At 69.0% G+C, this 55907-nt stretch carries 57 protein-coding genes, 3 tRNA genes and 1 pseudogene (2 of these 61 running past the window's edge); 28 read left to right on the top strand and 33 right to left on the bottom strand.

Translation table 11 applies throughout. The annotated features are described in order from the left end of the window. From gyrB to G406_RS0141970, 6 genes are all read left to right on the top strand, one after another. A protein-coding gene (gene gyrB, locus G406_RS0141995; protein ID WP_028938537.1) for a DNA topoisomerase (ATP-hydrolyzing) subunit B crosses the window boundary here: on the top strand, window positions 1–1536 show its 3' portion. Its footprint begins 459 nt before the window's first position; the window shows 1536 of its 1995 coding nt (coding positions 460–1995); the start codon falls outside the window, past its left edge; it ends in the stop codon at window positions 1534–1536. Window positions 1537–1583: 47 nt separating this feature from the next. Beyond that, complete coding sequence (gyrA, locus tag G406_RS53125; RefSeq protein WP_425414686.1) at window positions 1584–4094, top strand: DNA gyrase subunit A; 2511 nt, start codon at window positions 1584–1586, stop codon at window positions 4092–4094. 99 nt (window positions 4095–4193) lie between these two features. Then, a complete protein-coding gene (locus tag G406_RS59595; protein WP_051343395.1) occupies window positions 4194–5276 on the top strand; it encodes a DUF3566 domain-containing protein in 1083 nt (360 codons plus the stop codon). Between the two features lie 57 nt (window positions 5277–5333). Next, window positions 5334–5407: transfer RNA gene (locus tag G406_RS0141980), tRNA-Ile, on the top strand. A 31-nt stretch (window positions 5408–5438) separates the two neighbouring features. Next, the gene (locus G406_RS58640) at window positions 5439–5552 is read left to right on the top strand and encodes a DLW-39 family protein (RefSeq protein ID WP_211241426.1); all 114 of its coding nucleotides are present in this window, start codon (window positions 5439–5441) and stop codon (window positions 5550–5552) included. Between the two features lie 71 nt (window positions 5553–5623). Then, window positions 5624–5696 (top strand) — tRNA-Ala (locus tag G406_RS0141970). A gap of 255 nt (window positions 5697–5951) precedes the next feature. On the opposite strand, the gene G406_RS0141965 is transcribed toward G406_RS0141970, so the two are convergent. After that, window positions 5952–6437: a hypothetical protein gene (locus tag G406_RS0141965; RefSeq protein ID WP_028938536.1), complete on the bottom strand. Its 486-nt coding sequence runs from the start codon at window positions 6435–6437 to the stop codon at window positions 5952–5954. Window positions 6438–6598: 161 nt separating this feature from the next. Here G406_RS0141965 and G406_RS0141960 point away from each other — a divergent pair, with 161 nt between their 5' ends. Next, on the top strand, window positions 6599–7285 hold the full coding sequence (locus G406_RS0141960; RefSeq protein ID WP_028938535.1) for an AraC family transcriptional regulator: 687 nt from the start codon (window positions 6599–6601) through the stop codon (window positions 7283–7285). Here the strand turns inward: G406_RS0141960 and G406_RS0141955 are convergent. Further along, entirely contained in the window at window positions 7264–7911 is a 648-nt protein-coding gene (locus G406_RS0141955; RefSeq protein ID WP_028938534.1) for a class I SAM-dependent methyltransferase, read from the bottom strand. The two genes, G406_RS0141960 and G406_RS0141955, sit on opposite strands and share 22 nt — an antisense overlap. Window positions 7912–7969: 58 nt before the next feature. Then, a complete protein-coding gene (locus tag G406_RS53115; RefSeq protein WP_084216827.1) occupies window positions 7970–9634 on the bottom strand; it encodes a DHA2 family efflux MFS transporter permease subunit in 1665 nt (554 codons plus the stop codon). A 175-nt stretch (window positions 9635–9809) separates the two neighbouring features. Here G406_RS53115 and G406_RS0141945 point away from each other — a divergent pair, with 175 nt between their 5' ends. Beyond that, window positions 9810–10358: a TetR/AcrR family transcriptional regulator gene (locus G406_RS0141945; RefSeq protein ID WP_028938533.1), complete on the top strand. Its 549-nt coding sequence runs from the start codon at window positions 9810–9812 to the stop codon at window positions 10356–10358. Between the two features lie 21 nt (window positions 10359–10379). On the opposite strand, the gene G406_RS0141940 is transcribed toward G406_RS0141945, so the two are convergent. Together G406_RS0141940 and G406_RS0141935 are read right to left on the bottom strand one after the other, a co-directional pair. Beyond that, a complete protein-coding gene (locus G406_RS0141940) occupies window positions 10380–10952 on the bottom strand; it encodes a DUF2867 domain-containing protein (RefSeq protein ID WP_037081246.1) in 573 nt (190 codons plus the stop codon). Between the two features lie 42 nt (window positions 10953–10994). Beyond that, entirely contained in the window at window positions 10995–11555 is a 561-nt protein-coding gene (locus tag G406_RS0141935) for a TetR/AcrR family transcriptional regulator (RefSeq protein WP_028938531.1), read from the bottom strand. Window positions 11556–11608: 53 nt separating this feature from the next. On the opposite strand from G406_RS0141935, the gene G406_RS58635 reads away from it, so the two are divergent. Beyond that, a complete protein-coding gene (locus G406_RS58635) occupies window positions 11609–12907 on the top strand; it encodes an MFS transporter (RefSeq protein ID WP_064743177.1) in 1299 nt (432 codons plus the stop codon). On the opposite strand, the pseudogene G406_RS59245 reads toward G406_RS58635, so the two are convergent. Both G406_RS59245 and G406_RS0141920 read right to left on the bottom strand, forming a co-directional pair. Beyond that, window positions 12794–13336, bottom strand: a pseudogene (locus tag G406_RS59245) (LysE family translocator); the annotation flags it as partial. The gene G406_RS58635 and the pseudogene G406_RS59245 sit on opposite strands and share 114 nt — an antisense overlap. A 43-nt stretch (window positions 13337–13379) precedes the next feature. Continuing rightward, window positions 13380–14249: a HalD/BesD family halogenase gene (locus G406_RS0141920; protein WP_028938529.1), complete on the bottom strand. Its 870-nt coding sequence runs from the start codon at window positions 14247–14249 to the stop codon at window positions 13380–13382. An 81-nt stretch (window positions 14250–14330) separates the two neighbouring features. Here G406_RS0141920 and G406_RS0141915 point away from each other — a divergent pair, with 81 nt between their 5' ends. Both G406_RS0141915 and G406_RS53105 read left to right on the top strand, forming a co-directional pair. Then, window positions 14331–16166 (top strand): choline/carnitine O-acyltransferase, encoded by a 1836-nt coding sequence (locus G406_RS0141915; protein ID WP_028938528.1) that lies wholly within the window; start codon window positions 14331–14333, stop codon window positions 16164–16166. Window positions 16167–16331: 165 nt separating this feature from the next. Beyond that, window positions 16332–16868 (top strand): L,D-transpeptidase, encoded by a 537-nt coding sequence (locus tag G406_RS53105; protein ID WP_051343392.1) that lies wholly within the window; start codon window positions 16332–16334, stop codon window positions 16866–16868. Between the two features lie 51 nt (window positions 16869–16919). Here G406_RS53105 and G406_RS0141905 read toward each other — a convergent pair whose 3' ends face one another. Continuing rightward, window positions 16920–17903: an alpha/beta hydrolase gene (locus G406_RS0141905; protein ID WP_051343418.1), complete on the bottom strand. Its 984-nt coding sequence runs from the start codon at window positions 17901–17903 to the stop codon at window positions 16920–16922. Between the two features lie 167 nt (window positions 17904–18070). Between G406_RS0141905 and G406_RS0141900 the strand changes: the two genes are divergently transcribed. The 3 genes from G406_RS0141900 (at window position 18071) to G406_RS0141890 (ending at window position 20209) form a co-directional block, all read left to right on the top strand. Beyond that, window positions 18071–18445 carry a hypothetical protein gene (locus G406_RS0141900; RefSeq protein ID WP_028938526.1) on the top strand — a complete coding sequence of 125 codons (375 nt, stop codon included), beginning with the start codon at window positions 18071–18073 and terminating at the stop codon, window positions 18443–18445. A gap of 164 nt (window positions 18446–18609) precedes the next feature. Then, window positions 18610–19602 (top strand): aldo/keto reductase, encoded by a 993-nt coding sequence (locus tag G406_RS0141895; protein WP_028938525.1) that lies wholly within the window; start codon window positions 18610–18612, stop codon window positions 19600–19602. Between the two features lie 4 nt (window positions 19603–19606). Beyond that, a complete protein-coding gene (locus G406_RS0141890) occupies window positions 19607–20209 on the top strand; it encodes a TetR/AcrR family transcriptional regulator (RefSeq protein WP_028938524.1) in 603 nt (200 codons plus the stop codon). On the opposite strand, the gene G406_RS0141885 is transcribed toward G406_RS0141890, so the two are convergent. Together G406_RS0141885 and G406_RS0141880 are read right to left on the bottom strand one after the other, a co-directional pair. After that, window positions 20195–21565 carry an MFS transporter gene (locus G406_RS0141885; protein WP_028938523.1) on the bottom strand — a complete coding sequence of 457 codons (1371 nt, stop codon included), beginning with the start codon at window positions 21563–21565 and terminating at the stop codon, window positions 20195–20197. The genes G406_RS0141890 and G406_RS0141885 overlap by 15 nt on opposite strands. Before the next feature lie 65 nt (window positions 21566–21630). Continuing rightward, a complete protein-coding gene (locus tag G406_RS0141880; RefSeq protein WP_028938522.1) occupies window positions 21631–22410 on the bottom strand; it encodes an IclR family transcriptional regulator in 780 nt (259 codons plus the stop codon). Between the two features lie 113 nt (window positions 22411–22523). On the opposite strand from G406_RS0141880, the gene G406_RS0141875 reads away from it, so the two are divergent. Further along, window positions 22524–23738 carry a CaiB/BaiF CoA transferase family protein gene (locus tag G406_RS0141875; RefSeq protein WP_028938521.1) on the top strand — a complete coding sequence of 405 codons (1215 nt, stop codon included), beginning with the start codon at window positions 22524–22526 and terminating at the stop codon, window positions 23736–23738. Beyond that, window positions 23738–24673 (top strand): hydroxymethylglutaryl-CoA lyase, encoded by a 936-nt coding sequence (locus G406_RS0141870; RefSeq protein WP_028938520.1) that lies wholly within the window; start codon window positions 23738–23740, stop codon window positions 24671–24673. Before G406_RS0141875 ends, G406_RS0141870 begins: the two co-directional genes overlap by 1 nt. On the opposite strand, the gene G406_RS0141865 is transcribed toward G406_RS0141870, so the two are convergent. From G406_RS0141865 to G406_RS53095, 3 genes are read right to left on the bottom strand one after another with little or no spacing between them, the layout of a single operon-like run. Further along, entirely contained in the window at window positions 24642–24851 is a 210-nt protein-coding gene (locus tag G406_RS0141865; RefSeq protein ID WP_028938519.1) for a dodecin, read from the bottom strand. The genes G406_RS0141870 and G406_RS0141865 overlap by 32 nt on opposite strands. Before the next feature lie 51 nt (window positions 24852–24902). Beyond that, window positions 24903–25493: an SSI family serine proteinase inhibitor gene (locus G406_RS53100; protein WP_051343391.1), complete on the bottom strand. Its 591-nt coding sequence runs from the start codon at window positions 25491–25493 to the stop codon at window positions 24903–24905. A gap of 55 nt (window positions 25494–25548) precedes the next feature. After that, complete coding sequence (locus tag G406_RS53095) at window positions 25549–26535, bottom strand: Glu/Leu/Phe/Val dehydrogenase dimerization domain-containing protein (RefSeq protein ID WP_037081243.1); 987 nt, start codon at window positions 26533–26535, stop codon at window positions 25549–25551. Between the two features lie 78 nt (window positions 26536–26613). Between G406_RS53095 and G406_RS0141850 the strand changes: the two genes are divergently transcribed. After that, on the top strand, window positions 26614–27108 hold the full coding sequence (locus tag G406_RS0141850; protein WP_028938518.1) for an Lrp/AsnC family transcriptional regulator: 495 nt from the start codon (window positions 26614–26616) through the stop codon (window positions 27106–27108). A gap of 186 nt (window positions 27109–27294) precedes the next feature. On the opposite strand, the gene G406_RS0141845 is transcribed toward G406_RS0141850, so the two are convergent. Continuing rightward, window positions 27295–28245, bottom strand: coding sequence for a ribose-phosphate diphosphokinase (locus tag G406_RS0141845; RefSeq protein ID WP_028938517.1), 951 nt, complete (start codon window positions 28243–28245; stop codon window positions 27295–27297). Window positions 28246–28278: 33 nt separating this feature from the next. Here G406_RS0141845 and G406_RS0141840 point away from each other — a divergent pair, with 33 nt between their 5' ends. Further along, window positions 28279–29055, top strand: a complete 777-nt coding sequence (locus G406_RS0141840) for a methylenetetrahydrofolate reductase (protein WP_028938516.1) — start codon at window positions 28279–28281, stop codon at window positions 29053–29055. 91 nt (window positions 29056–29146) lie between these two features. On the opposite strand, the gene G406_RS0141835 is transcribed toward G406_RS0141840, so the two are convergent. Next, a complete protein-coding gene (locus tag G406_RS0141835) occupies window positions 29147–29665 on the bottom strand; it encodes a winged helix-turn-helix transcriptional regulator (RefSeq protein ID WP_028938515.1) in 519 nt (172 codons plus the stop codon). Window positions 29666–29748: 83 nt separating this feature from the next. Here G406_RS0141835 and G406_RS0141830 point away from each other — a divergent pair, with 83 nt between their 5' ends. Next, window positions 29749–31158 carry an MFS transporter gene (locus tag G406_RS0141830; RefSeq protein ID WP_051343390.1) on the top strand — a complete coding sequence of 470 codons (1410 nt, stop codon included), beginning with the start codon at window positions 29749–29751 and terminating at the stop codon, window positions 31156–31158. Window positions 31159–31336: 178 nt separating this feature from the next. Here the strand turns inward: G406_RS0141830 and G406_RS53090 are convergent, their stop codons facing one another. Both G406_RS53090 and G406_RS0141820 read right to left on the bottom strand, forming a co-directional pair. Then, the gene (locus tag G406_RS53090) at window positions 31337–32818 is read right to left on the bottom strand and encodes a M20/M25/M40 family metallo-hydrolase (protein WP_037081337.1); all 1482 of its coding nucleotides are present in this window, start codon (window positions 32816–32818) and stop codon (window positions 31337–31339) included. A 154-nt stretch (window positions 32819–32972) separates the two neighbouring features. Then, window positions 32973–33323 carry a hypothetical protein gene (locus G406_RS0141820; RefSeq protein ID WP_156935447.1) on the bottom strand — a complete coding sequence of 117 codons (351 nt, stop codon included), beginning with the start codon at window positions 33321–33323 and terminating at the stop codon, window positions 32973–32975. A gap of 261 nt (window positions 33324–33584) precedes the next feature. On the opposite strand from G406_RS0141820, the gene G406_RS53085 reads away from it, so the two are divergent. After that, window positions 33585–34463 (top strand): alpha/beta hydrolase, encoded by an 879-nt coding sequence (locus G406_RS53085; protein WP_051343389.1) that lies wholly within the window; start codon window positions 33585–33587, stop codon window positions 34461–34463. 23 nt (window positions 34464–34486) lie between these two features. Here G406_RS53085 and G406_RS0141805 read toward each other — a convergent pair whose 3' ends face one another. Continuing rightward, window positions 34487–34972 carry a hypothetical protein gene (locus G406_RS0141805; protein ID WP_028938512.1) on the bottom strand — a complete coding sequence of 162 codons (486 nt, stop codon included), beginning with the start codon at window positions 34970–34972 and terminating at the stop codon, window positions 34487–34489. 66 nt (window positions 34973–35038) lie between these two features. Here G406_RS0141805 and G406_RS0141800 point away from each other — a divergent pair, with 66 nt between their 5' ends. Together G406_RS0141800 and G406_RS53080 are read left to right on the top strand one after the other, a co-directional pair. After that, window positions 35039–35575, top strand: a complete 537-nt coding sequence (locus G406_RS0141800; RefSeq protein WP_037081240.1) for a peptidylprolyl isomerase — start codon at window positions 35039–35041, stop codon at window positions 35573–35575. Between the two features lie 80 nt (window positions 35576–35655). Then, window positions 35656–36444: a rhomboid family intramembrane serine protease gene (locus G406_RS53080; RefSeq protein ID WP_245607418.1), complete on the top strand. Its 789-nt coding sequence runs from the start codon at window positions 35656–35658 to the stop codon at window positions 36442–36444. A gap of 75 nt (window positions 36445–36519) precedes the next feature. Here G406_RS53080 and G406_RS0141790 read toward each other — a convergent pair whose 3' ends face one another. The 10 genes from G406_RS0141790 to G406_RS0141745 all read right to left on the bottom strand — a co-directional run bounded on the left by G406_RS0141790 (window position 36520) and on the right by G406_RS0141745 (window position 47992). Beyond that, entirely contained in the window at window positions 36520–36816 is a 297-nt protein-coding gene (locus G406_RS0141790; RefSeq protein WP_051343388.1) for a PH domain-containing protein, read from the bottom strand. A gap of 213 nt (window positions 36817–37029) precedes the next feature. Continuing rightward, window positions 37030–37314, bottom strand: coding sequence for a cell division protein CrgA (gene crgA / locus G406_RS0141785; protein WP_028938509.1), 285 nt, complete (start codon window positions 37312–37314; stop codon window positions 37030–37032). 62 nt (window positions 37315–37376) lie between these two features. Continuing rightward, window positions 37377–38009 (bottom strand): aminodeoxychorismate/anthranilate synthase component II, encoded by a 633-nt coding sequence (locus G406_RS0141780; protein WP_028938508.1) that lies wholly within the window; start codon window positions 38007–38009, stop codon window positions 37377–37379. Between the two features lies 1 nt (window position 38010). Then, window positions 38011–40002: a Stk1 family PASTA domain-containing Ser/Thr kinase gene (gene pknB / locus G406_RS0141775; RefSeq protein ID WP_028938507.1), complete on the bottom strand. Its 1992-nt coding sequence runs from the start codon at window positions 40000–40002 to the stop codon at window positions 38011–38013. A 184-nt stretch (window positions 40003–40186) separates the two neighbouring features. Then, a complete protein-coding gene (locus G406_RS55100) occupies window positions 40187–41758 on the bottom strand; it encodes a serine/threonine-protein kinase (RefSeq protein WP_028938506.1) in 1572 nt (523 codons plus the stop codon). Window positions 41759–41846: 88 nt separating this feature from the next. Continuing rightward, a complete protein-coding gene (locus G406_RS0141765) occupies window positions 41847–43319 on the bottom strand; it encodes a peptidoglycan D,D-transpeptidase FtsI family protein (protein WP_028938505.1) in 1473 nt (490 codons plus the stop codon). Next, on the bottom strand, window positions 43316–44764 hold the full coding sequence (locus G406_RS0141760) for an FtsW/RodA/SpoVE family cell cycle protein (RefSeq protein WP_028938504.1): 1449 nt from the start codon (window positions 44762–44764) through the stop codon (window positions 43316–43318). Before G406_RS0141760 ends, G406_RS0141765 begins: the two co-directional genes overlap by 4 nt. 95 nt (window positions 44765–44859) lie before the next feature. After that, complete coding sequence (locus G406_RS0141755) at window positions 44860–46236, bottom strand: PP2C family protein-serine/threonine phosphatase (protein WP_028938503.1); 1377 nt, start codon at window positions 46234–46236, stop codon at window positions 44860–44862. Further along, complete coding sequence (locus G406_RS0141750) at window positions 46233–46688, bottom strand: FHA domain-containing protein FhaB/FipA (protein ID WP_028938502.1); 456 nt, start codon at window positions 46686–46688, stop codon at window positions 46233–46235. Before G406_RS0141750 ends, G406_RS0141755 begins: the two co-directional genes overlap by 4 nt. Before the next feature lie 68 nt (window positions 46689–46756). Further along, window positions 46757–47992, bottom strand: a complete 1236-nt coding sequence (locus G406_RS0141745; RefSeq protein ID WP_028938501.1) for an FhaA domain-containing protein — start codon at window positions 47990–47992, stop codon at window positions 46757–46759. Between the two features lie 197 nt (window positions 47993–48189). Here G406_RS0141745 and G406_RS0141740 point away from each other — a divergent pair. Next, window positions 48190–48272: transfer RNA gene (locus tag G406_RS0141740), tRNA-Leu, on the top strand. A gap of 163 nt (window positions 48273–48435) precedes the next feature. Here the strand turns inward: G406_RS0141740 and G406_RS0141735 are convergent. Both G406_RS0141735 and G406_RS0141730 read right to left on the bottom strand, forming a co-directional pair. Further along, window positions 48436–49047, bottom strand: a complete 612-nt coding sequence (locus tag G406_RS0141735; RefSeq protein ID WP_245607417.1) for a uridine kinase — start codon at window positions 49045–49047, stop codon at window positions 48436–48438. Then, window positions 49037–49606, bottom strand: coding sequence for an ASCH domain-containing protein (locus G406_RS0141730; RefSeq protein ID WP_028938499.1), 570 nt, complete (start codon window positions 49604–49606; stop codon window positions 49037–49039). The genes G406_RS0141735 and G406_RS0141730 overlap by 11 nt, the downstream gene beginning before the upstream one ends. A gap of 31 nt (window positions 49607–49637) precedes the next feature. On the opposite strand from G406_RS0141730, the gene G406_RS0141725 reads away from it, so the two are divergent. After that, window positions 49638–50432: an enoyl-CoA hydratase/isomerase family protein gene (locus tag G406_RS0141725; protein WP_028938498.1), complete on the top strand. Its 795-nt coding sequence runs from the start codon at window positions 49638–49640 to the stop codon at window positions 50430–50432. Window positions 50433–50605: 173 nt separating this feature from the next. Next, complete coding sequence (locus G406_RS0141720) at window positions 50606–51901, top strand: MFS transporter (RefSeq protein WP_342666280.1); 1296 nt, start codon at window positions 50606–50608, stop codon at window positions 51899–51901. On the opposite strand, the gene G406_RS53070 is transcribed toward G406_RS0141720, so the two are convergent. After that, window positions 51881–52606, bottom strand: a complete 726-nt coding sequence (locus G406_RS53070; protein ID WP_064743172.1) for an MOSC domain-containing protein — start codon at window positions 52604–52606, stop codon at window positions 51881–51883. The two genes, G406_RS0141720 and G406_RS53070, sit on opposite strands and share 21 nt — an antisense overlap. Window positions 52607–52639: 33 nt before the next feature. Here G406_RS53070 and G406_RS0141710 point away from each other — a divergent pair, with 33 nt between their 5' ends. Further along, the gene (locus G406_RS0141710) at window positions 52640–53758 is read left to right on the top strand and encodes a 5-methyltetrahydropteroyltriglutamate--homocysteine S-methyltransferase (RefSeq protein ID WP_028938496.1); all 1119 of its coding nucleotides are present in this window, start codon (window positions 52640–52642) and stop codon (window positions 53756–53758) included. Here the strand turns inward: G406_RS0141710 and G406_RS53065 are convergent. Further along, window positions 53755–54078 carry a hypothetical protein gene (locus tag G406_RS53065; protein ID WP_051343387.1) on the bottom strand — a complete coding sequence of 108 codons (324 nt, stop codon included), beginning with the start codon at window positions 54076–54078 and terminating at the stop codon, window positions 53755–53757. The genes G406_RS0141710 and G406_RS53065 overlap by 4 nt on opposite strands. Window positions 54079–54340: 262 nt before the next feature. Beyond that, on the bottom strand, window positions 54341–55018 hold the full coding sequence (locus tag G406_RS0141700; RefSeq protein ID WP_028938495.1) for a haloacid dehalogenase type II: 678 nt from the start codon (window positions 55016–55018) through the stop codon (window positions 54341–54343). Between the two features lie 109 nt (window positions 55019–55127). Here G406_RS0141700 and G406_RS0141695 point away from each other — a divergent pair, with 109 nt between their 5' ends. Then, a complete protein-coding gene (locus tag G406_RS0141695) occupies window positions 55128–55787 on the top strand; it encodes an NAD(P)H-binding protein (RefSeq protein WP_028938494.1) in 660 nt (219 codons plus the stop codon). Further along, window positions 55784–55907, top strand: partial view of a dihydrolipoyl dehydrogenase family protein gene (locus tag G406_RS0141690; RefSeq protein WP_028938493.1) — the beginning only. It continues 1274 nt past the right edge of the window; only the first 124 of its 1398 coding nucleotides appear in the window; the start codon lies at window positions 55784–55786; the stop codon falls past the right edge of the window. The genes G406_RS0141695 and G406_RS0141690 overlap by 4 nt, the downstream gene beginning before the upstream one ends.

Here is a 55907-nt window from a genome sequence, read left to right as displayed (position 1 = left end):
AACCAGCTCCGCAAGGGCGAGGCCACCAAGGCCAGCGGCACCACGATCACCTTCTGGGCCGACGACCAGATCTTCGAGACCACCACCTACAACATCGAGACGGTCTCCCGGCGGCTGCAGGAGATGGCGTTCCTGAACAAGGGACTGACCATCGTGCTGCGCGACGAGCGCAACGGGCACTCGGACGAAGAGAACGCCGCGCAGGAAGAGCCCGACGCCGAGGGTTACGTGGCGAAGGTCAAGGAGCAGGTCTTCCACTACCCGGGTGGGCTCGAGGACTACGTCGCGCACATCAACAAGAGCCGCGACGCGATCCACAAGAAGATCGTCTCGTTCCAGGCCGCCGGCGAGGAGCACCAGCTCGAGGTGGCGATGCAGTGGAACTCCAGCTACAGCGAGTCGGTGCACACGTTCGCCAACACGATCAACACGCACGAGGGCGGCACCCACGAGGAGGGCTTCCGTGCGGCGCTGACCAGCACGGTCAACCGGTACGCGCGGGACAAGAAGCTCATCAAGGACAAGGACCCGGCGCTGACCGGCGACGACATCCGCGAGGGGCTCGCCGCCGTGGTGAGCGTCAAGGTCAAGGAGCCCCAGTTCGAGGGCCAGACCAAGACGAAGCTGGGCAACACCGAGGTCAAGTCGTTCGTGCAGCGAGTGTGCAACGAGTGGCTGGCCGACTGGTTCGACCGCAACCCGACCGAGGCCAAGACCATCATCAACAAGGCGGTCTCCTCGGCGCAGGCCCGGCTGGCCGCCCGCAAGGCGCGTGAGCTGGTCCGGCGCAAGTCGGCAGGCGACATCGGCGGGCTGCCGGGCAAGCTGGCCGACTGCCGCTCGACCGACCCGATCCGCTCCGAGGTCTACATCGTGGAGGGCGACTCGGCCGGCGGTTCGGCCAAGTCCGGCCGTGACTCGATGTTCCAGGCCATCCTGCCGATCCGCGGCAAGATCATCAACGTGGAGAAGGCCCGCATCGACCGGGTGCTGAAGAACACCGAGGTCCAGGCCATCATCACCGCGCTGGGCACCGGTATCCACGACGAGTTCGACCTGTCGAAGCTGCGCTACCACAAGATCGTGCTGATGGCCGACGCCGATGTCGACGGCCAGCACATTCGCACGCTGCTGCTGACCCTGCTGTTCCGGTTCATGCGTCCGCTGGTCGAACACGGTCACGTGTTCCTCGCCATGCCGCCGCTGTACAAGCTCAAGTGGGGTGGCCGGGGCGCCGAGCCGGAGTTCGCCTACTCCGACCGCGAGCGCGACGGACTGATCACCGCCGGCCGCGCGGCCGGCAAGAAGCTGCCCAAGGAAGGCGGCGTGCAGCGCTACAAGGGTCTCGGCGAGATGAACGCCAAGGAACTGTGGGAGACCACGATGGACCCGGCGGTACGGCTGCTGCAGCGGATCACCCTGGACGACGCGGCGACCGCCGACGAGCTGTTCTCGATCCTCATGGGCGAGGACGTCGAGTCGCGCCGTTCGTTCATCACCCGCAACGCGAAGGACGTCCGGTTCCTGGACGTCTGATCCAGCCCCTGTCGACCTCGAGATAGAAGGAACACGTGACGGACACCCTGGATCCCACGGCACCGCCGGCCGGCGGCGACGGCTCGGGCGGCGACCGGATCGAGCCGGTCGAAATCCAGCAGGAGATGCAGCGCTCCTACATCGACTACGCGATGAGTGTCATCGTCGGTCGAGCGTTGCCGCTGGTCGAGGACGGGCTCAAGCCGGTGCACCGCCGGGTGCTGTACTCGATGGGCGAGAACGGCTTCCGGCCGGACCGCGCGTACGTGAAGTGCGCACGCGTCGTCGGCGAGGTGATGGGTAACTACCACCCGCACGGCGACAGCTCGATCTACGACGCACTCGTGCGGCTGGCCCAGCCGTGGTCGATGCGGTATCCGCTGATCGACGGCCAGGGCAACTTCGGTTCGCCCGGCAACGACCCGGCCGCCGCGATGCGCTACACCGAGTGCCGCCTGTCGCCGCTGGCGATGGCGATGCTGCAGGACATCGACGAGGAAACCGTCGACTTCGCCGACAACTACGACGGCAAGACGCAAGAACCGCTGGTACTGCCGTCCCGGGTGCCGAACCTGCTGATCAACGGCAGCTCCGGCATCGCCGTCGGTATGGCGACCAACATCCCGCCGCACAACCTGCGCGAGGTCGGCGCGGGCGTGGTGTGGTCGCTGGACAACCCGGACGCCTCCGACGACGAGCTGCTGACCGCTCTCATGGAGCAGATCAAGGGCCCGGACTTCCCGACCGCGGGTCTGATCGTCGGCCGCTCCGGCATCGAGCAGGCCTACCGCACCGGGCGCGGCTCGGTGCGGATGCGCTCGGTCGTCGAGGTCGAGGAGGACGCCAAGGGCCGTACGATCCTGGTCGTCACCGAGCTGCCCTACCAGGTCAACCCGGACAACCTGATCGAATCGATCGCCGGGCTGGTCCGCGACCAGAAGCTCGCCGGCATCTCCGAGATCAACGACGAGTCCTCCGACCGCATCGGGCGGCGCATCGTGATCACGCTCAAGCGTGACGCGGTCGCCAAGGTCGTGCTGAACAACCTGTACAAGCACACCCAGCTGCAGTACAGCTTCGGCGTCAACATGCTGTCCATCGTCGACGGGGTGCCGCGCACGCTGCGCCTCGACCAGATGATCAAGCACTACGTCCGGCACCAGATCGAGGTCATCGTCCGGCGGACCCGCTACCGGCTGCGCAAGGCCGAGGAGCGCGCGCACATCTTGCGTGGTCTGGTCAAGGCGCTGGATGCGTTGGACGAGGTCATCGCGCTGATCCGGCGCTCGCCCTCGGCCGACGAGGCGCGTCCGGGCCTGATGGAACTGCTGGACATCGACGACATCCAGGCGACCGCGATCCTGGACATGCAGCTGCGCCGGCTCGCCGCGCTGGAGCGGCAGAAGATCATCGAAGAGCTCGCCGAGCTCGAGCTCCTGATCGCCGACTACAACGACATCCTGGTCCGCCCGGAGCGGCAGCGCGCGATCGTCCGCGAAGAGCTCATCGAGATCGTCGAGAAGCACGGCGACGAGCGGCGCACCCGCATCATCGCCGACGACGGCGAGGTCACCGACGAAGACCTGATCGCCGTCGAGGACGTCGTCGTCACGATCACCCAGACCGGCTACGCGAAGCGCACCAAGACCGACCTGTATCGCGCGCAGAAGCGTGGCGGCAAGGGCGTGCAGGGCGCGACGCTCAAGCAGGACGACATCGTCGCGCACTTCTTCGTCTGCTCCACGCACGACTGGATGCTGTTCTTCACCAACAAGGGCCGGGTCTACCGGCTCAAGGCCTACGAGCTGCCCGAGGCGAACCGCAGCGCGCGGGGCCAGCACGTGGCGAACCTGCTGGCGTTCCAGCCTGACGAGCAGATCGCCCAGGTCATGCAGATCAAGGACTACCAGGCGGCGCCGTACCTGGTCGTGGCGACCAAGACCGGTCTGGTGAAGAAGTCCAAGCTCGAGGACTTCGACTCCAACCGCTCCGGTGGCCTGATCGGCGTCAACCTGCGCGACGACGACGAGCTGGTCGGCGCCGTGCTGTGCGGGCCGGACGACGACCTGCTGCTGGTGTCCGCCGAAGGCCAGTCGATCCGCTTCCAGGCCAACGACGAGGCGCTGCGGCCGATGGGTCGCGCCACGTCCGGTGTGTTCGGGATGCGGTTCAACGGCGAGGACCGCCTGCTGTCGCTCGGCGTGGTCCGGGCCGACACGTTCGTCCTGGTCGCCACCGCCGGTGGTTACGCCAAGCGGACGCCGATCGAGGACTACCCGGTCCAGGGTCGCGGCGGCAAGGGTGTGTTGACCCTCCAGTACGACCGTCGGCGTGGCACGCTGGTGGGCGCTCTCATCGTGGACGTCGGTGACGAGATCTTCGCCATCACCTCCAGCGGAGGCGTCATCCGTACCTCGGCGCGCGAGGTGCGCAAGGCCGGCCGCCAGACCAAGGGCGTGCGGCTGATGAACCTCGGTGAGGGTGCGACGCTGCTGGCCATCGCCCGCAACGCCGAGGAACTGACCGAACCGGACGGTGACACACCGGCCAAGGCGTGACCACACGCTGATCCCGGCTAGTGTCGTCGGGTGGGTGGCCTCACGGCTGCCCACCCGACACCTGTCTGTACCGAGCACTGAGGGGACGCGAGGCAGCTCGTGACCAAGTCGACCGATCCGCCGACGCCGGCGCAGGAGCCCGCGGAGCCAACCCAGCGGGCACCGAAACGACCGTCGCCGACGCCGCGTTCGGTCCCCGCCGCAGGTGAGGAGCCCGCGGCCGCGAGTGCACGCAACGGTGTCGCGCCGTCGCCAGCCGCTCCGAGCACTGAACCCGCCGCCGGGACGGAGCCGGCCGAGGAGGCGGTGTCGAGCGCGGCGGAGGCACCGACGGCACAGGTCCCGGTGTCCGAGATCGCCGAGGACAGCGCGGCGGAACCGGCAGCGACGCCACCGGTGACTGAGAACGGCTCAGCCGCGCCGAGCCCGAACGGCACGCCGGTCGAGGCCAAGGACAGCGCCGATACCGCTCACGGTGACCAGGCCGCCACCCTGCCGCCGCCGTGGCAGCGGGTTCCCGCCTCCGCGTCGACGACCGGGCGGGAAGCGGTCGGCGGAGCCGCCACCGCGCAGTCCGGTGCCGCCGCGGCGGTCACCAGGAACACGACGGGCGCCAGCTCGGTCGCCACCGAGGACACCGGTGTTCCACGTGAAACCAGGAACAACCTGGCGGACGCGCGCACCGACTACCTGAAGGCACCGCCAGCCGACCCGCCGACCACCCAGATGCGGCTGCCGCTGTCCACCCCGGACTCCGGCGACAGTGAAGGCGGCAGTGGCGGCGGTGTGCCCGGCGGCTTCCCGATGAGCTGGCCGCGCAACCGCAGGCCCCGCCAGGCCGCACTGCAGCTCAAACGGCTCGACCCATGGTCAGTGCTGAAGATCGCACTGGTGCTCGCGGTCGTGCTCTACCTGGTGTGGCTCGTCGCCATCGGCGTCCTGTACGGCGTGCTCGACGGCATCGGCGTGTGGGACCGGCTCAACGGCCAGTACGCCGACCTGGTCGCCGAACAGTCCGGAGAACGCCTGATCAGCGCGGGCAGGGTGTTCGGTGTCGCCGCCGTCATCGGCGCGGTGAACAGCCTGCTCGTCGCCGTGGCGATGTCCGTCGGAGCGTTCGTCTACAACGTCGCCGCCGACCTGGTCGGCGGCGTCGAGGTCACCTTGTCCGAGCGGGACTGACCGACCCGGTTGCAAGGCGTCACGAGGCTTCGGCTAGTCTTCAGTCACCTCGTTCGCGGGCCTATAGCTCAGTTGGTTAGAGCGCGTCACTGATAATGACGAGGTCGGTGGTTCAAGTCCACCTAGGCCCACTCCCATCATCGTCGAGGATTTAGGGATCACATGAAGAAGAAGCTGCTGGTTCTCGTCGCCGTCGTCGGTGCCGCGCTGTTCGTCTTCAACAAGGCCAAGTCTCGCAACGACGACGACCTGTGGCAGCAGGCCACCAACGGCTGACAGCCTGCCCCACCCGCACTTCTCGAGCGGGGACCCGCTTGTCTTGAGAGAGAACAAGCCCCGCTCGACACGGGGACGTAGCTCAATTGGCAGAGCACTGCCTTTGCAAGGCAGGGGTTAGGGGTTCGATTCCCCTCGTCTCCACTCGAATGGCCGAGCCATGCTCGCGGAGCGCGCGAGCCGGGTTCGAGTGGTCATAATTCCGGGGGGCCGAGCCCCCCGAGACCCCCCACGGTGCGTTCGCTCTTGACCCAGCGTGGGTCGCTCGGCTTCGCCTTTGCTTGCTTTAGTGCTTCTCGCCTTCGGCTTCGTTGCTCGCCTTCGGCATCGTTTGCTCGCCTTCGGCATCGTGCGTCTTCGGCTTCGTGCTTGTCTTTGTCTTTGTCTTTGTCTTTGTCTTCAGGCTGGTTGGAAGGTTGCTTCCTTTATTCGTAGGGCGTTCAGGCGGGTTGTGCGGACGGCTTCCGGGTTTTTTGATCTGTAGGCGGTCAGCAGGTCTTCGCACTCGTTCATGACGTTGTGGATGTAGGGAAGCGTTGGGGGGCCGCCGCGCTTCGCTGCGCACAGGTTCGTGCAGTCCTGCCAGACCGGCAGCAGAATTTGGATGTCCCACCAGTTCAAGACCGGGCGCAGCAGACCGAAGTGGAACGCGTAGTACGCCTCGGGCAGCCGTGGCCCGTGATCGATGAACGTCGAGACCAGGTCGGCCGCCGTGTCCAGCTGGTCATCAGTGATCGCCAGGCAGGCCTCCGCCGAGAGCGCCGGCTCGATGAACTTCCTCGGCCGGTACAGCTCAAAAGCGCGCGCCGAGGGGGAATGAACGTCCTCGGGATTGACCGGCCTGTCCGGCGAAGTGTCGATCAGCTTCAAGTTGGCTCTGGTCATCCTCCATCCGTACCCCACGAACCCAGTTCGATATACAGTCACACAGCATATTTGTTGCGCCAAACAGTCACCGTCTACGTTGCGCCGCGCGGGCGTCCGCCATCGCCTCCGCCGAGGAGATCGTCGCGGCTCTGCGCGGCTGACCCTGGCACCATAGGACTGTGGACGTCCGGACGGAGTTCGTCGTGGGGGCGGGCTACGCGGTGTACCGAGGGCCCACCACCGACTGCTCGGTGCACGCTCACGGTGCTTTCCAGATCGCCGTCGCCGTGCGGGACGCGGTCGCGATGAAGGACTCGTCGGGGCACACCCGTTCGGCGTCGGCCCTGGTCGTCCGGCCCATGGCCCGGCACCGGCTGCTCGCCACCGACGAGCTGGTCACGTTCTTCGTCGAGCCGCAGTGCGTGTTCGCCGACCGGCTGCGCGAGTGCTGTTCCGGTGACATCACCGCTGCTCCCGAGCTGGCCGGTCTGCGCGCCACGGACATCGGACAGGGAGGTGCGCGGTCCTCCACCGCACTCGACCCCCGCCTGCTGGACGCGCTGACCATGCTGCGGGAGCGGACTGTCCCCATGCCGCTGCTCGCCGCCTCCGTCGGGCTCTCGCCGCAGCGGCTCCGGGCCCTTGCGCGGGAACAGGTGGGGATGCCCCTGCCCCGGTGGCGCATGTGGTCCCGGCTCCGGCGGGCCGCCGAGGCACTACAGGACGGTCATCCGCTCGCCGAGGCGGCGGTCACCGCGGGGTTCGCCGACCAGGCCCACCTCACCCGGCTGATGCGGGACATGATGGGCCTGACGCCGTCGGCCGTGCTGCCGGCTCTGCGCGGTCAGTCCTTGCGGGCGACGTAGACCGAGATCGAACCGGACACCGTCGCCACGACCTCGGCCTCCCGCACGTTCCGGAAACCGGCCTCCGAGATCAGCGCAGGGAGCCTGCCGTCGGCGTTGGGCCGGGTGTCCTCCCGGCCGTCCGCCAGCTGGACGATCAGGAACGCCAGGCGCATCAACGGCGTCCGCTGGTGGCCGTAGTCGGCGATCACCAGCTTCCCGCCGGGGCGCAGCACCGCCCACATCGACGCGAGCAGCCGCTGTTTCACCTCGATCGGGCACTGGTGCAGGACGAGGCTGGACACGACGGTGTCCGCCGACCCCGGGCCCAGCAACGCCGGCAGTGCATCACCCATGCCGGGCTGCCAGCGCACCGTCGCGCCGGAGGCCTTGTGTCCTGCCACTGCCAGCACCTCGGGATCGGGGTCCACCCCCACCAGACGTGCCCTCGGCTCCACCCGGGCCAGCAACAACGCCAGTGAACCCGTTCCGCACCCCACGTCGACGATCACGTCGTCCGGCCGGGGTGCCACGTACAGGGCGGCGAGCGAGCGCCACAGCCGCTCCCGGGTCAACGCGACCACCCGGTCGTAGAACCTGGTGGGTGCGAAACGACCCGGGGCGGGGGTGAAGGTGTTCTCGGTCATGCCCGCAGTCTCACCGGGCGAGACGGTCCGCGTCTTGAACGAACCGCTCGCCCGGTGATCAGCTGCGCAGTGTTTCGCGTTCCCGGAACTGGTCGGGGTCGAAGTCCAGCTCGCTGTCCGGCAGTGCGGCCAGGTGGCTCGTCGCGGACGGCATCGCCACCGGTACCGGCTGCTCGTCGGCCGTGCTGACCACGGACTCCGGCTCGGTCGCCACGGGTGCCGGCGCGGGCGCGGGCTTGGCGGCACCGTTGCGCAGCAGGAACGCCAGCACGATGCCCACCCCGGTCAGTGCGGTGCAGAGCAGGAACATGTTGGCGTACGCCGTGGACGTCACATGCGACTGGAGCTGCTGGTACTGGCCCATGATCTGGGCCTGGTCGAGCGTGCCCGTGTCCTTGATCAGCGCGCCTCGGTCGGAGAGCAGCTGGGCGAGCGTGCTGGTGGTGAACACACTCATCGCGGCGAGCCCGAGCGAACCGGACAGCTCCTGCATGATGCTGTTGAGCTGGCTGCCGGCGTTGGCGTACTGCGGCGGGATCGCGTTCAGACCCGCCGTGAAGATCGGCATCATCGCCAGTGCGGTGCCCAGTGCCCGGATGGCGGTCCACCACATGATCTGGGTGGTCGTCGTGTCCGGAGTGATGAGGGTCAGCAGGTAGGTGCCGTACGCCGCGAGGCTCAGCCCGACCACGGCGGGCACCCGTGGGCCGAACTTGTCGAATATCTTGCCGGAGATCGGCATGATCACCATCATCGCGAGCGCCTGGGGCAACAGCACCAGACCTGCTTCCAGCGGTTGCAGACCGCGTACCTGCTGGACGAACAGGGTCAGGAAGAACATCACCGCCTGCATGCTGACCATCACACACATGATCAGCAGCAGCGACACCGTGTACGGGAACGTCTTGAGCACCCGCAGGTTGATCAGCGGTTCGTCCTTCTCGAACTGGATCACCACGAACAGCGCGAGGCACAGCACGCTCGCGGTGGCCAGGATGAGCGTCTTGTAGGACGTCCAGTGCCAGGTCGGGCCCTCGTGGATCACCAGCAGCAGGCCGAACAGGCCGGCGGCGGCGGTGAGCCAGCCGAGGAAGTCGAACTTCTTGTCCGGCACACCGGCGAGCTTGGGCAGCTTCACCATGCAGATCAGCGCGCCGATGACACCGAAAGGCACGTTGATGAAGAAGATCAGGTGCCAGCTGGTCTGGTCGAGCAGCCAGCCACCGAGTGTCGGGCCGAGGGCCGGGCCGGTGACGACACCGAGGCCGAAGATGCCCATCGCGCTTCCCAGCTGGGCCTTCGGCACGATCCGGAAGATGATCACCATGGTGATCATCGGGATGACGCCGCCGGGGATCGCCTGGATCACCCGGAAGACGATCATGCTGCTCAGGTCCCACGCCATGCCGCACAGCGCGGAACCGAGTGCGAACGCGAACAGGCCGTAGGTGAACAGCCTGGTCGGGCCGAGCTTGTCGGCGAGCCAGCCGCTGGCGGGTGCGATCACGCCGAGGGTCAGCGAGTAGATCGTGGTGACCCACTCGATGTCGTCGGTCGCCGCGCCGAACTCGTTGCCCAGCGTGGGGATCGCGATGTTGACGATCGTCATGTCCAGCACGGCCATGAACTGGCCGACGGTCAGCACGATGAGGGGCAGCATCCAGTTCTGGATGGCGTCGGGACTTTCCCCTCCGCCCGCATCGGGTGGCGGCGCACCTGACATGGTTGATTCTCCCCTCACCTTTCGGTTCCCTGTCGACGGTACAGAAAGGTGAGGCGATAGAAAAAGTAATCTGGTGAAGTGAGAGCTGAACGACGAGATCTGCACCGTTTGCTGCGCTGATTCGGTGACCTGGGTCTCGTTCCGACGCGCGTTCGGTCACCGGGACACTGATGCCATGGTCGCCGAGACTCGTACGCCCCGTGAGCGATGGATCGAGCAGGGGTTGACCGCGCTCGCCGCCGGTGGTCCGGACGCGGTGCGGATCGAAGCGCTGGCGAAGGCGCTCGGCGTGACCAAGGGCGGGTTCTACGGATACTTCGCCGACCGCGGCGCGCTACTGACCGAGATGCTCGACGCGTGGGAGCGGGAAAGTACCGACGCGGTCATCGAGCGGGTCGAGCGTGACGGGGGTGACGCGCGTTCCCGGTTGGACAGAGCGGGTCTGCTGACCTTCAGTCACCGGTTGATACCGGTCGACCTGGCGGTTCGGGACTGGGCGCGGCGGGATGCGGACGTCGCGGAGCGGCTGCGGCGGGTGGACAACCGGCGGATGGACTACCTGCGTGCGTTGTTCGGTGAGTTCTGCTCCGATCCGGACGAGGTCGAGGCACGCAGCATGCTCGCCTTCTCGCTGCTGATCGGCAACCACTTCATGGCCGCCGACCACGGCGCGCGCACGCGTGACGAGGTCGTCGGCCTCGCGGCGGCCTTCCTTAAGACCTGACCGTCTCAGGACCTGACCGTCTCAGGACCTGACAGCACGCCAGTTCTCGCCGATCGTCCTGATCAGCGCGGGGTACACGATCGCGTACCGGAACGGTGCGATCGCGGCCATGTACACCCTGCCCAGCAGCCCGTTCGGGCTGACCAGGATGGCCAGCTGGCCGCGGAAGCCGCCCGAGGAGTCCGGGACCCACCCGAGATGCACCACCCCGTGCATCGTCTTGTTCGCGACCTCCGCCGCCCACTCGTTCTCCAGCAGGTACAGCGGAACGAACGGCAGGTCGTCGACAGTCGGCCCGGTCGGGGCGTCGCGCAGGTCGTCGGGCAGCCGGTCGCGCAGCGTCGGCACCCGGGAGCTCAGGCCGGTGCTCGGTTCGTCCCAGCGCAGCAGTGTCCCGAGTACCCGGCGAGCCGCGAAGAGCAGGCGGGAGAGGCCGGACGACCAGCTGCTCGAGGAGAACTGGCGGACCAGCTCGGGGAAGTCGTCCGGACCGCCGGGCGTGGGCAGCTCCCAGACGTCCTCGAGCCGGAAGTCGCGCGTGAGCTCGTGGATTCGCCACGGCCGTGACGTGTGCGCGGTGTTCGGAAGCTTCATCGGACCGACCGACCCATCTATACGGGTACGTATAGATGGATGTTAGCACCGCAGCAGGGTCAGTGCCGCCACCCGAGCGGAGCTCACCGCGGTGGGTTCCTCGGCCATCGTGTGGCCCACGATCGCGCCTTCGTGCAGCGCCAGCAGCTGCACCGCGCGGGTCTCGGCTCCCGCGACGCCCGCCTCGGCGAGCAGGTCGCGGAACAGGGCCAACAGCCACTTCTTCTCACCGGTGACCAGCTCGCGGCCGGGGTGGTCGGCGTCCGGCAGCTCGGCGAACGCGTTGATGAAGCTGCACCCCCGGTTGCTGGCCGGTAGCCACCGCGGCAGGACGTCGAACGGCGCGAGCACCCGCTCGACCGGGTCGGTCAGCTCGTCGAGGCGGTCGGCGATGAGGCCGCGCCAGTGCCGGTCCCGGGTCTCCAGGTAGGCCATGAGCAGGCCGTCCTTCGAGCCGAACCGGTTGTACAGGGTGCGTTTCGTGACCCCGGACTCGGCGGCGATCGTGTCGACCCCGACCGCGTGGATGCCGCGTTCGTAGAACAGCTCCGAAGCGACCTCGAGGATGCGGGCCGCGCCCGGCGTCAGTTCGCCTTTCTTCACAGACCTGTGTACCTTTCGGTCGGAGAGATTCACAGATCAGTGTAGGAGGCTGCGTGGAGTGGCGGCTGGGCGGCGCGGGAATCGCCATGATCGGGGTGTCCTACGGGTTCGCCCGGTACGGGTACGGGCTGTTCGAACCGCACATCCGCGCCGAGCTCGGCCTGTCCGTCGGCGCGTCCGGGATGGTCGCCAGCGGTGCCTACCTCGGGTACGTGCTGGCCCTGACCGCGGTGGGCCTGCTCGCCGACCGGCTCGGACCACGGCGTCTGATCATCGCGGCGGGACTGTCCGCCGCCGCGGGGACGAGCGTCGTGGCACTCGCCGACCGACCGGTGTTCCTGTTCGCCGGGCTGGTGGTGGCCGGTGCCAGCTCCGGCTTCGCGTGGGCGCCCTACTCGGATGCCATCGACCAGCTCATCACCCCGGATCGGCGCATGTGGCTGCTGGCGGCCATCCCGAGTGGCACCGCATTCGGGATCACCGTCGCCGGAGCACTCGCCCTGTCCGACAGCCGGTGGCGCTCGGCGTGGCTGGTGTTCAGCGCGGTCGCGGTGCTGGTCACCGGGTACAACGCACGGTTGTTGCGCGGGACGCGGCCGATCCGGCGCGCGGGCCGGCCCGGCGTCGGGCTGCTCCGTCGGCCGGGCACGCCGGCCCTCTACTGCACGGCGCTGTCCTACGGGATGGTCGGCGCCGTGTACTGGACCTTTGCGCTGGCGGCGGTCTCCGGGGCAGCCGGACCGGTCGCCGGATCGGTGTTCTGGATGGTCATCGGCGTCTCCGGGACCTCTGCGGTGTTCACCGGCTGGGTGCTGGCACGACTCGGCCCGCGTCGAGCGCATGCGCTGTTGCTCGGCGGGCTCGCGCTCGCGGCGGCGCTGATCGCCGTCGGACCGGGCTGGTGGCCCGCGATCGGCCTGTCCGCCGTGGTCTACGGGTTCGTCTTCATGGCGATCTCCGGGCTGCTCGCGGTGTGGAGCCACCGGACGTTCCCCGATCGGCCGTCGGCCGGGTTCAGCATCACCGTGTTCCTGCTCGGTCTCGGCGCGGTACTCGGTCCGGCGCTGTTCGGGGCGCTCGCCGACCGCTGGGACCTTCGAACGGCCCTGTTGCTCGCCTCCGCCATCGCGCTGATCACGCTGGTCGCGCGGCCGTCAGGCCTTCAGCGCGACCTCGGAGGCCGCGGCGAGCCCGAACCCGACCAGTGCGCCGCCGGTGATCCGGTCCAGCCTGCGACGGATGCGCTCGGCGGAGAACCAGCCGCGCGCCCGATCGACCACCATGACGACGGTGCTCATCCACACCAGCCCGATCACCACGTGGATCGCCGCCAGCAGCAGCGTCATCGGTAGCACCGGCATGCCCGGCGGCACGAACGTCGGCAACAGTGACAGGTACAACACGCCCGCCTTCGGGTTCAGCACGTTGCTCAGCAGGCCGGCGCGGAACGCCGCCCACACCGAGCGGGGCTTCGCCGCGTCGTCCGTCACGTGAACAAGGCCTCGGTTACGCCAGGCCTGCACTCCCAACACGCACAGGTACACCGCGCCGAGGAGCCGCAGACAGTCGTACAGGATCGTGGAGACGGCCAGGAGCGCGGTGACGCCCAGCGCACTCGCCAGCGCCCACAGCAGGCAGCCGACCGCCACCCCGACCGCCGTCGCCAGCCCGTGCACCCGGCTCCCGGCGATCGAGGATCGGACCAGGACGGCGAAATCCGGGCCCGGGCTGATCGTCAGCAGCGTGGCGACCGCGGTGAACGCGAGCAGGTAGGTGAGCACGTACGCCAACGCTAATCGCCGCTCCCGCGCCCGCCCACCCGATTTAGTCGAGCAGCTGGTCCGACCGCACCGCCCGCCCTTCGGCGGCGACGTGCTCCGGCAGCACCCGTCCGAACAGCTGGCGGGTCCGCTCGACCGTGCCGATCACCCCGGGGCGCTCGGTGTAGGCGAGGATCGCGCTGTGCCGGGCCGTGGCGCCGCCGACCGGGCTGACCCGGTGCAGCGAGTAGCGGCCCCGGAACAGCTGCAGGTCACCGGGGCGCAGTTCGAGGCGGCGGATCAGGTGCCTGCCCTCCCCGGACAGCACCGCGCGCACGTCGTCGAAGTTCTCCCGTTCGGCGGAGCGGATGTCCGGGCAGTACTCGAACACCCCGCCGGACTCCGGGCCCTGGGTCAGCATCGTCACGGTGAACTCGTTGCTGTCGAAGTGCCACGGGTGCGAGTCACCCGGCAGCACGACGTTGAGCACCAGACCGGCCAGCGGGTCGGCCAGCTCGTGCACCTGGGGGAGCTCGAAGCAGTCCGCGACGAACCGCTGGAACATCGGATGGGTGTACAGCTGATGGATGATCGCGTCGGACGGGATGCGGTCGCGCGGCACGAACGCGTTGCGCCGCTGCATCCGGACGCGGCCGGGGTGGTCGTCGGGCAGCGGGGTGTCGAGCGCGATGTTGTAGGCGTTGACCGTCTCGACGTCGTAGTGCGCGGCCGGGGCCAGCTCGGTGCTCTCGGCGCGTAGCCGGTCGATCGACTCCGGCGCCAGAAAGCCGGGAAGCACACAGCAACCGTTCACACGCAGACCGTCACGCGCGTGGGAAACTATGCGCTGCCAGTCCGCGCTCCCCGGCACAGCCACGGGATAACGGGTCGTGTTCAGCAGGTCGTCGATCTCCAGAGTGTCTGCTCCGGGCACGGCGAGGTCCTCTCGGCTGAGACGTCCCACATCCCCTGCGCGACGTCGAGGCGGCCCGACCCAGCGAACTCGAGGATGAGGATGAACAGCGACCGAGGCTACTCGACGCGCACCTTCCAGAATGAGGCGCAACTACCCCGCGTTCCGCTGCCTGACCTGGCCAGTAGTGGCGAACGCTTGATCGAGTGGTGCAGCCCGCTGTTGACCTCCGACGAGCTGGCGCGGACCCGGGCCGCCGTGGACGAGCTGCTCGCGCCGGACGGCGACGGGCACGTGCTGCAGGCCGCGCTGGAGCGCTTCGAGGCCGATCCGGACACGCCGAGCTGGCTGGACGTCTTCTGGCCGTACCGCTACCTGGGCCGCCGCGACCGCATCGCGCTGAACGCTAACTTTTTCTTCCTTTTCCGCGACGCGCGCGACGGCGAGGCTCAGGTCCCCGGCGTCGATTCGCAGCTGGCCAGGGCCGCGCACCTGATCGCGGACGCGGTCGCGCTGAAGCAGCGGCTCGACGACGAGCAGGTTCCGCCGGTTCTGCTGCGTGGCGCGCCGCAGACGATGGAGCAGTACAAGTACCTGTTCTCCACCACCCGCATCCCGGGTCTCGAGTTGGACAGCGTGCGCGCTCCGTACAGCAAAGAGTGGCCCGGACCGTCCACCGCGCGGCACATCGTGGTGCTCATCGACGGCCGGATGGTGCGTCTCGACGTGCAGGACCCGGACGGCAGGCCCTACCCGGTCGCGGAGATCGCCGAGGGCCTGCGTGCCATCCGCGACGCCGCGACCCCCGCCGGGCCCGACGAGTCGGTCGGGCACCTCACCACGATGGCGCGCGCCGAGTGGGCGGAGCGCCGCCAGGTGCTGCGCGACCTCGACCCGGCCAACGCGGCCGGGCTGGAGACCATCGAGTCGGCGCTGTTCTGCCTGTGTCTCGACGCGTTCGAACCGGCCGACGACCAGCAGGCCTGCGACCGGCTGCTGCACGGCGACAGCGCCAACCGGTGGTTCGACAAGGCCGTCTCGCTGATCGTGTTCGGCAACGGGCGCGCCGGCATCAACGTCGAGCACTGCGAGCTGGACGGCACGACGATCCTCAGCTTCGTCGACAACCTGCTCGACCCGCCCGCCGACCAGGCAGGCGTCGCGTCCTACGCCGAGGGGACGCCGAAGTCCGAGCCGGTCGAGTTCGTCCTCGACGACGACCTGCGCCAGACGATCGCGGCGGCGCGGGACTCGTTCGCCCGGTTCGGCGCCGACACCGCGACCACCGTCGTGCACTTCGACGACTTCAGCGCCACGCACGCCAAGCAGCTCGGCATGTCCCCGGACGCGTTCGTGCAGATGGCCTACCAGCTCGCGCACCTGCGGGCGAAGGGCAAGATCGGTGCGACCTACGAGTCGATCGCGACCCGCCAGTACCGGCACGGCCGCACCGAGGCGATGCGTGTCGTGACGCCCGAGGTACTGGCGTTCGTCGCCGCGATGACCGACCGCGGGACATGCGCCGCCACCAGGCGCGAGGCGTTCCGCGCGGCGGCGACCGCGCACGTCACCAGGGCGAAGGACTGCCAGCAGGGCCGCGCGCCCGAGCAGCACCTGTGGGAGCTGCAGCTCATCCAGCGCCGCCGGGGCGAGGAGCTCGGCGTGACCGAGGTTCCGTCGCTGTACAGCTCACCCGGCTGGCTGATCATGCGCGACGACTACCTGAGCACCAGCTCGGCGCCGTCGGTCAACATCGAGTACTTCGGGTTCGGCTCGACCAGCAGCCAGTGCATCGGCGTCGCGTACGTGCTGCTTCCGGACCACTTCAACCTGTACCTCAGCACTCCCGGTGCGGTGGCCGGCCAGATGGCGACCTTCATCGAGGAACTGCGCACCGCGATCACCGAGCTGTCCGAGCTACTGGCGAGCGGAGAGTAGTCACAAAGGGTGGACGAAGAACGCTTTCACTCTTTAGTGGAAGCGTTCTTATACCTAAAGTGACAATTTAGGTAATCAAGGGGTCGCCGAGAGTAATGCCGAGTGGGCCGGTTATCGTTCCGACATCTTTGCTGGTCGGGGTCTGCTCGGAAGGGGATTTGTCCCATGACAGAACGCCGCATCTTTCGTCCGATCTGGGCGCTCAGTTGCGTCGGGCTGGTCACGGCCCTGACTGCGCTGCCGATGGCCGGTACCGCGTCCGCCGCGACCAGTACGCCCTGCAAGTCGGGCGTCACGGCCTGCGTGTCGCTGGGTAAGAGCGGGTACAACGCGCACGCCTGGCTGTCCAAGGGCGGCAAGGTCGCGCGCGGTCCGCTCGACGCGACCTCCGGCGGGCCCGGAATGGACACCCCGCCCGGCACCTACCGGGTGACGTCGAAGGACGAGCACCACAAGGCCAGTGCGACCGGCGCGGATATGCCGTACTCGGTGTTCTTCGGCAATTCCGGTCTCGCATTCCACGGCGGAACTCCGAGAGACCCGCGGACCGCAGGCTGTATTCGGCTGGCGAACTCCGACGCCGCCTATTTCTTCAACAACCTGAAGATCGGTGACACGGTCCAGATCGTCCAGGGCGACGGTTCGGTCCCCGACGATGACGACAAGCCGAGCAAGGGCGGCGGCGGCCTCCTCGGCCTCTAGCCACCTCGTGAGTGTTGAGTATGGCCATGGCCATACTCAACACTCACGAGATCAGGCCGCGGCTTCCTTCTCGGCCGGGGTGATGACGCCCCGCACGAAAGCGCCGATCTCGCGGATCGCCGCGTGCCCCTCCGGCACCAAGTCGGCGAACGCCTGGAACACATGCACCTGCCGCTGCCAGATCTGCAGCGTCACCGGCACCCGGTCCCGCGCGAGCCGGTCGGTCATCAGCTCCGCGTCGGACAGCAGCGCCTCGACCGACCCGACCTGGATCAACGTCGGAGGCAGCGCGGACAGGTCGACGTCCAGCAGCGACGCGACAGGCGATGTCGGACCGCCGTACAACAGTGGGATGAGCCGGCGAATCTGCCGGATCGGCAGGTAGGGGTCGGTCAGCCCGTTGGGGTGCCCGAGGCTGAACTGGCACTCGAGGTCCACCCACGGCGCGATTGCGGTGATCCCCGCCGGTGCGGGCAACCCTTCGGCGACCGCGCGCAGCGCCACCGCGAACGCCAGGTAACCCCCGGCCGAGTCACCGGCGAACACCACCTGGTCACTCGAGTAGCCGCTGTCCAACAGCATGCGGTAGGCGTCGAGGCAGTCCTGCACCGACTGGGTCAGCGTCGCGGTGGGCAGCTGGCGATAACCGACGTTCAGCACCGGCATGCCGCACGCGGCGGAGATCCGGGCCACCATCCGGCGGTGCGACCGCAGCCCGCAGCAGAAGAACGCCCCGCCGTGGAAGTACAGCACCACACCCTCGCCGGTGGCGCGCGGCGCCCGCACCAGCTCGGCGTCGAACCCGTCGAACGGGACCGGCGTCAGCTGCGTGCCGGACGGAGCGGGCTGCATGAGCCCGAGATAGAAGTCGGACAGGTAGGCGATCCTGGGCAGTCCGGCCTCTGGTCGGCCTTCGAACCGACGGATCAGCCAGGTGACCTGGCGGAGCACCGGGGCGAGCAGCAGAGCGGACGGGCTGTGGCTCGGCTTGATCTCGACGGTCGCCGTACTACCCGGCTTGAGCTGCTCCAACACTCTGACCACCCCGCATCATTGCGACGATCCATTAAAATCGTCGCATGCGCGTACGGTGCCGGGCAAGCGTTTGCGCGCTGGTCAGAGCTATACGCCCGGTTGCCTCATTTGGCGCAGCAATCCATTACTCACAGCGACCAAACCATCAACAAAGGTAGGGTTTAAGAGTGCAAGAGAACCGTGCCCGCCGAGTCGCTGACGCTTTACGTGACCGAGGTATCGACGCGCACCTGGCGCGACCGGACGCCATGGTGTTCGGCATCCGGGTGACGATCGGCGACGGACGCGAGGCCATCTGGGACACCGACGGCACCGCGACCCTGGAAGCCCAGATCATGCGCGACGGAATGCTAGTGGGTTTCGTCCCCGTGATCGAGGGTTCAGAGGACTTCGACGAGGCCCAGGTGGTCGACGCGATCGCACGTGCCGACTACAACCAGCCGATCGCCTCCCTGAGAGCAACAGCCCCACCCCCCGAGCCCGCCCTCCCCAGGGACGGCGGAGTCTTCCGCCGCTTCTTCGACGGCTTCCGGTACAAATAGCCCCGCTCCGCGCGACTGCCCATGATCACCACCGCCTGAGGGCTGTTTTCGAGCTCGAAAACAACCCTCAGGCGGTGGTGATCATGAAAAGTGTCAGGAAGTGCGGCTGCGGGTGTTCGCTGACAGATATTGATATCTGTCATCTGACAGGTCATAGTTGAGGTATGACACGACGACTGGGAAGTACCGGGCCTGACGTATCCGCCCTCGGGTTGGGGCTGATGGGGATGTCCGGCGTGTACGGGCCCTCCGACGAGCAGGAGTCCATCGCCACGATCCATGCGGCGATCGACCAGGGCGTCACGCTTCTGGACACGGGTGACTTCTACGGGATGGGCCATAACGAGCTGCTGTTGCGTGACGCGCTCAAGAGCCGGAACCGCGATGACGTCACGATCAGTGTGAAGTTCGGTGGCCTGCGCGGCCCGGACGGCCGCTGGGGAGGCTACGACGCCCGCCCGGAAGCGGTGGCCAACTTCCTCGCCTACTCGCTGACCAGGCTGGGTACCGACCACATCGACATCTACCGGCCGGCGAGGCTCGATACGAACGTCCCGATCGAGGAGACGATCGGCGCGATCGGCGACATGATCAAGGCAGGCTATGTCAGGCACATCGGTCTCTCCGAGGTCGGCGCGGAGACGATCCGCCGGGCCGCGGCCGTGCACCCGATCGCCGACCTGCAGATCGAGTACTCCCTGCTGTCCCGGGGCATCGAGGACGACATCCTGCCGACCTGCCGCGAGCTGGGTATCGGGATCACGGCGTACGGCGTGTTGAACCGGGGCCTGCTGTCCGGGAAGTGGAAGCCCGACACCAGCTCCGCAACTGCGGACTTCCGCAACTACTCACCGAGATTCCAGGGTGACAACCTGGCCCGCAACCTCGAGCTGGTCGACGCGCTGCGCGTCGTGGCCGAGGCCAGGGGTGTCACGGTCGCCCAGGTGGCGATCGCCTGGGTCGCCGCGCAGGGAACGGACATCGTCCCGGTGCTCGGCGCGCGCCGCCGCGAGCAGCTCACCGAGACGCTCGGCGCGGCCGAACTGGTGCTCTCCGCCGACGACCTGACCGCCATCGAGGCCGCTGTACCGCACGGATCGGCGGCCGGAAGTCGTTACGCCGCGGAACAGATGCTCATGCTCGACAGCGAACGGTGACCCGGTGACAGCAGCACCTCCGAAGCGGGACGGCCCGCTGACGTCCGAGGAGATCCTGGCCTGCACGGAGGACGTGCTGCGTCGGTTCGGCCCGGCGAAGGCCACCGTGGTCGATGTGGCCAGGGCGCTCGGCGTCAGCCACGGCACCGTGTACCGGCACTTCCCGACGAAGTCCGCGCTGCGCGAAGCCGTCACGCACCGCTGGCTAGACCGGGTCCACGCCGGTCTGCCGGACATCGTGACCGGGCCCGGTTCGGCGTCGGACCGGCTGCGCACCTGGCTCACGACTCTGTTCGAGGCGAAGCGGCGCAAGGTCTCCGACGATCCGGAGCTGTACGCGACCTACCACGTGCTGGTCACCGAGCACAGCACGGTGATCGAGGAGCACCTGGACGACATGGTCGACCAGGTGCGTCGCATCATCGCCGACGGCGCCGAGGCGGGGGAGTTCCACGTGGCCGACGCGGGGCGCAGTGCCAGGGCGGTGTTCGACGCCCTGGCACGCTTCCACGACCCGACCTACGCGAACCACTGGTCGCGGCCGGGCATCGAGGAGGCGTTCACCACGCTGGTCGACCTGGTGCTCGCCGGGCTACGAGCTGACTGACTCCACCGTCCGGCCGGTGGTGCGCGGTCCGAGGAGCGCGATGTCCACCGCGACGATCACCATCGCCGCGCACACGACTCCGAAGACCGCGCCCGCCCCGAAGTCGTTCAGCACCGGGACCAGCACGAACGGCATCGCGGCCGTCGCCAGCCGGGACACCGCGTAGGTGCCGCTGGCGGCGGTCGAGCGGACCGCCGTCGGGAAGATCTCGGCCTGGTAGATGTGGTAGCCGTTGGAGAACACGTTGCTGATCGCGGTGTAGAGGAACCCGAACACCAGGATCGGCGTCATCGCGTTGGAGAAGCCGAACGCCAGCCCGAAGATCGCCATCAGGATGACCGAACCGATGACCAGGAACTTGCGCTCGAACCGTTCGACCAGCGGCAGCGACAGCGCCGAACCGACCGGGTAACCGAGCCACACCAGCGCGGTGAACAGCAGCGACTGGCCGACCGGGTAGCCCTTGGCGGCGAGCACGAGCGGCACCATCGTGCCGAACCCGTAGTAGCCGATGGTCTGGAACACGTGGAACACGACCATCATCCCGGTGCGCTTGCCGAACGGCGGCCGCAGCAGCACCCGCAGGCCTTCGAGACCACGGGCTGCCGGCACCACCGGGGCGGGAGCGCCGGGCTCGTCGAGCGTGTGGCCGTCGGCCCGTGCCTCGTCCTCGAACCGGACGGTGATCTGCTCGGCCTCGTCACCGCGACCCACCGACTCCAGCCAGCGCGGTGACTCCGGCAGTCCTCGGCGCAGCAGGAAGACCACGATCGCGCCGAGCGAGCCGATCACGAAGATCCAACGCCAGCCGTCGACGCCGAAGACCGTCTTGTCGACCAGCGCGTGCGCGAGGAAACCGACGAACGGCACCCCGACGAACGACACCGTGTACGCCCAGGCGATGAAACGACCACGCTTGCGGGCCGGCAGCAGGTCGGTCAGGTACGTGTCGGCCAGCGGCAGTTCGGCGCCGAGGCCGATGCCGGCGATGAACCGGGTGACCATCAGCCAGATCGGGTCCGGGCTGAACGCGCCGAGCAGCGAGAACACCGAGTACAGGCCGAGGTTGAGCAGGAACGCCCTGCGTCGGCCGAGCCGGTCGGCGACCCTGCCCATGACCAGCGCACCGAGGAACATGCCGATGAACGTGGACGCCAGGATCGGCGTGAGCGCGGCCTTGCTGAGTGCGAACTCTTTCGTCAGTACGGAGCTCAGCACCGGGGTGATGAACACCTCGTAGATGTCGAAGAACATCCCGAGCCCGATCGCCACGGTGGCCATACGGTGGGTTCTGGTGACCGGTAGTCGGTCCATCCGGGCCGCGATCGTTCCGGTACTCGTGCCGGCCTCGGACATGCAACGCCTCCTGAACACCACACTGTGGATAGCGGAATCAGTATGTGGTCGGACTCGCGGCGTCGTCAATCCTTTGAGTGACGCCAACCCAACCGTTGGGACGCGTCCCACGCGGCCTGGACCACGACCGGCGCGAGCCTCGGCAGGTCGGCGGGGGTGAGTCGCTGGGTGGGCGCGCCGATGCCCAGGGCGGCGACCACGTCACCGTCGATGCCGAACACCGGAGCGCTGATGGACGCCGCGCCGACGTCGCGTTCTTCGAAGCTGGCGGCGTAGCCGGCCTCCCGGATGGCGCTCAGCTGCCCGGTCAGCACGTCGATGTCGACCACGGTGTCCGGGGTGAAGCGGGTGAGACCGTGGCCGACCGCGTCCTGGCGCGCGGCCGGGTCCCAGGCGAGCAGCACCTTGCCGGCGGAGCCCGCGTGCAGTGGCATGACCATGCCCAGCACGAACAGCCGGATGATCGGGTGCCGCGACTCGGCGAGCGAGACCACCGTGCGGAACGGTCCGTGCCGCAGGTACAGGCAGGCGGTCTCGCCGGTGTCATCGCGCAGCTTCTGCAGGCTCGGCCGGGTCAGTGCCACCAGGTCCAGCCCGAAGGTGCCCGGTGCCGCCCACTGCACGAACTCCAGCCCGATCCGGTACCGGTCACCGTCGCGATCGAGGAAACCCTCCAGCACCAGGTTGCGGACCAACCGTTGGCAGGTGCTGGCGGGCAGACCGGTCGCCCTGGTGATCTGATGCAGCGACAGCTCCGGATCCTCGATGCTGAACGCGCGCAGGATCTGACGGATCTTCCGCAGCACCAGGACGGGGGTCGCCGAGTTGGAGCCCGGCTCGGTCATGGTTCCTCCGAGGGTGCTGTGACGCTGAGCAGCATATCGACGCTGTCCTTGACGTTCCGCCGAATCCAACCACATGATGGGTTTATAACTCACTATGTGGGCGAGGTGGCTAGGTGGCGGCATCAGCGACGGCAGGCTCCGGTCCGTTGACCGGGATTCGGGTCCTCGAACTGGGGAACTTCATCGCGGCGCCCAGCGCGGGCAGGCTGCTCGGCGAGTTCGGCGCGGACGTCGTCAAGATCGAACGACCCGGCGCGGGGGACGAGTTGCGCCGCTGGCGGTTGCACGGCGGCGACACCTCGCTGCTGTTCCGGCACCTCGGGCGCAACAAGCGTTCGGTCACCCTCGACCTGCGCACCTCCGAGGGCAAGGAGGTGGCATTGCGCCTGGCCGGACAGGTGGACGTGCTGCTGGAGAACTTCCGGCCGGGCACCCTCGAACGATGGGGTCTCGGGCCGGACGAGCTGCGCGCGGTCAACCCGGACCTGGTGATCGTCCGCATCTCCGGGTACGGCCAGACCGGGCCGTACCGTGACCGTCCCGGTTTCGGCGGCGTCGCCGAGGCGGTCGGCGGGCTGCGTGCCCTCACCGGATATCCCGGGCAGCCGCCGGTTCGGGTCGGCATCAGCCTCGCCGACTCGGTCGCCGGCCTGTACGCGGTCATCGGTGCGCTGCTCGGTCTGGTCCAGCGGGGCACCCGGGGCGGTGAGGTCGTCGACGTCGCGCTGTACGAGTCGATCTACTCGCTCATGGAGTCGTTGACGCCGGACCACGACGCATTCGGCGTGCTGCGCGAACCCGCTGGCACCGGCATCCCGGGTGCCTCGCCGTCCAACACCTACCGGTGCGCGGACGGCGGATACGTGGTGATCAGCGGCAACGGGGACGGCATCTACCGGCGGCTGATGCACGCGATCGGCCGTCCCGAGCTCGCCGACGACCCGAGGATGGCGGACAACGCGGGCCGCGTCGCGCACAACGACGAGCTGGACGAAGCACTCGCCGCGTGGGCCGAGGGCGTCAGCATGGAACGCGCCACCGAGGTGCTGCTCGCGGCCGAGGTGCCGCACGGACCGATCCTGACCGCGCCGGACATCGCGCGGGACCCGCACTTCGCGGCACGCGGCATGCTGGAGAGACACCCGGTGCGGATCGGCGAGGAGAACACCGAGGTGAGTTTCGCCGGCATCGTCCCCCGGCTGGAGAACAACCCGGGCCGGACCCGCTGGATGGGCCCTGAACTGGGCGAACACACCGATGAAGTGCTGTCCGAGCTGGGTTACGGCGAGGCTGAACGGGCCGAGCTGCGCGCGAAGGGTGCGATCTGATGGAACCCGACGTCCTGATCACCGACGTGTTGCTGCGGGACGGGCTACAGCTGGAGAAGGTGGTCCTGCCGGTCGAGGAGCGGCTCGCGCTCGCCGAAGGACTCCTGGACGCCGGGCTCGTGTCGCTGGAGGTCGGCGCGTTCGTCAACCCGGCGAAGGTGCCGCAGATGGCCGGGTCCGCCGAGGTGCTGCGCGGGCTGAACCCGGCCGAGGTGACCGCGCAGCTGCACACCCTGGTGTTCACCGACGGCGGTGCCCGACGCGCGATCGAGGCGGGTGCGCGGACCGTGCGTTTCGTGGTCTCGGCCTCGGACGGGCACAGCGTCGCCAACGCCGGCGCGAGCACCGACGCCGCGCTGGACCGCCTCGAACCGGCGGCGGCGACCCTGCGCGACGCCGGCGTACGCGTCGAAGGGGCCGTGGCCACGGCGTTCGTGTGCCCGTTCGACGGGGACACCGACCCGGCCAGGGTCGCCAGGGTGGCGACGCGCCTGGTGGGGATGGGCGCCGAGGTGGTCCATCTCGCCGACACGATCGGCGCCGCGCACCCCGGAGGTGTTACCCGGGCGATCGGCGCCGTGCGGGACGCGGCAGGCGACATCGAGCTGGGGCTGCACCTGCACAACACCTACGGGATGGCCGCCGCGAACGCCTGGTGCGCGCTGGGCCTGGGCATCCGCAGGTTCGACGCGGCGCTCGGCGGACTCGGCGGATGCCCGTTCGCGCCCGGCGCGTCCGGCAACGTGGCGACCGACGACCTGGTGCACCTGCTCCACCGCGAGGGCCTGCGAACCGGCATCGACCCGGTGAAGCTCACCGCCGTCCGCGACCACCTGGCCGGGCTGATCGACCATCCGCTCGACTCGGCGCTGGCCACCGTCGGCACCGCCCCTGCCGCTCCGGTCACTCGTCGTCGAGACGGAAACCCAGTTTGAGCCCGACCTGGAAGTACTGCACTGCCCCGTCCTCGATCTGACCGCGCACCTCGGTGACCTCGAACCAGTCGAGGTTGCGCACCGTCTTCGCGGCTCGGGCCACACCGTTACGGATGGCGGGCTCGATGCCGTCCGGGCTCGTTCCGACGATCTCGGTGATGCGATACGTGTGATCCATGGGATCCGACGGTAGAGGCGCGGGCCGGGTTGTGCTGGCCCTGGCGGGAACTCAGGTGCCGGTCGGGGCTTCCGGCGGGATGACCGGGACGAGCTTGTTCCACCGGTCGGTCTGGCAGCCGTCGGTCCGGGTGATCTTGGTGTTGATCGTGCGGTCCCGCCACGTGCCGACGACCTCCGCGGTCGCCGGACCGCCGAACACCTGCGCGCACATCTGGCCCTCGGGCACTCCCGCGAACAGGTCCTGGCGCGCGGCGGCGGCCTGATCGAGTTTTGCGCACGCGTTCTTCGGGTCCGGATGCTGGCCACCGGCCGGGTCGCAGGTGAGTACGAACCGGCCGTCGTGGCCTGCCACCGGACTACCGGCAATGGTGATCGTCAGCTTGGTCGCGGGCGGCGTCGGCCCCTGCGCGGTGGGCGAGTAACCGGGGATACCGGGGGCGGCCACTCCGGAACGGGTACTGCCCCCGTTCTGTGCCGAACTGCCGTCGGGCGGCGTGGAATCGTCCTGGTAACCCGGCGTCGACCTGCCCGAATCGTGCTGATGAGTGGACCCGTCCGCCCATGCGGGCGACGCCGACAGCACCACCAGCAGGCAGCTCGCCGACGCCAGTGCGACCGTGCTCAGTCCGTTCCTCAGCATGCAATCCCCTCGCCCGCCGGCACTCATCCCCACCGACGTTGATCACGTGGGAAAGTCAGGCTACCTGCCCCCGAGTATGCACGCTACGCAGCTGAGACCTGACGGTGTCCTCGATGCTCAGCACCCGCTCAAGTGCCTGTTGATGATCCACACCGTGGAGCTCGCGGGCCACCGCGTAGACGACACCACCGGCGCTGGCGAGATGGTCTGTCGCCCAGATGATGCCGCGCGCCGACAGCAGCCGAGCCACCTCCGGTTCGGCGAGCTGGTTGTTGGCGGGTCCGACGATCCCCCGGCAGCGCAGGTGCGGGACGAGCTCCCGGGTGAGCAGTCCGCCGAGCGCCGCCGGCACGAGAATGTCGGCGGGCACGGTCGGTGCCCTGTCGATGTCCACCCAGGTGGCGCCGAGCGCGGCGGCCAGCGCGCGGCGCGCGGGATCGATGTCGGTCACCGTGAGCACGGCACCGTCGGCGTGCAGCGCGCGGACGAGCGGCGTACCGACGTGCCCCAGCCCGACGACCGTGACCCGCCGGCCGCGCAGCTCCGTCGACCCGTCCAGCTCCCCGCACACCGCGCGCATCGCGGCGAGCACCCCGATCGCGGTGTACGGCGAACAGTCACCGCTGCCCCCGGCGGCTTCCGGCCGGCAGAACACCTCACCGGTCCGCTCGCCGATGACCGCCATGTCCTCCGGTGTGGTGCCGACGTCCGGTCCGGTCGCGTACGAGCCGTCGAACGACTCGATGAGGTCGCCGACGTCGAGCATCACCTCGCGCCTGGCCTGCGCGTCGAGAACGAACCCGGCGGGCAGCGCGACGACCGTCTTGCCGCCGCCGTGCTGGAGACCGGCGGCGGCGTTCTTCGCGGTCATCCCCTCGGCGAGCCGCAGTGCGTCGGCCAGCCCGTCCCGCCAGTCCGGGTAGTGCCACAGACGGCACCCGCCGAGCGCTTTCCCGCGTTCGGTCGAGTGGATCGCCACGATGATCGGGACTCCGGATCGTGCGCCGAGAACGATCCTTACCTGCTCATGGTTCAGTGTCATGGCGAGAAACTAGGTACTTCCGATGGCATGTAGCTGGTCCGCCGAACAAAATTCGGGGCATGCGGCAAGCTGGGGAGCGTGGATGAAGTTGATTCGGCAATCGTGGCGGAACTCCAACGCGACGCCCGGCAGACCAACCGGGACCTCGCAGGCGCCGTCGGTGTCGCGCCGTCGACCTGCCTGGAACGGGTTCGCCTGCTGCGCCAGCACGGTGTCATCACCGGCTACACCGCGCGCATCGACCTGCCCGCGCTGAACCGCCGGGTCCAGGCCCTCATCACGGTCCAGGTGCGGCCGCTCACCCGGGACGTCATCGACACCATCCACGACTCGTTGGTGCCGCTGCCGGAGGTGCTCGCCGTCTTCGTGCTGGCCGGCGGGGACGATTTCCTCGTCCACGTGGCGGTGCAGGACATCGAGCACCTGCAGTCCTTCCTGCTCGACCGCCTGAGCAAGCGCCGGGAGATCATCAGCTTCCGCTCGTCGGTGATCTACCAGCACACGATGAACCAGATCGTCTCGGTGCTCCCCGGCGATCCCCCCTCCAGCCGAGTAGGCCGCCGCCCCACGTGAGTGGCAAGTGGTTCTACCCCGAAGGGGCGCCGAAGGCGTAGCAACCCTGGGCACTCACGACAGCTTTTTCGTCGTGAGTGCCCAGGGTTGCTATAGGACCACTTGCCACTCACGAAAGCCGGGGTACGAGCGAATCAGCACGTCAGGGCTGCACGCAGCTCGGAGTGCGCGCTCCCGGGGGCCTCATCACTCACGAGGGGGGTCGAAGAGGACGCTTACCGACTCGCCGTTGTGGATGCGGCGGACCGCCTCCGCCAGGGGTTTCGCCACCGACAGGACCGTCAGCTTGGGTGAGCGGCTCGCATCGGGGATCGGGACCGTGTTGGTGCAGACGATCTCCGTCACGTCACCCCGAGCGCCGATGCGGTCGAGCGCGCCGTCGGTGAACAGACCGTGCGTGCAGGCGACGCGGACCGACGACACGTCCCGGTCGGCCAGGCGGTCCAGGACCTCGATGATCGTGCTGCCCCTGGCGATCTCGTCGTCGAGCACGATGACGTCGCGGCCGGCCACGTCGCCGATGATCGAGCTGATCACCACCTTGTCGTCGGACAGGCGTTGCTTCGCGGCGGCGGCGACCGGCACGCCCAGCAGTCGCGCGAACTTCGACGCTTCCTTCGCGTTGCCCAGGTCGGGGGACAGCACGACGGAGTTGCTCAGGTCACCGGCGCGGAAGTGGCCGGCCAGCTCGTGCAGGGCGTGCAGGTGGTCGACCGGCACGCTGAAGAAGCCGTGTACCTGCGGCGAGTGCAGCGTCATCGCCAGTACCCGGTCCGCGCCCGCTGTCACCAGCAGGTCCGCGACCAGCCGGGCGGCGATGGAGATGCGCGGCGCGTCCTTCTTGTCCGAGCGGGCGTAGGCGTAGTGCGGCATCACGACGGTGATGCGGGCTGCCGACGCACCACGCGCGGCGTCCAGCATGAGCAGCAGCTCGACGAGGTGTTCCTGTACCGGCGGCACCAGCGGCTGGACGATGAAGACGTCGCGCTCGCGGCAGTTGGCCTGCAGCGCGACCTCGATGCAGTCGTTGGTGAACCGGTCGATCCTGGTCGGGGCGAGCGGAACCTCCAGGTGGTGGCAGATCGCGGCCGCGAGCTCGGGGTGTGCTGATCCGCTGAACAGGGTGATATCCCGCATGCTGATCATTCTTCAGCAGCTAACGTCGGGTGAATGAGTGGATTCCGGGTGATCTGCGAGATCGAACCGCCGACGAAGCCCGACCTGCGGCACGCGCGCCACCAGATCGGGGTGCTGGCGCCGGTCGCGGACTCGTTCCTGATCCCGGACAACCACATCGGGCGGGCCACCGTGTCCAGCATCGCGGTGGCGCACGAGGTCGCGGCGATGGGCGGGCGCAGCATCGCGTGCGTCAACTCGCGGGACCGCAACCTGCTCGGTTTCCGCCGGGACCTGTTGACCGCGGCCGCGTACGGGGTCGACCAGTTCCTTTTCGTGCACGGGGACAAACCGACGGCCGGTGGCCGGACGAGCGAGCTGACCGTGCGCACCATGATGGAGGAGGCGCGCCGGGCGGGCGACGATCCGTCGTTCAGCACGGTCGAGCGGTTCGAGATCGGCGTGACCGCGGGGCTGAGTCGGCCGCTCGTTCCGTGGAAGCAGGCGGCGGACTTCGTGTTCATGCAGGTCAGCTACTCGATCCCGGACCTGCTGCGCTGGCGGGAGGCGAACCCGGTCCAGGCGCCGGTGTACGCGGGGGTGATGGTGCTGGCCAGCGCGGGCATGGCGAAGCGGCTCGCGGCGACGATCCCGGACATCAGCATCCCCGACGAGCTGATCGCGCGGGTCGACGCGGACCCGGACGCCGGTGTCGACGCGGCGTGCGAGCAGGTGCTGGCGCTGCGCGACACCGGTGCGTTCGCCGGTGTGCATCTGGTTCCGGTCAGCCGGTTCCGCCAGGTCGCGGCCAAGCTCGAGAAGGAGCTCTAGTTGCGAGTACCTCGGTACGAGCTGCCTCCGGCGCCTTGCCTGACGACATCTGGATCACCGGACTCAGCACACGAACTTGCGACTCAGGACACTAGGGCAGGGGCGTCAACAGGCGATGCGTTTCGTACAGCGCGACGCTGACCTGGTCGTCGCGCAACGTCATGTCGGCACCGGGGCCGGGGCGGGTCTCCAGGTCACCGGGTGCCGGCATCGTGCCGCAGCTCGGGCAGTGCCCGGTGCCGTCGATGTCGGTTCCGCACTGGACGTGCGTGAAGAAGCGGCGCCGCCCCTGCGCCGGCGGGTAGTACTGCTCGCCCCATTCGCGCAGCGCGTAGATCGCCGGCCACAGCGCGATCGCCTTGTCCGTCGGGAGGTACTCGTCGCGACCCGTCTGGTATGGCCGCCGGACCAGCAGACCTTCCTCGACCAGCGCATTCAGCCGGTCGGTGAGAACCGCGCGGGGCATGTCCAGCCGGTCGCGCAGGTCGCGGAACCGACGTGCACCGAACACGCAGTCGCGCAGCACCAGCAGCGTCCAGCGTTCGCCGACGACCTCGAGCGCACGCGCGAGCGAACAGTCCTGCCGGTCGTATCCCTTGCCGAGCGCCATGCGACAAGACTAACAGTCTTTGGTCTGGTGAATGAACCTACTACTGGTTACAGTTCAGTCACCAGACCGAGGAGTGGGGCGACATGACACAGAACGCGGTGCTCGATGAGCAGGACGACGCGGCCGTGGCGGTCCGTCGACGAACGCTGACCCTCTCCGCGCTCGGCACCTTCCTGGCATTGGCGTTGTTCACCGTGCCGATGAGCGCGCTGCCCTCGGTCGCGGCCGCGCTCGGCGCCGGGGCCGCCGGACAGACCTGGATTCTCAGCTCGATGAGCGTCGGGCTGGCCGCCGGACTGCTGATCTCCGGAGCGCTCGCCGACGACTTCGGCCGCCGCCGGGTGTTCTTCCTCGGTTCCGTGGTGACCGCCGTGACCCTGCTGGTCGGTGCGCTTGCCCCGTCGACGCTGGTGTTCGTACTGGCCAGGATCGGGCAGGGGCTCGGCGCGGCGGCGGTGATTGCGTGCGGTCTCGGACTGATCGGGCACGCGTTCCCCGATCCGCACGGCCGGACCAGGGCGACCGGCATCTGGGGTGCCGCCGTCGGCGCCGGGATCGCCGCCGGACCGTTGCTGTCCGCGGCCCTCGGACCGATGCTCGGCTGGCGCTCGCCCTACCTGCTGCTCATGGTGCTCACCGCCGCCTTCGCGGTGGCCGCCCGGCTGATGCTCGTCGAGTCGCGCAGGCCGGCCGAACACGTCGGACGGCCCGACCTGACCGGTGCGGTGCTGCTCGGGGTCGGGCTGAGCGCGCTGCTCGCCGGGCTGGTCACCGGGCGCGAAGGGTGGCTGCGTGCCCAGACGCTCGTGCTGTTGATCGCCTCGGTGCTGTTGCTCGTCGGGTTCGTGCTGGTCGAGCTGCGGACGGGTCGGCGCGGTCTCGAATCCGGCGCCGCGCCGTTGCTGGACCTCGGGCTGTTGCGCAGGCCGGACTTCGTCGCGGTCACCGTGGCCGGGCTGGCGACCGGCATGGGGGTCATCGCGGTGATGTCCTTCCTGCCCACCCTGATGGAGCGTGGCCTCGGCGCCGACGCACTGGTCGGATCGCTCGGCATCGTCATCTGGTCCGGAGTCAGCGTCCCGGTCGCGCTGGTGGCGCGCCGGCTGCGGATCAACGGCGACGTCCAGCTGGCCATCGGGCTGTCGGTGGTGGCGGTCGGGCTGTTGTTGCTGTGCGGGCTGCACAGCGGTGACGGGCTGTTGCGGCTGGTTCCCGGGCTGGTCATCGCCGGTCTCGGCAGTGGAGTGTTGAACGCGGCCCTGGGCAGGCAGGCGGTCGCCAGCGTGCCGCCGGACCGCGCCGGCATGGGCAGCGGCGCCAACAACACCGCGCGCTACCTCGGTTCGGCGATCGGCGTGACGGTCCTGGTGGTGCTGGCGACCCGCCCAGGCGAGCTGCTGAGCAACTGGAACGCGGCGGTCCTGACCGCACTGGTCTTCTCCCTCGCAGGCGCAGCCGCGGTCCTGCTCTGCCTCCGCCGCACCCGCCCCTGACCACCCGCCCCTCACCACCCACACCCCAACCCGGCACGAATGTGGCTTTAGGGACGTTCAACGTCCCTAAAGCCACATTCGTGCCATCGGGGACGGGCGGGGACGGGCGGGGACGGGCGGGGACGGGCGGGGACGGGCGGGGACGGGCGGGGACGGGCGGGGACGGGCGAGTGGCGGGTTATTCGGGGCGGGGGCTGGCGGGTTGCTGGGCGAAGTGCAGGATCGAGTCGGCCACCGCGCCCGCGGACTCGGCCAGCACCGTGTCGTTCACGTTCGACACCGTGTCGCACGCCTGGTGGTAGCACTGGTCGTACGCCTGACCGGCGACCCCGCCGTAGCGAGTGGCCTGCTCGGGCGTCTTGATCTCCTCCGCGCCGGTGTACATCCCGCCGACCGGGATCCCCACCTCGGCGAACGGCGCATAGTCGCTGCGGCCGTCGAACTCGGTCGCCTCGAAGGGGAGGTTGCGGGCGCCCAGGTAGTCGGTGAACACCTTCTCGATGGCACCGGAACCGGGCGGCGCGGACGCCTTGTCCTTCGCCACGAACGTGCTGCCGTCCCCGTCGTAGACGAAGCGCACGAAGTTCGGTGAGCCGAGCATGTCGAAGTTCAGGTTGACCGCGATGTCGGCGCGCTGCTCGGGGGTCAGCGTCGCCACGTAGTGCTCGGAGCCGAGCAGCCCGAGCTCCTCGGCGCCCCAGAAACCGAAGCGCACCTGGTTCGCCGGAGTGATGTGCAGCCGGGACATCGCCTTCGCTACCTCGAGGACGGTCGCGACCCCGGTGCCGTCGTCGTTGATCCCCGGCCCGGCGGGCACCGAGTCGAGGTGCGCACCGACCGTGACGACCCGGTCGTCACGACCAGCAGCCGTCTGGGCGATCAGGTTCTGTGCCTGGCGGAAGTCGGTGACCGTATGTGCCGCGAGATGCACCGTGACCGGGGTCGGGCCGGCGAACTCGGCCGCGACCGCGCTGCTGATCGACAACACCGGGATACGGATCCCGGGCCGTTCGAGCGTGCCGGCGATCGGGTCGGTCTGACCCGGCCGGCCGTCGTTCGTGACCAGTACCGCGGCCGCGCCGGCGGTTTCGGCGTTGTGCGCCTTCGCGCTGAACGGGCAGCCGCCACGGCGCAGCAGCGCGATAGTGCCGCGCTCGAACCCGGCGAAGTCGGCTGCTGCGCAGCCGCTGACCGACGGCGCGTCCGGCGCACCGAGGTTGACCGGGCGGACCGGCGCCGTGACGTCGCCGCTGCCCGAGTAGGTCATGCTGCGGACGTCAGGACCCACCGCATAGGACGGCCGGCCGCCGGACACGCCGGCCAGTACCGGCGGGGTGGTCTCGGCGAAGTACGGGAAGCGGAAGCTCTGCGTTTCGACCTGGTAGCCGGCCTCGGTGAGCTGCTGGCGCACGTAGTCGACGGTCGCGGTGAAACCGGGGGTCCCGACGGCCCGGTTACCGCCGTTCGCGCCCGCGATGTTCTGCAGCGCGTCCAGGTGCCGGTGGATGCCCTGAGTCGTGATCTCGGCGCGCAAGGCGGTGCTGTCGACCCGTTGGGGCGCGGAAGACCTCTGGTTGACGAAGAACACCACCCCGGCAACGACGAGCAGGACCACAACCGCCACGGCCGCGATGATCAGGCGCCCCAGAGCTCGCTGCATGAACACACCTCACCACATCGGAGCCCCTGAAAAGGAACGCGCCCCGGACGCCGCGCCGGTCTCGGGGAACCGGGGCATCCGGGGCGCGTGATCGGTGAGCGCTGACGTACCGCGCTGAAGTACCGATCGGTCACAGGTCGTGACCGGGGGGAACTCAGACGTCGTGACCGGCGATCTGAACGTCACCCTCGTGGAAGGTGTTGTTGTCGGACTGGCAGGGGTGCTGGATCTGGTTGTTGTGACCCGGCAGGTCGGTGTCGCCGCTCAGGCCGTGGCACACGTCGTCCCGGTCCTCGTCGTCGTCCGGTCCGCGGGTCACGAAGGAGACCTGCTTGCCACCGACGGTGGGCACGTCGACGTTGGCGACCTCGTTGCCCGGCAGGCCACTGGGCAGCTGCGGTGCGCTGGCGGTGTCCGGCGCGGCGGGGGCGTCACCGGAGATGCCACCCGGCAGCGACGGCCCAGCGGTGAGGACACCCACGAAAGCGGCACTCAGGGTTGCCATGCTCGCGGCGGCCATAATGGCTGTGAAGGCCCGGCTCTTCTTCATAGTCTTCTGGTTCCTTCCCGTACTGCGTACGGTCGTGATCATCGATGTGGCGCTCACCCCGACTTGGCGAATCAACGAGGAGTCTCAGGATGAGTTGTGGCTGTTAAGCAGATCTTGAGCGCAGTTCACCCATATCGGTGGCGTAACGGTCTGATCGCGAAGCGCAACCTAGCCGTGATGTCAGGCGTCCTGGTACCAACGGGACTTCTGGGGGCCGTGGGTTGGATTTACTCGACGGAGCTGCTTCGGCCGGTCGCGGAGGTCGAGGCGCAGCTGTTGTGGCCGCAAGGACCTGATCCGGACGCGGTCGGGATCGCCTTCGAAGAGGCCGTGGTTCCGGGTCCGCTCGGCGACTACCCGGCCTGGGTGGTCCCGCCGGGTACCACTGATCTATCAAACGATCTTGCGAACGACACCTGGGTGATCGCGGTGCACGGCCGAGGTGGCGATCGCAGGGAGTGCCTCAGGATCCTGCCGACACTGCACCGGCTCGGCCATCCTGTGCTCGCCATCACCTACCGCAACGACAAGGGTGCTCCGGCGAGCCCTGACGGCCACTATCACCTCGGTGACACGGAGTGGACCGATTTGGCCGCCGCGGTCGCTTACGCGCGTCAGCGTGGCGCTCAGCGCGTCGTGCTGTACGGCTGGTCGATGGGGGCGGCGATCATCGCGGCCTACCTGGACCGGGGGACACCGCCGGTGCCGGTCGCGGCGACCATCTGGGACAGCCCACTGATCGACTGGCGGGCGACGCTGCGCCAGCAGGCGAAGCTGCGCCGGCTGCCCCCGGTGCTGACCCGGGTGGCCACACTCGTCACCCGCTGGCGCATCGGCATCGACTTCGACCTGTTCGACCTCGTCGCGCGCATGCCGAAGGTGCGCGTCCCGACGCTGCTGGTGCACGGCGCCGACGACTCGGCGGTGCCACCGACGCCGAGCCGGAAGCTTGCGGCAGCCGCCCCGTCGGTGGGCTGGCCGCTGCGCTACCTGGAGGTGCCAGGGGCGGAACACACCGCGCCGTGGAACGTCGACCCGGCCGGTTACGAGGCGGCCGTCGCCGAGTTCCTCCGTGAGTGCCGCGACCGGCCGTAGGCGGTCGCGGCACTCACGGGGTCCTACTTGGACTGGGACGTGCTGGAGCTGGGCGCGCTGCCGTTCGTCGAGACCGGCTCGGCCGGCGGGGTGCTGCTCGGCACGGCGGGCGCCGCCGGTGGCGAGAGCGGCTCGAGCTCGCTGGGGCGCCTGGCCAGCACCGCCCACGCGACACCGCCGACCGCGGTGAGGAACAGCCCGATCCACAGGAACCTGCGCCGGCGGCGCTTCGGAGCGGGACCCGGGTCGATCCGTCCGGCCAGCTCACGCCGGGCGTCCTGCAGCTTCGCCGGCAGGTCCAGCTCCGCGACCCTGCCCGGGATGTCCAGCCCGGCGACCTTGCCCTCGAGGTCCAGCCCGGCGACCTTGCCGGGGACGTCCAGCTCGGTGACCCGGTGCCGCAGTTCCTCGCCGAGGGCGGCCGCGGTCTCGGTCGCGGTGGTCAGACCGGTGCTGATGAGCGAGTTGGCCTTCTTCTGTTGCTTACGCAACTTCGTGGCTCGGCTCACTTGTGTCCTCCTGAACTTGGTTAGCCTGCCTGTCCTGGAGCGACCGTACTCGCGTGACGTGGCACGATGTGCGCCGTGACTGAACCTGGTAATGAGAAGACGGCAATCTTGCACACGTCCGAGGGAGATATCCGTATCACCCTCTTCCCGAACCACGCGCCGGAGACCGTGGGCAACTTCGTCGGCCTGGCAGAAGGCACCAAGGACTACTCACAGCCCAACGCCAGCGGTGGCGACTCCGGGCCGTTCTACGACGGCTCGATCTTCCACCGGGTGATCGCCGGCTTCATGATTCAGGGCGGCGACCCCACCGGAACCGGCCGAGGCGGCCCCGGCTACCAGTTCAAGGACGAGTTCCACCCGGAGCTGCGCTTCGACCGTCCTTACCTGCTGGCGATGGCCAACGCGGGCCCCGGCACCAACGGCTCGCAGTTCTTCATCACCGTGGGCCCGACCCCGCACCTCAACCGCAAGCACACCATCTTCGGTGAGGTCGCGGACGCCGAGTCCCGCGCGGTCGTCGACGCGATCGCCGGCACCTCCACCGGTGCACAGGACCGTCCGCTGCGTGACGTGGTGATCGAGAAGATCGAGGTCAGCTGATCAACCAGCCTGATCAGGGCGGTTCGGGTCCCGAATTCGAACCGCCGCGCTGTACTCGTCACTCGGACCGGCCGGCCTACGTGCGCTGTGCGCGCTGCGAGCAGCCGTACTGTCCGGAGTGCCTGCGCGAGGCCTCGGTCGGCTTCCACTGTGTGGACTGCCTGGCCGGGGCCGCGCGGCAGTACCCGGCCCAGGTGGGCCGCACCGTGGCCGGGGCGATCCCGGTCGAACGCGCCATCGTGGTGCCGGTCCTGATCGTGCTCAACGTCGCGGTCTTCGTGTGGACGGTCGTGCAGGCCGGCAGCGTTGCGCACAACTCGGACTCGGCGTTCTTCGAGAGCTGGTCGCTGCTCAACGAGCAGGTGTTCGCCGGCGAGTGGTGGCGGCTGTTCACCGCGGGCTTCCTGCACTTCGGGATGATCCACCTGGCGTTCAACATGTACGCGCTGTGGATCATCGGTAAGGAGTGCGAGCTCGCGCTGGGTCGGCTGCGGTTCCTCGCGGTCTACGTCGTCGGCCTGCTCGGCGGCTCGGCGGCATCACTGCTGTTCGGTTCGCCGTATGCGCAGGTGGCGGGTGCGTCCGGGGCGGTGTTCGGCCTGATGGGCGGGCTCGCCGTGCTGGTGTACCGGCTGCGGATGTCGCCTCGGGGCGTGCTGATCCTGATCGGGCTCAACCTCGCGCTGAGCTTCATCGTCCCGAACATCTCGATCCTGGGCCACGTGGGCGGCCTGGTCACCGGCGCGGCACTCACGGCAGCCCTGGTCTACGCCCCCCTGCGCAACCGCAACCAGTGGCAGGCAACGGCAACCATCGCACTGGTGGCGCTCCTGCTCCTGGCAATGGCCATCCGCGCAACGCTCGCCTGACCCACCCGCGAGTCGGGCGCCTCAGCACAGCGAGTCGCTGGATTCCGCACAGAGCTGTGTGCTGACGTACCCGACTCAGTGTGCTGACGTGCCCGACTCGCGGAGCTGGGTCAGGGCGTCTGCCACGTCCTCGGGGTCTGCCACGAGGTCGAGCTTCGTGAAGATCAGGAGACGGTCCTCCTGGCCCACCTGGACGTCGATCTCGATCGAGGGAACTTCCCGGGCGAGACGGCGGGTGTGGACAAGTCGGACGTCGGTGACCTGAGGCCACGTGTAGTAGTGCGCGCCGCCGATTCCGCGGACCTCGATGCCCATGTCCGAGGCCGACAGCCGAGGGCGCGCCCGGGTCGTCGCCACCGCGATCATGGCCATGACCAGCGCTGTTACCGCTGTGAACAGACGTGCTGGTGGGTCGCTCGCACCGAACAGGCACCAGCAGACCGCCGCCAGCGTGGCAAGCCAACTCGCCGCTACGAGAAGTGGCGTTGGTCCCCAACTGCGCGAAGATCCCGAGTTATCCACAGGCTTTATCCCCACTGGGGATGACTTACACGCGTGTAACTCTTGACATTGACGCTAATTCGGCTAGCGCCACTTCATGGTCATCAGCAGCCCGATGATGATCAACGCGAAGCCGACGACGAAGTTGTAGTTGAAGCCGGTGCCGTCGCCGCCGAGTGCGATCATGAAGCCGATCTTGTCGCCGGCCAGGTAGTTCACGACCAGCCAGACGAGGCCGAGCAGCATGAAGCCGAGCATGACCCCGACATAGATCGGGGAGGACGGGCCGGCGGCGCGAGCCGCCTGCGCGGTCTGCTTCCGGGGCGGCGGCGTGTAGACGGTCTTCTTACGAACCTTCGACTTGGGCATGCGTCTCAGGTTACCGGCAGCACCCCGCCGCTCAGCGAGGCTGGGCCGGTGAGGGAGGTCGGTCAGGCCTCGACGAGAGCCGCGACCTCGGCGGTGAGCCGCTGAATGATCGGCTCGGCCACCGGGTGGCCGCACGAGGCCATCCAGTTCGCCAGCATCCGGTGGCCGCCCTCGGTCAGGACCGACTCCGGGTGGAACTGCACGCCGTCGATCGGCAGGCTCCGGTGCCGCAGCGCCATGATGACGCCGCTCTCGGTCCTTCCGGTGACCTGCAGCTCGTCGGGCATCGAGTCGGGCCGGATGCTGAGCGAGTGGTAGCGGGTGCCGGTGAACGGGTCGGGCAGGCCGGCGAGGACGCCGGTGCCGTCGTGGTGCACCTGCGAGGTCTTGCCGTGCAGCAGCTCCGGTGCACGCTCGACGACACCGCCGAACACCGCACCGATCGCCTGGTGACCCAGACAGACGCCGAGCACCGGGATCCGGCGATCGGCACAGCGGCGGACGATGTCCATCGTCTGTCCGGCTCGCTCCGGAGTGCCGGGGCCGGGGCTGAGCAGCACGCCGTCGGCCGAGTCCACGTCGTCCATCGACACCACGTCGTTGCGCTGGACCGTGGTCTGCGCGCCGAGCTGCGCCAGGTACTGGACGAGGTTGTAGACGAAGCTGTCGTAGTTGTCCACGACCAGCACGCGCATGTCAGTTACCGCCAAAGCCGTCGTCGTTCCGGTTGTTGTCGCCGTTGTTCCTGGAGCTGGGCGGCGCGCTGCTGCTGTACTTGCCGATGTACAGCTGGACCTGGTCGTCGGGGTACACCGGCTTGCCGGCGACCGGCGACTGACGAACGACCTTGTCATCCTGGTCGGGGTCGGTGACCACGACGGTGTTGCTGGTGTCGGGGCTCGCGGTGATGTGGGCGTCGCGCAGCGCGGACCGTGCGTCGGACTTGCTCAGCCCTTCCAGCCGCGGCATCGGCACCTGGCCCCCGCTGGCCACCTGAAGGGTCACCGTGGTCCCGGGCGGTACCTGCTGTCCCGAGCTCGGGCTGCTGCCGGTGACCAGCTGGTCGGACGAACTGTCGCTCGAGCCGACCTGCAGACCGGCCGACTTCAACAGCTGGGTGGCCTGGTCCACGGTCAGCCCGACCATGCTCGGTACCAGGACCCTCGGGGTGTTCTGGCCGATCGTGATGGTGACCTTCGTCTGACCCTTGATCGGCGAACCGGGCTGTGGGTCCTGGGCGATGATCTGGTTGACCTTGCTGGAGTCCGGTGCCGGCGCGTACTTCGTCGCCTCGACCGACGCGTTGACGCCCTGGAGCAGTGGTGTCGCCTCGGCGACGGTCTTCCCGATCAGGTTCGGCATGTTCGACTGGTCGGGAGCCTTGGCGACGAACAGGGTGAGCAGCCGGTCCTTGTCGGCCATCTGGGTGGCCGGCGGATCGGTCCTGGTCACGATGCCGATCTTGGACGGATCCGTGGTGCTCTCCGTCTTGATGTTCAGTACCGTCCACCCGCTGGTCATGAGCGTCTCGCGGGCCTTCTCCTGCTGCTGGCCGGTCACGTCGGGCACCGCGGCGAGGTCGGGCGCCGGCGGGCCGCCGAAGATCTTGGTCGCGACGAACGCGACCACCGCGAGCATCGCAACGACACCCACGCCGATCGCGATCATCTTGCCGGTCGAACGCGGTCCCTGCTCTTCGTTCTCCCAGCTGGCGGGCGCGGCGTGGCGGGTGGCGCCGGTCGCGCTGCCCTGCCTGCGGGTCGCGCCGGTGCCGCTTGCGCCACCGATGCTGCCGCCGTGCAGCAGCGCGGTGCGCTCCTCCTCGGTCATCACCTGCGGCGCGAGGGGACGCTGGCCGCGCAGCACGCGGACCAGGTCGGAGCGCATCTCGGCGGAGGACTGGTACCGGTTGGCCGGGTTCTTGCTCATCGCCTTGAGGACGATGGCGTCCAGCTCGTGCGGCACCTCGTGGTTGACCGTCGACGGGCTGCGGACGTCCTCCCGGACGTGCTGGTAGGCGACCGCGACGGGCGAGTCGCCGGAGAACGGGGGCTCACCGGTCAGCAGCTCGAACAGCACACAGCCGGCGGCGTACACGTCGGAGCGGGCGTCGACGGCCTCGCCCCTGGCCTGCTCGGGCGACAGGTACTGGGCGGTACCGATCACGGCGGCGGTCTGGGTCATGTTCTGGCCGTCGGCGAGCGCGCGGGCGATACCGAAGTCCATCACCTTCACCGCGCCACCGGTGGTCAGCATGATGTTGGCCGGCTTGACGTCGCGGTGGATGATGCCGTGCCGGTGGCTGAAGTCCAGTGCGGCGCAGACGTCGGCCATGACCTCCATGACCCGCTGCTGGGACAGCGGACCGGTGCCCTTGACGATCTCCCGCAGCGTCTGACCCTCGACGAACTCCATGACGATGTAGGGCAGCGGGCCGAACTCGCTCTCGACCTCGCCGGTGTCGTACACGGCGACGATGGCCGGATGGTTCAGCGCGGCGGCGTTCTGCGCCTCGCGGCGGAACCGCATCTGGAACTGGGGGTCCCTCGCCAGGTCGGCGCGCAGGACCTTGACCGCGACGTCCCGACTCAGCCGAACATCACGACCCTTGTGTACCTCGGACATGCCGCCATAGCCGAGCGTGTCGCCCAGCTCATAGCGTTCGGACAGCAGCCGCGGGGTCGTCATCTGTGGGGGTTCCTGGTTGTCTCGAGGGTCACTTCATCATGCCTGGTCCGCGCCGGAGCGACGATAGTGAGGCGGTCGTCGGCTCGCTGGGGGCGGCGACCTGCGTATTTTCCAGGATCGTCCGCTGAGAAGTACGGCAGGTGAACCGCTCGCCGACGGTATGTGACGGCAGCGGCGGCCTGCGCTAGCGCGGTGTGCATGTGATCGTCACCACCGTCCCTGGAGGTTGTTGGCCGTTCGGCGACAAGTCGGTGACCGTACAGGCAGCGGGGTCGGCCGGTGGCGCGCCGGTCGTGCTGTGCAGCGTGGGGTTGAGACCCGAGGTCTGCAGTCCGGCGATCGCCGTGGTGGCCGGTTTACCGGTGTAGGCACCCGGGTCTACCAGGACACTTCCCGCCGGCGGCGTTCCCGGTGCCGGAACCGAGGAGCGGACCGTCGGATGGGTCCTGCCGACTCCCTGACCGTCGGTGCTCACCGCATTGCGCACGACGTAGACACCGATCGCCACGGCTGCGATGGTGAGGAGGACAAACGTGACGAACAGCGCGATGCGGCCGGATCGAGTGGGGGACGGCAATGGGGCGAACTGGCGAGGAGGGCCTGCCGTCGCACCGGTCGGGGAGTAGGGGCCTGCCTGCGGGTAGCCGCCGCTGGTGCTGACGGCGCGCGGGCCGGACGCGGTGATCGTCTGATGGCCTGTGCCGGTCGCGGCGGACTGACCCTTGTTCGCCGACTTGCCGCGTTTGCGCAGCCCTGACCTGCCGGATCCCTTGCCGGGCAGCGGTGGCATGCCGGGCGCCGCGAGCCCGGCGATGGCGAGCCCGTCGCTGGAGGACTCGATCCGGTCGGTCAGCAGGGAGCCGACCGCGGGCAGCGCGCCCGAGGTGCTCTGCACCACGACCGAGTCCGGGTTCGGCGGGGGAAGGCCGCGCCGGACGGCCGCGACGGCAGCGGCGAAGTCGCCGCCGTTCTTGTAGCGCTGGCCGGGTTCCTTGACCAGCGTGTTCTCGATCAGCGCCCGGACGTTCTCCGGGATGTCCTTCGGCAGCGGCGGCAGCGGGTCGTTGATGTGCATCATCGCCACGTCGACCGGGCTGGCCGCCTGGAACGGCCGGTGCCCGGTGAGGCACTCGTAGCCGACCACGGCGAGCGAGTACACGTCGCTCGCCGGGCTGGCCTCGTCGCCGCGTGCCTGTTCGGGGGCGATGTAGTGGGCGGTGCCCATCACCATGCCCGACTCGGTCACCGGCGCGGCCGACGCGGCCTTGGCGATGCCGAAGTCGGTGAGCTTCACCGTGCCGTCGTCGGCGAGCAGGATGTTGCCCGGCTTGACGTCGCGGTGCACGAAGCCCCGGGAGTGCGCCGCGTACAGGCCCCGGCCGGCCTGTTCGAGCAGATCGAGGGTCAGGACCGTGCCGAGCTTGCCCCGGGACGCGATGCGGGCGGACAGCGGCTCGCCGCGCACCAGCTCCATCACCAGGTAGGCGGTCGGGGTGCCGTCCGGGGTGACGCCCTCGCCGTAGTCGTGCACGCCGGCGATGCCCCGGTGGTTGATCGAGGCGGCGATCTGCGCCTCGGTGCGGAACCGGGCCAGGAAGTCGGGGTCGGAGCCGATCTCCGGCTTGAGCACCTTGATCGCCACGGTGCGGCCGAGGCGCAGGTCGGCGGACTCCCAGACCTCGCCCATGCCGCCGACCGCGATCTGCTTGGTCAGCCGGTACCGCTCGGCGATCTGGTCGCCTTCGTGAAGTGCCATCAGCGACCGTCGCAGCAGCTCAGACCTCGTGAGTGTTGAGTATGGCCAGAGCCGTACTCAACACTCACGAGGCGGGACGTCGTCGGCATCAGCGGGTACCTCCGCCCAGCGCGGCTCCGATCACGGCGCGGCCGATCGGTGCGGCGATCGAGCCACCGGTCGCCTCCTGCCCTCGGTCGCCGCCGTCCTCGACCAGCACCGCGACGGCCACCTCGGGGCTCTGCGCGGGCGCGAAGGCGACGTACCAGCCGTGCGGCTTCGTCTGCTTCGGGTTGGCGCCGTGTTCGGCGGTCCCGGTCTTCGACGCGATCTGTACACCGGTGATCTTGCCGCCCCCCAGGGTGCGGGCCTCCGAGCCGAGCATCAACTGCGTGATGGTGGCCGCCACGTCGGCCGGGATCGCCTGGCCGATGCGGTCCGGCTCGGTCGTGTCCAGCGGCGACAGGTCCGGTGCCTGGATTTCCTTGACCAGGTGCGGTGCCATCCGGACGCCACCGTTCGCGATGGTCGCGACGATCTCGGCGTTCTGCAAGGGGGTCAGCCGCACGTCACGCTGGCCGATCCCGGACTGCTCCAGCGCCGCGGTGTCGGGCAGGTCGCCCAGCTGTGAGGCGGCCACCGGCATGGGGATCGTGGTGTCCGAGTCGCCGATGCCGAACGCCTCGGCCTGGGTCCGGAGCTTGGAGGGGCCGAGCTGACCGGCGAGCGTGGCGAACGCGGTGTTGCAGGACCGGGCCAACGCGTCGGCGAGCGTCGCGGTGGGCCCGCCGCCGCACGGGGTGCCTGCGAAGTTCTCCAGCGTCGTGTTGGTCCCGGTGAGGGTGACCTGGGATGCGGCGGTGAGCGGGCTCTGCGGCGTGTAGCCGGACTGGAGCGCGGCGGCGACGTCGACGAGCTTGAACGTCGAACCGGGCGGGTAGGTCGTGGAGATCGCCCGGTTGATCAGGGTGGGCGGGTCCTGGGTCTTCGCCGCCTGCCAGGCCTGCTGCTGGGTGGTGGAGTTGTGGCTGGCCAGCGGCGACGGGTCGTAGGACGGGGTGGACACCATCGCCAGGATCTCGCCGGTGGACGGCCGGATCGCCACCACCGCTCCCGCGAAGTGCTTGGCGGTCATCGCGTCGTACGCCACCTTCTGCACCTGGGGATCGAGCGTCAGCACCACGTTCCCGCCGCTGGGGTCCCGACCGGTGATCAGGTCGGACAGCCGACGAACGAACAACCGGTCGTCGGAGCCGTTGAGGACGTCGTCCTCGGCCCGCTCGATGCCGCTGGAGCTGTAGACCACCGAGTAGTAGCCGGTGATCGGTGCGTACATCGGACCGTTGCCGTAGTGCCGTTGATAGCGCAGTCGGTCGTTGGTTTCCACACTATTGGCCAGAACCTGGCCACCCGCGCTGATCTGGCCGCGCTTGCGGGCGTACTCCTCGAGCAGCACGCGTTGGTTGCGCGGGTCGGTTCGGTAGTCGTTGGCCTTGATGACCTGCACGTACGTCAGGTTGGCCAGCAGCAGCAGGATCATCACCATCACTGCCACCGCGATTCGGCGGACAGGTGTGTTCACTTCTTGCCCGCCCCGCCGACCATCTCGGTCTTCGCCTCGGCGAGTGGCGTCTGCGGCGCCGCCGGCTTCTTCCCGCCGGGTGAGCGCGCCGCGTTCGAGATGCGCAGCAGCAGCGCCACGATGATGTAGTTGGCGACCAGCGACGAGCCACCGGCCGACATGAAGGGGATGGTCAGACCGGTCAGCGGGATCAGCCGGGTCACCCCGCCCATGACCACGAACACCTGCAGGGCCAGCGAGAACGCCAGTCCGGTCGCCAGCAGCTTGCCGAAACTGTCCCGCACGGCGAGTGCGCTGCGCAGGCCGCGGGTGACCAGTACGAGGTAGACCACCAGGACCGCGGCCAGCCCGATCAGTCCGAGCTCCTCGCCGATCGAGGAGACCATGAAGTCGCTCCAGGCGAACGGAACCAGCTCAGGCCGTCCGGCGCCCAGGCCGGTGCCGCCCACGCCGCCGGTGCCGAGCCCGAACAGCGCCTGCCCGATCTGGTAGCCGGCGGTGTCGAAATGGCTGAACGGGTCCAGCCAGACCTCGATCCGGTCGCGTACGTGGCCGAACAGGCTGTACGCCAGGGTCGCGCCGGCCGCGAAGAACAGCAGGCCGATGACCAGCCAGGACACCCGTTCGGTTGCCGCGTACAGCAGCACCAGCAGGACACCGAAGTACAGCAGCGAGCTACCCAGGTCCTTCTCCAGGACCAGTACGCCCACCGACAGCAGCCAGGCGACCAGCAGCGGGGCCAGGTCGCGCGGCCGGGGCAGCTCCATCCCGAGGAAGTGCTTGCCAGCGGCGGTGAACAGCTCGCGCTTGGAGATCAGCAGCGCGGAGAAGAAGATGATCAGCAGGACCTTGGAGAACTCACCGGGCTGGATCGAGAAGATCCACAGCCGGAGCCAGATCTTGGCGCCGTTGGCCTCGGAGATGCTGGCCGGCAGCAGACCGGGCAGCGCGAGCAGGACCAGACCGAGGAAACCGGCGGTGTAGCCGTAGCGGGCGAGCGTCCGGTGGTCGGAGACGAACCACAGGGTGGCCGCGAACAGGACGAGCGCGATGAGCGTCCAGACGATCTGGCGGTTCGCGAACAGCTGCGGGACACCCTGGTCGAGCTGGGTGGCGCGGTCGGCCCTGGCCAGGTCGACCCGGTGGATCATGACCAGTCCGAGCCCGTTGAGCATCGCGGCGCACGGCAGGATCAGCGGGTCCGCGTACGGCGCCCACTTGCGGACGACCAGGTGCGCGCCGGTGAACAGCGCCAGGTAGCAGCCGCCGAGGATCAGCAGCGTGCTGGTCAGCTCCTGTTCCTGGTTCGCCTCGACCAGGATCAGCGCACCGGTCGTGAGTACGGCGGCGAACGCGAGCAACACCAGCTCGGCCGACCGGCCCTTGGTCACCTGGGCCTTGGCGGCCTGCGCCGCGACAGCGGGGGCCGCCGCGGTGGACGACACACCTGAGTTGGATGTGACAGGTGGGACGCCAGTGGTTCCGGTGGGTCCGGTAGCTCCCGAGTTCTGGGGCTCATCGCCCTGGCTCGGCGAGCCCATCAGCTCACCGTGCGGCAGGTTTTGCCTGGCTCGGGCCGCCTCGGTTGCAGATCCGTGGTGTCCGGGTCCGCGGGCGGCTGACCGGCGTCAGCGGGCTTGCCCGCGGCGCCGGGAGTGGGGTTCGGCTTCGGGGCGGCCGGCGGCTCGGTCGGGCACGGCGGCAGCATCTCGTCCTCGCGCAACCGGCGGACCGTGTCCCGCGCGCCCTCCAGCCCGCTCTGCTTCGGGATGATGCCTGCCTGCACGGTCTGCCGGGCCGACTCGGTCAGGTCGGCCACGTTGATCTCGGTGCAGTCGCGCTCGTTCGGCTGGCAGGACCGCTCACGCAGCGTCTGCAGCGGGATGCCCAGCACACTGCCGCGCACGCCCTGGTAGATCACCACGGCATCGGCCTTCGTACCGACGTAGTACTGCTGCATCACCCACAGCCGGGCCAGCGCCGTCGCGCCGACCAGGACGATCAGCACGGACAGCACGATCAGCGCCGCCTTGCCCTTGCGCCGGGGCGGCGGAGTCTCCGCCCTCGGCTCGATGCGCTGCGGCGCGACCCTGGGCAGGGTCGTGACCGAGGCACGGGCCGCCGCCGAGTCCGGCGGGGCCATGTCGGAGTCGGAACCGTCACCGGCGGCACCGCCGACGATCGGGTCGTCCTCACCGAAGTCGATGTCCACCACGTCCGCGACGATGACCGTGATGTTGTCCGGACCGCCGCCGCGCAGCGCCAGCTCGATGAGCCGGTCGGCGGTCAGCTTCGGGTCCGGGTTGCGCAGTGTGTCGGCCAGCGTCTCGGCGCTCACCACGCCGGACAGCCCGTCCGAGCACAACAGGTAGCGGTCGCCGGCACGGGCCTCGCGGATCGTCAGCGAGGGCTCCAGCTCGTGACCGGTCAGCGCGCGCAGCAGCAACGAGCGCTGCGGGTGCGTGTGCACCTCGTCCTCGGTGATCCGGCCCTCGTCCACCAGCGACTGGACGAACGTGTCGTCCTTCGTGATCTGGCTGAAGTGGCCGTCCCGCATCAGATAGGCGCGGGAGTCGCCGACGTGCACCATGCCCAGGCGGCTGCCGGCGAACAGGATGGCGGTGAGCGTCGTGCCCATGCCCTCCAGGTCGGGCTGCTCGTTCACCAGCTGGGTGATCGCGCGGTTGCCCTCGTGCGTGGCGTCGCGCAGTTCGCGCAGCAGGTCGTCACCGGGCTCGTCGTCGTCGAGCGGGACGAGCGCGGAGATCACCAGCTTGGATGCGACCTCGCCGGCGGCGTGGCCGCCCATGCCGTCGGCAAGGGCAAGCAGGCGGGGCCCGGCATAGACCGAGTCCTGGTTGTTCTGACGAACCAGGCCGCGGTCGCTGCGGGCCGAATAACGGAGAACCAATGTCATGAGCGCAGCTCGATCACGGTCTTGCCGATGCGGATCGGAGTGCCCAGCGGCACCCGAGTGGGTCCGCTGACCTTAGCTCGGTCCAGATAGGTCCCATTGGTCGACCCGAGGTCCTCCACGTACCACTCCTCGCCCTGTAGCGACAGCCTCGCATGCCGCGTGGAGGCGTAGTCGTCGTCCAGCACCAAGGTCGAGTCGTCCGCGCGTCCCAGCATGATCGGCCTGGAGTCTAGGGTCACCCTGGTGCCGGCCAGCGCACCATGGGTGACGATCAGTTGCCGGGCGTTGCGACTGCGCCCCGGACGCGCCGTGGCACGCCGCGACGGGACCATCGCACGCAGCCCGGACGCCGCGTAGAGGTCGGATCGCACGACCCGCAACGCGACCAGCACGAACAACCAGAGCAGGGCCAGGAACCCTGCCCTGGTCAGCTGCAGCACCAGCTCGGGCAACCGAGACGACTCCGTTCCTGACTAGAACCCACTCAGACCTGAGCGGGTGCTCTGGCCAGGCGTCAAGGCTAACTGGCGGCCCGGTAGACGAGTGTCGAGTGTCCGATCCGGATGACGTCGCCGTCCGACAGCTGCCAGGTCTGCACCGGGTTCCCGTTGACCGTGGTGCCGTTGGTGCTGCCGAGGTCGGACAGGGTCGCCGTGTGGCCGTCCCAGTTGATCTCCAGGTGCCGCCGGGAGACCCCGGTGTCGGGCAGCCGGAAGTCCGACTCCTGGCCGCGACCGATGACCGTCGTGCCACCGTGCAGGTCGAAGCTGCGGTTCGAGCCGTCGTCGATGGTCAGCGAGGCGCCTGCGCCGGCCTGGTCGTAGCCGGGCTGGGGGTAGCCCTGCTGGCCGTAACCCTGGTCGTAGTAGCCCTGCTGGTCGTAGCCGGGCTGGCCGTAACCCTGGTCGTAGTAGCCCTGCTGGTCATACCCCTGAGGCGGGTAACCGGGCTGCGCGTAGCCCTGCTGGTCGTACCCGGGCTGGGCGTAACCCTGCTGGGCATAGCCCTGCTGCTGGTCGTAGTAGCCCTGCTGCTGGTCGTACCCGGGCTGCTGTGCGTAGCCCTGGTCGTACCCCGGCTGGGCGTACCCGCCCTGCTGGTCGTAGCCCTGCTGGGCATAACCCTGCTGGTCGTACCCACCGGGCTGCTGCTCGTAGCCCTGCTGCGGGTAGCCCTGCTGGTCGTAGCCCTGCTGCGGGTAACCCTGGTCGTACCCGGCCGGTTGCTCCTGGCCGCGCGCGTCGTTGGGGTCCGCGTAGGTCTGCTGGCCGTAGCCGCGCGGGGCGCGGTCGTAGCCGTAGTGACCGTTCTCCTCGGGGTGACCTGGTGGCTGGCTCATCGGTGGTTCCTTTGCGTTGCGAGGTCTCGGCGCGGCTCTGGAGACATCCGGATCCACGGTCGAGCTGGTACGGAACTGACCCGTGTGCAGCGCCTCGGAGCGCTCCAGTGAGACTACGACGTCGCCGTAGGTGTCCCACCCCTGGTCGGCGACCAGGCTCAACACACGTGTTGTCAGTGACTGGGTCACGCGCTGCGCATCCTCCGCCATACGGTCATGGTCGGTAGGGCTGAGCAGCACCGCGTAGCGATTCGGGGCGAGTCGCCGGCCACCGGCAAGTGGACGCACGGAGACTTCGGCTTCGCGCACAAGTGCCTGCGATACCTCCTCGGTCACGACGTTACCGCCGAACACTCGAGCAAAGGCATCGCCCACGAAGCCCTCCAACCGGCGCTCGAAGCGCTCAGCGCGGCCCACCTGAACCCCTTCTTCTCGAAATCGGCGTGTTGCCAGTACCAACGATCGTATCTGTGCTAGAGACGCGGGTCAGATCCTTCTTTGTTTCGCTAGCCCTTCGAGGGTCCTTCTGGTACCCGTTGGGGTGGGGGCGCTCATGATCGGTGGCCCCCCGTGAACGGGTCGCGAACAGCACCGTGCTAGCGTTCTCTCCGTCAGGGCGAGTGGCGGAATGGCAGACGCGCACGGTTCAGGTCCGTGTGTCCGTAAGGACGTGAGGGTTCAACTCCCTCCTCGCCCACAATCTCAATTTCACAGTCCCGTTCATCTGGGGACCATGATCTACTCCCGCAGGTTTCTCCGCCAGGTCCGTCCGGGTGGGTCTTCCTTTACTGCGCACTAACTTTCGATGTCAGTGCTGCTCACCGCCGGGTTGACGGCCAGGTGATCACGATCACTTCTGATCAGCTTCTGGCGAGTGCCGGCCGGTCCGGATCGTCGGCCAGCACGAGTACGTGCGCCTCCGTCGGATGGTGCTCGACGTCATAGCGGACGTAGGCGGGCAGCGTCCAGTGCAGGGACTCTTCGGTGCGTCTGGCGAGTGCGGCCGCGGTCATCCGCAGGTGCACGGTCAGCTCGGCCGGCAGGCCTCTGCCGAGCAGCAGCGCGCCGGACACGACCACGATCCCGTCCGCCGGGAGCTCGACCCTGCTGTCCCGGAACGCCCGGTCGTTCGCCGCGTTCCACAGTCTCGGCAGCACCCGGCCGTCCGTGTTCAGTACCTCGCGGCGCAGCCCCGCCACGTCCAGCCAGCTGTCCAGGAACTCGTCCGGGTCGGTGTGGCCGTGCTCCAGGCGTACCGAGGCGGGACGCAGGTAGTCGGCGGCCTCGACCGTGACGGTCCGGCGTCCGAGCACCCGCAGCCGCTCGGCCAGCAGCTGGGCGAGCGCTTCCGGGCGGGTCGGCGGCGGGCCGTCGATCAGCACCCGTTGCCTGCCCTCGGCGCGGCTCAGCCGCTCGGCCAGCTCGTCGGCCAGTGCCGGCCAGCGGACCGCGCTGATGCGGCTACCGGGCACGGTAGGCCTCGCCTCGCGGCGACAGGCGGTAACCGACCTCCAGGCTGAGCGTCAGCCCGAGGTTCTTCAGCTTGCGCACATCGATCTTGAACGGCTCGCGTTCCCTGCCGAGCTCGGCCGCGAGGTCGCCCGCCCGCACTCCTGGACGGGCGGCGATCAGGTCGAGGGTGGCGGCCGTCCACGGGCCGTGTGTGCTGGCCGCATCGAGACGGGCGAGCCTGCGGTCCAGCTCGGCGCGCTGCTGGTCGGAGAGCTCACCGTCGGCCGCGAGCGCCGTCCTCGGGTCCTCGCCGGTGTCGTGGAAGGTGATGCGGAACAGCCGATCGGCGTCGCCGCGCAGATCCTCGCGGCAGGACCGGGCGTCCGGGTAGCCGGCTCGTACCGCGTCCGCGTCGGTGATCGACGCCTCGTCGACCTCGCGGATGTCGTCGATCTCGATCATGCCGCCGGCGACCCGGTGCCGACGCCCGGCCACGACCCGCTCCTGGTCCCAGCGCCGGTACGCGACGGTCACCGAGCCGTCGCGGATCCCCGACCAGAACCGTTGTTGGAACAACATCGGGCCCATTATTGCCGCTAGCGTCCCGTGCGTGAGCAGCAGCGAGGAAGACAACCAGTTGGTCCGGTACGAGCTGGACGGGCACGTTGCCACGATCACCTACAACCGCCCCGAGCGGCTCAACGCGATCGACGGCGCGATGCGCCAGGCGCTGAACGCCGCGTTCTCCCGGTTCCGGGACGACGAGGACGCCTGGGTCGGCATCGTGACCGGTGAGGGACGGGCGTTCTGCGCGGGCGCCGACCTGCGGGGCTCCGGTGACCCGACCGGTGACTTCGCTGGAACGTTCTGGGAACGGCCGACGGTCAACTCCTTCGAGAGCGGCTGGGAGATCTTCAAACCGGTCATCGCGGCGGTCAACGGGCATTGCATCGGGTACGGCTTCACGCTGGTCACCTGGTGTGATTTCGTGATCGCCAGTGAGCAGGCGACGTTCGGGTTTCCCGAGGTCAAGCTGGGGATTCCGACGATCGTGGGTGCGATCCGGCTACCACGGAAGATCAACTGGCAGTACGCGATGGAGCTGCTGCTGACCGGGGACCGGATCGATGCCGCCCGGGCTCACGAGATCGGTCTCGCCGGGTGGGTGGTGCCTCATTCGTCGTTGATGTCCTCGGCCCGTTCGCTCGCCGAGCGGCTGGTTCAAGGGGCTCCGTTGGCTGCTCGGGCCATCAAGGAGGTTGCCGTTCGGACCGCTGATCTGCCGATGACCGACGCGATTCGGTTCGGCGAGACGATGCGGCGGGTGGTGGGGGCGACCTCGGACGCCGTCGAGGGCCGGGCTGCCGCCGCCGAGCGTCGGTCGCCTCAGTGGGAGGGACGCTGACCCTTCGCGGGCGTTGGCGCGTGCCCCAGCGCGACTTTGCACACCTACGTGCTGCGTCGCACATGTCCGGACATGTGCGACGCAGCACGTAGGTGTGCAGGGTGTTCCAGCGGCACGTGCGCAGGCGAGGTGGTGGGTGGGGCGAAACTCGGTTGATTCTGGTCGGGGTTCGGGTGACAAATGGTGCTGTGGAGTACTCGGGGGAGCAGGTTCGGGCGTGGCCCAAGGCGCTTCGGCCGTTTCGGCGGCGGGAGTACCGGATGCTCACCGGGTCGATGGCCATGTCGCTGTTCGCCAGCGGGTTGTGGCTGGTCGCCGTGGTGTTCCAGGTCATGGCGTGGGGTGGCGGGCCCGCTCGGCTTTCCGTCGTGGCCACCTCGTCGAGCATCGGTGTGGTGCTGAGTGCGCTGGTGGGTGGCGTCGCCGCTGATCGGATGTCCCGGCAGCGGCTGCTTCGGATCGTCGAGCTCGTTCGGGTGGTCGGCGCGGGGCTCGCCGGAGTGTTGGCGCTGGCCGGATGGCTGCAGTTCTGGCAGCTCGTGATCGTCGCCTTCGCGCTCGGTGCCGCCGAGGCGTTCTACTTCCCCGCCTACTCGGCGATGCTGCCCTCGCTGTTGCATCCGGACGAGCTGCTGGCCGCCAACGGGGTGGAGGGGTCGCTCCGGCCGGTGGCCCAGCAGGCACTGGGGCCCGCGGCGGCCGGTGCGCTGGTCGCCGTGTTCATGCCGGGAGCTGCGTTCGGGGTCGCGGCGCTCGCCTACGGTCTCGCGCTGGTGTTCCTGCTGTTCATGAAGCCGGAAGCGCCGGTGGCCGAGGGGCCCGGGGACGACGAGTCCGTGTTGCGGCAGCTGCGCGAGGGGTTCACGTTCCTGTTCCGCACCGGGTGGCTGTTCGCCACGCTGGCCTTCTCGATCCTGTACGTGACGCTGCTGGTCGGGCCGCTCGAAGTGCTGCTGCCGTTCGCCGTTCGGGACATCTCCGCCAGCGGCGGGCCCAAGGACTACGCGTTCGTGCTCGCCGCGTACGGCGTCGGTGGGGTGCTGGGATCGGTGCTGATGGCGTCCTGGCGGCTGCCCCGGCGGTACCTCACCGTGATGTTGCTGCTGTGGGGCGGCGGCGCGATCCCGATGGCGCTCATCGGGATCACCGACCGGGTGTGGGTGATGGCAGCGGTGACGTTCGTCGACGGCGTCACCAACGCCGCCGCACTGGTCATCTGGGGGACGCTGCTGCAGCGACGGGTGCCGACGCGGCTGCTCGGGCGGGTGTCCAGCCTCGACTTCTTCGTGTCACTCGCGTTGATGCCGGTGTCCATGGCGCTGGCCGGGCCGGTCGGCGAGAGCATCGGCATCCGGCCGACGTTCATCCTGGTCGGCGCGCTGCCGATCGTGCTGGCGCTGACCGCGATCGTGGCCTGGCGCCTGCCCCGCGACGAGAAAGCACACCCGCTATCCGCCACTACCCGGTGACACGAATGTGGCTTTAGGGACGGTCAACGTCCCTAAAGCCACATTCGTGTCGGGAGGGATGCGGCGGTGGATGCGGGTGCGGAGGGTCGTGCTCAGGGCGGGTTCGGCTGCCAGGAGTGACGGCAGGCGGTGCTGTTCCGTGGTCATCGCCCTGAACGCCAGGCCGATCGTCACCTCGTGGCCGGGGCGCAACACGACGTCCAGCCGGTCGCCCGCCGCCACCGGACCGGGAGTGATCACCCGCAGATAGGCGCCGGGAACGCCGCGCGCCACGAACCTGCGGACCCAGCCCTTCTCGGTCAGCCACGCGGCGAACGTCCGACACGGGATGCGCGGCGCCGTCACCTCCAGGACACACGTCTCGCCGATGCGCCAGCGCTCGCCGATCAGCGCCTCGGTGATGTCCAGACCGAGCGTCGTGAGGTTCTCGCCGAACACACCGGCCGGCAGCGGCCTGCCCATCTCGGACTGCCAGGAGTCCAGGTCCTCGCGCGCGTAGGCGTAGGCGGCCTGGTCGGAGCCGCCGTGAAAGCTCAGGTCACAGACCGCGTCGCCGGCCAGACCGCTGCCGCCGACACCCTTCGGACCCGGATCGGCGATCTCGACCGGCCCGGACACCGCCTGCTTGTCGATCGCGGTCATGCCGACCGACGAGTGCGTGGTCGGCTTCGGCTTCCCCACGTTGACCGACAGCAACACGGACATGCCGGCAAGCGTAGGCGGCGCTAGTTTCGATGCATGTCAGTGTCGACAGCACCCCCGTTCCGTGCCGACCACGTGGGCAGCCTGCTGCGCCCACCCGCGCTGATCGCCGCCCGCGCGGCGCACGCCGAGGGTGACCTCACCGCCGAGGAGCTACGCGCCGTCGAGGACGAGACGATCACCGAGGTCGTCGCGCTGCAGGAACGAATCGGGCTGGGCGCGGCCACTGACGGGGAGTTCCGCCGCACGTCGTGGCACATGGACTTCATCTACCAGCTCGGCGGCATCGAGAAGACCGACGAGCAGATCCGTGTCCGGATGCACAACGCGACCAGCGAGGACGCGTTCACCTCGGCCGGGCTCGCGGTGCGCGGCCCGGTCCGGCTGGAACACCCGATCTTCGGCGACGACTTCAGCTATCTCGCCGGCCGGACCACGACGGCCGTACCGAAGCTGACGATCCCGTCGCCCAGCATGGTCCACTACCGGGGTGGCACCGCCGCGGTCGATCGCGGCGTCTACCCGGACGTCGACCAGTTCTGGGCCGATCTGTCCGCCGCCTACGCCGCGCAGGTGCGGGCGATCGGCGAGCTGGGCTGTCGGTACCTGCAGTTCGACGACACCAGCCTCGCGTACCTCAACGACCCGGCGCAGCGCGCCATGATGACCGAGAAGGGCGAGGACGCCGAGCACCAGCACCTGCGGTACATCCGGCAGATCAACGCCGCGATCACCGACCGGCCAGCCGACATGCGCATCACCACACACGTGTGCCGGGGCAACTATCGCTCGTCGTGGGCGGCCGAGGGTGGCTACGACTTCGTCGCCGAGGCGCTGTTCGGCGAGCTGGACGTCGACGGCTTCTTCTGCGAGTTCGACGACGAACGCTCCGGCGGGTTCGAACCGCTGCGGTTCGTGCCGCCTGGCAAGCAGGTCGTGCTCGGGTTGGTGACCACGAAACGCGCCGAGCTGGAGTCCAAGGACGCGCTGAAACGTCGGGTGGAGGAAGCATCGAAGTTCGTGCCGCTGGACCAGCTGTGCCTGTCCCCGCAGTGCGGCTTCTCCTCCACCGTCGAGGGCAACGCGCTGACGCTGGAGGAGCAGGTCGCCAAGCTCACCCTGGTCGTCGAGACAGCGGCCGAGATCTGGGGTTAACCGGTCAGCCAGGGGTGGCCGGGGTGGACCGCGGCGACGGTCGTGAGCAGCCACCCGCGTTCGGTGTCGGTGAGCAGCGGCTCCATACGCTCGTAGTCGATCTGGTCCTTCGCGCGGTCGCCCTTCGCCTTGAACAGCAGGGCGATCTCCGGGGTCAGGTACGGGATGCCGTCGGGTGTGCGGCGGATGATCTCCGCGTACGGCATGCGGATCGCTGGATCGCGGCGGCAGATCCAGGTGTCGCCCTCGTGCGGCTCGCGGAAGACGTCGAGGCGATAGACGCTGGTCGTGGGCTCACGCACCCAGGTCTGATGTTCCACGTGAAACGCTTCATGGTCGATCGGCCGAGCTGTCCTGAGCCCAACCCGGCGACAGCAGAGCCGGCTCCGCGAGTCTGGAGAAGGAGTTCCGGCGAAGGCCGGCGTACTGGATGTCCGCAACCAGGCTCTCAAGCCGGGCGGCGGCTCTCAAGGGAACAACAAGCGCGCGCCCGGCGACGAAGGAGCTTGTTTTTCTGGGAGTACCCCAGCGAGCGCTTGCGCGAGCCGGGGTGGTCACGGAAAAACTCCGCGCGGAACAGGCCTAGAGGATATCGGCTAGCGCGGTGATCGAGTCGGCCACGTGGTCCAGTTTGTCGTCCGGGCCCGGCTCTGGGGCTGATCCGTCGGGACCCCACTCATGGGGCCGACGGATGTAGGCGGTGCGGAGGCCGGCGGCGCGGGCGGCCATGAGGTCGTCCAGGTGGGCGGCCACCATCATCACTTCGCCCGGCTCCAGGCCCAGGAAGGCAGGCGCGGACAGGTAGGTCGCCGGGTCCGGTTTGTAGGCGCGGACCAGCTCCGCGGACAGCACGAGGTCCCACGGCAGGCCGGCTCGCTTGGCCATGTCGACCAGCAGCGCGACATGGCCGTTGGACAGCGGCGAGATGGTGAACCGCTGCTTGAGCCGGGTCAGGCCGGCGACCGAGTCGGGCCACGGGTCGAGCCGGTGCCATGCCCCCACCAGGAAGGTTCGTTCGTCCTCGCTCAGCTGCGGGAGCAGTTCGTCCAGCGAGGCGCGGTGCAGGCCGTCGAGGTTGGTCCAGGGCAGCTCACCGGAGCGGACGCGGTCCATCGACGGCCGGTACGCACCGCGCCACCTGTCGGCGAAGGCCGGCCAGTCGATGTCCGGACGGGACAGCGACTCGCCGTCCCGGATCACCCCGCCCCGCCAGTCGACCACGGTGCCGAATACGTCGAAGATCAGTGCGCGCACAGTCACCGCTCGATCCTGCCTGCTTCCACCTGACCGGGCGAGGTGAGCTTTCCGATCAGTGACAGTTCCACCGTGGAGCGCGGCGCCCGCGCGGCGGCGGGGCTACGTTCGTGGCATGCGAGTAGTGATTGCCGGCGGACACGGGAAGATCGCGCTGCGGCTGGAGCGTCTGCTCGCCGCGCGTGGTGACGAGGTCATCGGGCTGGTGCGCAACCCGGACCATGTCGCGGACGTGACGGACACCGGCGCGAGCGCGGAGGTACTCGACCTGGAGTCCGGTTCGTCCGACGACCTGGTCACGGCCCTGGAAGGCGCGGACGCGGTGGTCTTCGCGGCCGGTGCGGGACCGGGCAGCGGCGCGGAACGCAAGGACACCGTCGACCGGGCGGCGGCGGTGCTGCTGGCCGACGCGGCCGTTGCCGCCGGGGTGCCGCGCTACATCCTGATCTCGTCGCCCGGGGTGGACACACCGCCCGCGCCGGGCACCGACGAGGTGTGGGCCGCGTACCTGGTGGCGAAGAAGGCCGCCGAGGTGGAGGTCGCGCAGCGGTCGATCGCGCTGACCGTGCTGCGGCCCGGTCCGCTCACCGACGACGAGGGCACCGGCCGGGTCGCGCTCGCGCCGCCCGGTCTGGACTACGACCCGGTGCCCAGGCAGGACGTCGCGGCCGTGCTGGCCGCGCTGCTGACCGACCAGCGATCCGACGGACTCGTGCTGGACCTGATGGCCGGCGACACACCGATCGACGACGCAGTCGACGGAGCCCTGTCATGAGCGACTACGACGTCATCGTGATCGGCGGCGGCCCGGTCGGGGAGAACGTCGCCGACTACGCGGTGCGCGGCGGGCTGACCGCGGCGATCGTGGAGTCCGAGCTGGTCGGCGGCGAATGCT

The organism is Actinospineispora spinosispora DSM 44797, assembly GCF_000429025.1.
GTDB lineage: Bacteria > Actinomycetota > Actinomycetes > Mycobacteriales > Pseudonocardiaceae > Pseudonocardia > Pseudonocardia spinosispora.
The sequence above is the reverse complement of the archived record's forward strand: the minus strand, read 5'-3'. Positions and strand labels throughout refer to the sequence as shown.

What these genes read in the sequence shown, in the direction of transcription:
- G406_RS0141780 (WP_028938508.1), bottom strand. Translation starts at nt 38,009, where the DNA reads ATGCGCGTGCTGGTCGTGGACAACTACGACAGCTTCGTCTACAACCTC.
- G406_RS0141800 (WP_037081240.1), top strand. Translation starts at nt 35,039, where the DNA reads ATGTGCGCCGTGACTGAACCTGGTAATGAGAAGACGGCAATCTTGCAC.
- G406_RS53115 (WP_084216827.1), bottom strand. Translation starts at nt 9,634, where the DNA reads ATGTCAGGTGCGCCGCCACCCGATGCGGGCGGAGGGGAAAGTCCCGAC.
- G406_RS0141845 (WP_028938517.1), bottom strand. Translation starts at nt 28,245, where the DNA reads ATGCGGGATATCACCCTGTTCAGCGGATCAGCACACCCCGAGCTCGCG.
- G406_RS0141940 (WP_037081246.1), bottom strand. Translation starts at nt 10,952, where the DNA reads ATGAAGCTTCCGAACACCGCGCACACGTCACGGCCGTGGCGAATCCAC.
- G406_RS53100 (WP_051343391.1), bottom strand. Translation starts at nt 25,493, where the DNA reads ATGCTGAGGAACGGACTGAGCACGGTCGCACTGGCGTCGGCGAGCTGC.
- G406_RS0141730 (WP_028938499.1), bottom strand. Translation starts at nt 49,606, where the DNA reads ATGTTGTTCCAACAACGGTTCTGGTCGGGGATCCGCGACGGCTCGGTG.
- G406_RS0141895 (WP_028938525.1), top strand. Translation starts at nt 18,610, where the DNA reads ATGACACGACGACTGGGAAGTACCGGGCCTGACGTATCCGCCCTCGGG.
- G406_RS0141965 (WP_028938536.1), bottom strand. Translation starts at nt 6,437, where the DNA reads ATGACCAGAGCCAACTTGAAGCTGATCGACACTTCGCCGGACAGGCCG.
- pknB (WP_028938507.1), bottom strand. Translation starts at nt 40,002, where the DNA reads ATGACGACCCCGCGGCTGCTGTCCGAACGCTATGAGCTGGGCGACACG.
- G406_RS53070 (WP_064743172.1), bottom strand. Translation starts at nt 52,606, where the DNA reads ATGTCCGTGTTGCTGTCGGTCAACGTGGGGAAGCCGAAGCCGACCACG.
- G406_RS0141865 (WP_028938519.1), bottom strand. Translation starts at nt 24,851, where the DNA reads ATGGATCACACGTATCGCATCACCGAGATCGTCGGAACGAGCCCGGAC.
- G406_RS0141880 (WP_028938522.1), bottom strand. Translation starts at nt 22,410, where the DNA reads ATGACCGAGCCGGGCTCCAACTCGGCGACCCCCGTCCTGGTGCTGCGG.
- G406_RS0141840 (WP_028938516.1), top strand. Translation starts at nt 28,279, where the DNA reads ATGAGTGGATTCCGGGTGATCTGCGAGATCGAACCGCCGACGAAGCCC.
- G406_RS0141870 (WP_028938520.1), top strand. Translation starts at nt 23,738, where the DNA reads ATGGAACCCGACGTCCTGATCACCGACGTGTTGCTGCGGGACGGGCTA.
- G406_RS0141955 (WP_028938534.1), bottom strand. Translation starts at nt 7,911, where the DNA reads ATGACCGAGAACACCTTCACCCCCGCCCCGGGTCGTTTCGCACCCACC.
- G406_RS53095 (WP_037081243.1), bottom strand. Translation starts at nt 26,535, where the DNA reads ATGACACTGAACCATGAGCAGGTAAGGATCGTTCTCGGCGCACGATCC.
- G406_RS0141755 (WP_028938503.1), bottom strand. Translation starts at nt 46,236, where the DNA reads ATGACATTGGTTCTCCGTTATTCGGCCCGCAGCGACCGCGGCCTGGTT.
- G406_RS0141790 (WP_051343388.1), bottom strand. Translation starts at nt 36,816, where the DNA reads ATGGCCATGATCGCGGTGGCGACGACCCGGGCGCGCCCTCGGCTGTCG.
- G406_RS53105 (WP_051343392.1), top strand. Translation starts at nt 16,332, where the DNA reads ATGACAGAACGCCGCATCTTTCGTCCGATCTGGGCGCTCAGTTGCGTC.
- G406_RS53090 (WP_037081337.1), bottom strand. Translation starts at nt 32,818, where the DNA reads ATGCAGCGAGCTCTGGGGCGCCTGATCATCGCGGCCGTGGCGGTTGTG.
- G406_RS58640 (WP_211241426.1), top strand. Translation starts at nt 5,439, where the DNA reads ATGAAGAAGAAGCTGCTGGTTCTCGTCGCCGTCGTCGGTGCCGCGCTG.
- G406_RS0141695 (WP_028938494.1), top strand. Translation starts at nt 55,128, where the DNA reads ATGCGAGTAGTGATTGCCGGCGGACACGGGAAGATCGCGCTGCGGCTG.
- G406_RS0141885 (WP_028938523.1), bottom strand. Translation starts at nt 21,565, where the DNA reads ATGTCCGAGGCCGGCACGAGTACCGGAACGATCGCGGCCCGGATGGAC.
- crgA (WP_028938509.1), bottom strand. Translation starts at nt 37,314, where the DNA reads ATGCCCAAGTCGAAGGTTCGTAAGAAGACCGTCTACACGCCGCCGCCC.
- G406_RS55100 (WP_028938506.1), bottom strand. Translation starts at nt 41,758, where the DNA reads ATGGCACTTCACGAAGGCGACCAGATCGCCGAGCGGTACCGGCTGACC.
- G406_RS0141820 (WP_156935447.1), bottom strand. Translation starts at nt 33,323, where the DNA reads ATGGCAACCCTGAGTGCCGCTTTCGTGGGTGTCCTCACCGCTGGGCCG.
- G406_RS0141710 (WP_028938496.1), top strand. Translation starts at nt 52,640, where the DNA reads ATGTCAGTGTCGACAGCACCCCCGTTCCGTGCCGACCACGTGGGCAGC.
- G406_RS0141915 (WP_028938528.1), top strand. Translation starts at nt 14,331, where the DNA reads ATGAACAGCGACCGAGGCTACTCGACGCGCACCTTCCAGAATGAGGCG.
- G406_RS0141830 (WP_051343390.1), top strand. Translation starts at nt 29,749, where the DNA reads ATGACACAGAACGCGGTGCTCGATGAGCAGGACGACGCGGCCGTGGCG.
- G406_RS0141945 (WP_028938533.1), top strand. Translation starts at nt 9,810, where the DNA reads ATGGTCGCCGAGACTCGTACGCCCCGTGAGCGATGGATCGAGCAGGGG.
- G406_RS0141835 (WP_028938515.1), bottom strand. Translation starts at nt 29,665, where the DNA reads ATGGCGCTCGGCAAGGGATACGACCGGCAGGACTGTTCGCTCGCGCGT.